Below are 56,088 nucleotides of genomic sequence, written 5' to 3'. Positions count from 1 at the left end.
GAATCTCTCGATTCTATTACTCTTATTCTTTTGTCTCATCCTGCGACGAGACGGCTGTCAATTCAATATGTCTACGAACGTGTTTCTTTTTTGTTTCGCTTGTGTTGCAAAGCGGGTGCAAAAGTAGTCAGTTTATTGACATTTACAATACTTTTTATTGATTTTTTTTCAATCTTTTTTAAAACTTTTTCTTAACTTTCTGATAATACAAAAGTTATGTATTGATATTTTTTAAAAAAGCTAAAGAATTTTCTTATAATTTAGTTTTTACAAAAAAAATAACATTTACAAACACTTATTTTATCAAATAAATAAATAAATAAATATACTATATATATGAGTTGTTTTAAAATTACAATATTCAAAATAGGCATTCTATTATACTAGTCCGTTGGTAATTTCAACGTTTTGAATTAATTTCCCAACATAAAGTCTCTGGCAGTTGATAGGTTCTAAATCGTAAAGAATTTGCAAAACTTATAAAACTAACACATTTTACCAATGCAGGCATTCAATTATTATCGGAATATACATGTGAACCTCTTTTTGATATGTTTGCGTAAGCGCGTAAAACCATTAAAGGCAGTTTTTAAACATAGTACTATAAAAAAGATAAGCTAAAGAGCGTTTAGTTATCAATGCGAGCTCCTGAGTTAAATAAACTCCCAGTGAAGAGAAAATTTCAAATTCAGCTTGCTGTCAATGGTTCTGAATCAACCAGTACTCCATCTATATCAAAAAAACTTACTTAGGCCTAAAATTTGTCGCATTACTCATATTCTATCTTTTTAGTGTCTGGAGCTTTGGAGCAGACTATATGTTATCTTCGAAAGTACTATTTTTTAAAATAAACCATATTGTAAACAGTCTAAGTGCAGAAAATATTTTTGCATGAATTGGAAAGTTAACTTTTGGTTTTCTATTATAGAAGCATAGGGATGGTATAATAATGACTACAAAAGAAGTCAAGTGCGTTCAAAACAAAAAATTCCAACGACGACCGTTCCATAATCCAACAGGAACAGTAGCAAAATTATTTTCAGAAGAAAAATGAACAAAAAAGAAACACAGATCAAGCATTAGTGCGGATGCACAGTGCTATAAGTCCCCAAGGGCGGACAAAGGAAATGAAGTCCGTTATGCGCAGGAAGCAGATGCAATGACGCTATCTTGGCTGCCCTTTTTAATTGTTTGAAATAAAAACTAATCCAAACTGAATCCTAAATATCCTTTTGCGTTTCTATTTCTTAACAGACAACTGTTTTATTTCAACGACTCATTTTGCCTGTTTACCTAAAAGTTAATGCGCCCGATACATATTCTAATGAACTTTACATAAGAAAAAAAAGCACTACTGCTTATAACTTAAAACCTTAGATTATGAAAGCAACCATTGGTATTACAGAAAAAAACACAGCCGCTGTTTCTCAAGAACTGGCAAAACTGCTTGCCGACGAATTTGTACTGTACACTAAAACCAGAAATGCGCACTGGAATGTAACAGGCGATAATTTTCATGCCAACCACATTTTCTTTGAAAACCAGTACAAACAATTAGATGAAATCATAGACAGCGTGGCTGAACGTATGCGTAAAATCGGCCATTATGCACCGGCAGCCTTGAAAACCTATCTGGAACTTACCCATCTTACAGAATACAGCGAGAGAACAAATGACGGTTTGGGTTTTATGAAAGATCTGCTTCAAGACCACGAAAGCATTATTGAATTTATCCGCGGCAACATAACTCCTTTTGCCGATGAGTACAAAGATTATGGTTCAAGTGATTTTATTACAGGATTAATAGAAATTCATGAAGAAATGGCCTGGATGATACGTTCTTACTTTAGATAAAATAACAAGGAATAAGTATATTTGTCTAAACCAAAAACCAAAACCCATGAAAGTGTTAATCGTTGATGACAATGATATTGCAAGAACCACTTTATCACACCTTGCTGGACAAGTTCCAAATCTTACGGTTGTAAATCAATATTCCAATGCCATTGAGGCGTATCATCATTTACAGGAAAATCAGGTTGACTTGATTTTCCTGGATATAGAAATGCCGGAGATGACGGGAATCGAATTGACAAAAAATCTTTCAGGCAAAGATATCATTATCATTTTTACGTCTTCTAAAAAAGAATATGCGCTGGAAGCATTTGAATTGAATATCGCAGATTACATCCTAAAACCTGTGACCCCTGCCAGATTTTTACAAGCAGTAAGCAAGGCGCAGTCTATTATCGAAAGCCGGAAAGAGAATGTACAGTTTGGGAAAGAAGAATTTTTATTTGTCAGGGACTCTAATATTACAAGACGCTTAAAACTGGATGATATTTTTTATGCTGAGGCTATGGGCGATTATGTAAAGTTTTATACCCGAGAGAAAATGTTCGCCATACATGGCAAAATGAAAACGGCCGAGGAGCGCCTGCCAAAAGATGATTTTATTAGGGTGCATCGTTCCTACATTGTTTCTATCAGTAAAATTGATACTTTACAAGATGGCGGTATTATGATTAACAAAAAATTCATTCCCGTTGCAGATGCCTACCGAAAAGCGCTTAACACGCGAATGAATGTTTTTTAAATAGCAGCTTAGACCGAGTGCTGCTTCAAGAAGATCCTGTCTTATTCAATTAAGCTAAAACAATTCATTTACACATTTTATGATTAATACGTCTACCGTAATGGGCAACAAACGCTTTAGCTATTTTATAATCAGCAGTTTTATTTTGTGCAGTATATTACTTATTGCTGTACAAATTAATTCGGCCAAAAATACTAAAGAGCTCATCAGAAACAACAATACACTGTTAAACGAACTGCGCTCAAGCAATCACTTAAGGGAAATCGACCGCGACATTTTGGGCGTAGAAAGCAGAATCAGGGCCTCTATTGCTACTAATGATACTACACACCTGGAAGGCATTGATCAAAAAATTAAGCAGATCAGGAACTTTCTCGATTCGCTCTCTATAGATAATGAAGACCTTGAGGAAGAAAAACTCATACAGCGTCTTGGCGTTCTGGCGCAGGATAAAATGGTCACCAAGGGAAAACTGCTCCACCGTTACGACTCTTTAGGCAATATGGATGATGAGAGCTCGATTGCTAATCCGCATGCCCGAATCATTTCCAATGAAATTACTGATATTACAGCCAAAATTTATCACAAGCGTCAGCTTCGTATGGTTGAGCTCAGCAATTTAAGCCAGGAAATGGGCCGCAGAGCTAAACTATATGACCTCTCACTATTGGTTTTATTGGTTTTAAGCGGCGCTGTAATTGGGTATCACATCATGCGCCAATTCAAAAGACAGCATATTTTGATCAAAGAATTGGACATAGCAGAAAAAAAAGCAACTGTTGCCGCCCAGACCAAGGAAAATTTTCTGGCCAATATGAGTCATGAAATCAGAACTCCGTTAAGCGGCATATTAGGATTTACCAATTTACTGCAGAAAAGACCTTTAGATGAAACTGCCGCAGAATTTGTAACTTCTATACAGCGCTCGGGTGAAAATTTAATGACCATTATTAACGATATACTTGATTTATCAAAAATTGAGGCAGGAATGATGCGGATTACCCCGGGAATATTCAGCATTAACGGACTAATGAATTCTGTGGAAACACTTTTCTCGGAACGCGTAAAAGAAAAAAAACTAAGCATTTCCAGTAAAGTGGACAATTCTATCCCAGATACCTTAACTGGCGATGCCACCCGTCTCACACAAATACTGGTGAACCTTATTGGAAATGCCATAAAATTTACCCATCAGGGAACCGTAAGTATTGAAGTGTATAAAAAACTGCTGCACGAAAATAAGATTGTACTGGGTTTCAAAATTACAGATACCGGAATAGGAATTGGCAAGGAAAAATTAACTGAAGTTTTTGAAAGATTCAACCAGGGCGAAGACTCCACAACCAGAAATTACGGCGGGACAGGCCTGGGATTATCTATTGTAAAAAAATTGATCCTGCTGCAGGAAGGCGATATTGAAGTAAACAGCGAACAGGGAAAAGGAACTACCTTTAGTTTTTACATTCCGTACGGGATTGCCAAAGAACAGCTTAATTCACTACCTGCCCACTCTATCGATCAATATAAAGATATCTCCAATACCGCATTAAAAGTTTTAGTGGTAGACGACAACGCGATCAACCAAAGCCTGATGAAGCATATACTTTCACAATGGAATATTGATTTTGAAATCGCTTCCAATGGTCTGGAGGCCGTTGAATACCTGAGAAATAAAGCCTGTGATCTTGTGCTGATGGATTTACAAATGCCGCAAATGGATGGTTATACTGCTGTACAGCAGATCCGCGAAGTACTACAGCTTGATGTTCCTATAATTGCAATGACAGCACATGCCCTGCCGGGCGAAGGAGAAAAATGTCTCAGCCGCGGCATGAATGAATACATTTCCAAACCTATAAAAGAAGACGAACTTTTTAAACTTATTGCCAATTTCGGATTGAAAGATGCAAAATCTGCAGAAGAAAAAATTTCCGAAAACAATACCGTTTTCCACTATATTGATCTAACGTATATGCAGTCTGTAAGCGGCGGGAACAAAAGCTTCGAAAAAACAGTAAGCACACAGTTTATTGAAAACGTTCCAGTACATTTGCAGCAGCTTATTACAGCTTATCAAAATCAGGATTTTAAAGTCGTAAAACTCAGGGCTCACGATTTACAATCAAGTGCTGCCATAATGGGATTACTGCCTCACTTAGAAGAGAAACTTGATATTCTTGAAATGGCAAAAGAACAAAATACAATTTTGCAGCAAATCTTAGATGATGTACAAAACGTACTTAATTTATCGCTTATAGAAGCTAAGTTATTTTTAGAATCGCTGTTAAAATAGACAAGAAAATAACTCGTTAATCCAAGAAAGATTATCTTACTATATATTTATTCAATTAAAAGACTGACCTATCAAGGCAGTCTTTTTTTTATTCTATTCTATTTTCAAATATATCCCAAGGTTTCCGTCTTCGAAAACGTATCAAATGCACAGTAAAACAACTAATTAATATGGTTTAATCTTTCTGCGTCCCCAGTGGCTGCTGAAACGTCTTAGTTTCTCAGATTAAGATGATTCTCTGTTCCTATTTTAAAGCACTGCCTGAGAACCAGCCTCGCGAATAGTTTTAAATGCAGATGATGACAGCGCGAACGATTGATTCTGCTTTTTAAACGGGTATTTGTGCCCATTGGATGAATAGTATATGGTAACCTGAATGTAAGAAGGTAAATTTACTTCAGTAAAACAATTAAAACCAACCAATTATGGAAATCATTCAAACCAAAGAAAATGCATTATCACATTCAGCAGTAACTGCAGTAATCAACGCTCCAATTGAAAAAGTAAATATTGCAGACTGGCTTTTAAATCTTCCAGATGCAGAATACCAGCGCTGCTCCACACAGCACATAGGCGCGGGAATCACCAGTACATATAATGGCGTGCCAATGTCCATTAACGTAGAAACAATAGGCGACGCTTTAATGGTGCAGCATTATGAAGCTAAAGTGCATCGTCCTGACTACTGCCGCATGCTGTCTATTTCAGATTCCATCACCCAAAACGGACGCACTAAGGTTCAGGTTTTATGGGAACTTAAAGTAACCAAAATTGACGAAAACACCTGTTTATATACCAATGAGATCCACGCGGCTGCAACACCAGAAATGCTGGTATATCTAAAAGAGCACGGAATTGATTTAGCCGGTGCTGCGGCTTCAAGACAAGCGGCTTCCGATGCGCACAACCGAGAAGAAACACCTAATTTTGCTAAAAGCATCGAAAACAAGGCGCTTACAGGCAAGTATAATCAGCCGTTTTAAAAACGAAATACAGAACGATTGTTCAAGGAAAACAGCGCATAAAATACCTTGACACTAGTAAAATATACTAATTGAAGCTGTTTTAAAACGGAATACTTTTAACTACTAAAAAAAATAAAAATGAATTTATTCTCGCCAATAACACTACGAAGCCTTACTTTAAAAAATAGGATTATTTTATCTCCTATGCAGCAATACAGCGCTCAGAACGGAATACCCAACAACTGGCATTTAGTGCATCTAGGAAGCCGCGCAGTTGGGGGAGCCGGATTAATTCTAACCGAATGCACAGCAGTAGCTCCCGAAGGATTAGCAACGCTGTCTGATGTTGGAATTTGGAATGACCTGCAGCAAAATGCATGGAAAAACATTGTAGATTTTGTACAGCAACAGGATGCAAAAATTGGAATTCAATTATGGCATTCCGGTGCCAAAGGAAGTCTGCATCATCCAAATGAGCGAATGAAACCACTAACAGCGGAAGAAGGCGGCTGGAGCGTAAAATCATCCTCTGCCTCAGAAGTTAATGGAGTACTGACCAAAGCGTTTACTATTGCCGAAATTCAGGAGCTGAAAACATCATTTGTCAAAGCAGCACTGCGCGCCGTTGATGCTGGATTTGATACTATAAAACTCCATGCGGGACACGGCTATTTATTCCACCAATTTTACTCGCAGGTTATCAATCAGCGTACGGATCAATACGGCGGTAGTTTTGACAACAGAATCCGATTACTGATTGAAACAGTGCAGGAAATCAGAAAAGTAATTCCAGAAGAGATGCCCCTGATGGTTCGGATTTCAGCGGTTGATTATATAGAAACTGCTCTGGGCTGGACTTTACAAGACAGCGTTGCGCTTGCAAAAATATTAAAAGAAAATGGTGTTGATTTTATAACGGCATCTGCAGGAGGATTTACCAATGTTAGTAAGGATAAAGTATATCCGGGTTATCAGGTTTCGTTTGCACAAACTATTAAAGAGCAGACGGGCATTTTAACAGGAGCAGTTGGAATGATTACGGACGCCCAGCAGGCAGATACAATTATCACAGAAAATAAAGCTGATTTAGTGGTTATTGCCAGAGAACATCTGCGAAATCCTTACTTTAGCATCCACGCCGCCAAAGAATTAGAAATGGATATAGAAATTCCGTGGCAGTATAAAAGAGCTTTTTAACAGCATTAAACAAATAGTATTATGGAAAATCAAGGCGCATCTGTGGTAATTACCCACCATGTTTTGGATGGAAAAGAATCAGAATATGAAAAATGGCTGGACGAAATTGTTCCCATTACCAAACACTCACAAGGTTTTATCGATCTGCAGATTGTACGTCCGATTGCCCATCTGACTTTTGTTTATACGGTTATTATCCGATTTGACGATATTGAAAATCTAAAAAACTGGATGAAGTCAGACAATAGGAAACTGCTGATCGAAAAAGCCAATCCTTTTTTTAGAAAAAATGACAACTATCAGATAAAATCGGGTTTGGATTTTCTTTTTAATGGTGAAAACGAAGGAAGCAAGGTTCCTGTACGATGGAAACAGTTCCTTGTTACCTGGTCTGCCATTTATCCTTTATCACTTTTAATACCATTATTTGCACTGCCCTTTTTAAGATTTTTAAAAATTCCTTCTTATCATTATTTGGACGCTTTGGTAATTTCAGGTTTCATTGTCTTTTTAATGGTATTTGCTGTTATGCCCAATTACACCAGACTTATTAAAAAGTGGTTATATAAATAATCAAACTATCCTCTTTATAAGATTGAAAATCACTGCCTTCACAGTGATTTTTTTTGTTTTATATTTTACGTAAAACAGTAACTGCTTTTTAAAATTTAAGCAGAAATCTGCTCTCGATTGTACTAACGGTTTCTAATAGTAAACTCAACGACAGTTTATGCCTGTCTAACGAATTTGACCAATAGATGCTGTATATCTTCAATAGCTTTACAATAGAATTAACAAACCAGTATAATTAATCATCAAAAGCTATTACCATGAACACTGAACTTTTAAGTTTTAAATACGAGTTAGAAAAAAAAGAACCGCGCACCAATGACGGCGGTACAACAAGAGGAGCTTCTGTAAAAGATTTTCCAGCATCTATCGGCATCGCAGGAGTTTCCATGCGGTTACAGCCGGGAAGCATGCGCGAGCTGCACTGGCATGCAAATGCAGCAGAATGGGCTTACGTTATTTCAGGAACGGTACGCACCACAATTATTCATCCAAACGGTCATAGTTATACTGATAATTTTGAACCAGGAGATGTATGGTATTTCCCAAAAGGCTACGGACATTCTATACAAGCAACAGGAACAGCAGAGTGTCATTTCATTTTAATTTTTGATAATGGTAATTTTTCCGAAGATCATACTTTCAGCGTTACGGACTTTGTTTCAAGCATGCCCGCGGAAATTGTCGCTCAAAATTTGGGAATTACTTTAGAACAGGTTGCTGCATTACCTCAAAAAGAAGCCTATTTTGCAGCTGGAATTGTTCCTGACGAATTATCTTTTAATGCTGCTCCCCGCTCTGAAGTAGCAGCTATCGAATTAACCAATTTACACCGCTATCCCCTGCATGCGCAGCAGCCTAGAATAATTCCCGGCGGGGGTCTGCAGAGACTGGTAACAAGCAGGGAATTTCCTATCAGCACCACAATGGCAGGATCAATTATAGAATTACAGCCGGGCGCTTTAAGAGAAATGCACTGGCATCCCAATGCCGATGAATGGCAGTATTATATTTCCGGTCAAGCCGAAATGTCGGTCTTTTTAGCAGAAAGTACAGTGGTAACTGAACAATTCAATGCTGGAGATGTCGGTTATGTACCAATGGGCGCGGGACATTATATCAAAAATACGGGAGATACGGTTTGTAAAATCCTAATCGGATTTAACAGAGGCGAGTATCAATCTATTGATCTAAGCGAATGGCTTGCAGGAAATCCAAAAGATGTAGTCGTAACCAATTTTGGTCTAGCGCAAGATGAGATAGAAAAATTCCCAAAGAGTAAGGTATTTATCCAACCCAAAAAATAATCATTTTGACTGCTGAAACAGATTTCAACGTTTCTTCTGAGCAAATCAGAATACAGGAAAAATTAGCGGTATTCCTTGCTTTGACTGCAGGATATCTGGATGCTGTTGGAATTTTAAAATGGAAAATTTACGTTTCGTTTATGAGCGGTAATACAACACAATTAGGAATTTCCCTGTCAAATGGTAAAGCTTCCATACTAATTACAACATGCACCGCAATTGTTTGTTTTATGCTCGGGATTTTTGCAGGTACCTGTTTATCATTATCCAAAGATTTTAAAATGCCAGCGCTGCCTTTTTACATTGTTTCAGGAATACTGATTATGTATACGGCAATAAATCAATATTACACTATACACACCCTAGTATCGATTGCCGTGATAGGCTTTTCAACAGGAGTTATGAATACAATAGTGACCGCTGTAGGAAGTCAAAAAATAAATACAGATTTCGTAACAGGGACTTTAAATAGTCTTGCTGCAAACGCTGCCCAGTTTAGTTTGAGCAGTGACCAAAAAAGTAGAAAGCAGTATAAAATCAATGTGATTCGTTTAACACTCTTATGGATCGGTTTTATTTCGGGTGCTTTTACTGCGCCCCTGGTAATCGGTCAGCTGGGAAAATGGACTTTGATGCTGCCCGCCATAACATTATTGATTTGTGCAGTGCTGTTACCAATTAAAGAAATTAACCTTAAAACTAAATCTTATGCTGAAGAAAAATGAAGTTGCGCCAGATTTTACATTATATGCAACACCCGACCAGAAAATCACCTTGTCAGAATTTAGAGGTAAAAATGTGATTTTAGCTTTTTATCCTGCCGACTGGAGTCCGGTTTGCAGTGACCAGATGGCACTTTATAATGAGACCATCAAATATTTTAAAAAATACGATGCTGAAATTTTTGGTATTTCTGTAGACAGTAAATGGTGCCACACGGCTTTTTCTCAATCCAGAAACCTGCACTTTCCCTTACTGGCTGATTTCGAACCTAAAGGAGAAATCTCAAAAGAATACGGCGTCTACAACGAAAGTGAAGGGCAATGCAGCCGCGCACTTTTTGTAATTGACAAAAACGGAATCATACAATGGAGTTACCTCTCCCCAACTGCGGTGAACCCGGGAGCAGATGGAATCTTAGAAGCTTTAGAAACACTTAAAAACAACTAATTATGTCACTAAAACCAGCGGTTAGTCCAACTGACCATATACAAGGAAAAAAAGATGCAGAAATCGTACTTGTAGAATATGGAGATTATCAATGTCCGTACTGCGGTGCCGCTTATCCAGTTCTTAAAGAAATGATGAACAAATATGGAAAACAAATACAATTTGTATTTAGAAACTTTCCACTATCCGAAATGCACCAGTATGCCCGTCCGGCAGCAATTGTGGCAGAAGCTGCCGCACTGCAGGGAAAATTCTGGGAAATGCACGATGCTATTTATGAAAATCAGCAATATTTGAGCGAAGCTTTTTTACTAGAGCTAGCAGGGAAATTGGAGCTGGATTCTCATCAATTCAATATTGATATCAAAAAAGCTGCAGTTTCAGAAAAAGTCGATTCTGATTTTGAAAGCGGTATTATGAGCGGTGTAAACGGTACTCCTTCCCTATTTGTTAATGGCAGAAAATTTAACGGAGGCCCAGAAGATTTACTACAGTTAATGAGCGAAATTGTGAAATAGGTGCAGGACTAAAAACAGTTCAAAATCCAGTAAACGTTCATTAATTAATGAAGTAAAATATATATTTTGAGCCAATTTTTAATTAAATTTACCTAACAACCTTAAGTCCACTATCATGGAAATAAATTATTCGGAATTAGTTTCCATTAAGCACGTGAGTGTCCAAAGAATAGACGGTATTGAAACCACATCATTTTTAGATACCCTTTCCATCGAAGAACCTCTTGAAATTAGATTGTCTTATACTGCTAACGCAGAGAGAGTTCAAAAGAATATTTCGGTTACCATGCGTACTCCGGGTAATGATGTAGAACTCGCGGTAGGTTTTCTATTTACGGAAGGAATTATTACTTCCTATAAAGAGATAAATGATGCTTACGCTGTAAAAATGAATTGTTTGTCTGACAAACAAAATATTGTACAGGTGGATCTTAAGGAAAATTTCAGTCCAAATTTGATGCAGACAGATCGCAATTTTTACACTACTTCAAGCTGTGGTGTATGCGGAAAAAGTTCGATTCAGTCCATAAAAACGGTAAGTCCTTTTGGAAATTTAACAAGACAAAGAATTACAATTGCAGCTGCTGTATTTTATAAGCTGCCAGAAAAATTAAGAACAGCTCAAAGTGACTTTACTTCAACTGGAGGTCTGCATGCATCGGGACTTTTTAATACTCAAGGCGATTTGATTCTCTTAACCGAAGATGTAGGAAGACACAATGCCTTAGACAAATTAATCGGGCAGTCTCTTATAAGCACTTCGCTGCCTTTAAATGAGCATATTTTACTTCTGAGCGGCAGAGCGAGTTTTGAATTAATCCAAAAAGCCGCAATGGCAGGAATTTCCATAATTGCTTCCATTGGTGCTCCGTCGAGTCTGGCAGTGGAACTTGCGCAAGAATTTAACATTACGCTTTTGGGATTTCTTAAAGAAAACAGATTCAACATATACAATGCATCAGATCAAACAGTGATCACAACAACCGTAAAATAGTATATCCTAATTTATCACGATACCAATTAAACCAAAGTCTAATGAAGGAAGATCAACAAAGTAACACAGATAATTTGTCTAATAAATTGCCTGACGCGGAAAATCCATACCAGCTTTCAAAACTTAAAATTACAAAAGTAGAAAAATGGGCTGCCGGCATACCTGCGGTTTTGGCAGCGGTGAGCGATCTTATCGAAGACAAATCAGTTCTTAGAGGTGGTCAGGCTTTGTTTAAAATGAATCAAAAAGGTGGATTTGACTGCTCCAGCTGTGCGTGGCCGGATCCTGATGATGACCGGTCTGTTTTGGGTGAATACTGCGAAAATGGTGCAAAAGCTCTAGCAGAAGAAGCCACGACTAAAAAAGTTACCGCTGCTTTTTTTAAAGAAAACTCTGTTTACAGTCTTTCACAATTAGACGATTACCAAATTGGAAAAATGGGAAGGTTAGCCCAGCCGATGTATTTACCCGCTGGGGCATCACATTATCAGCCAATCAGCTGGGATGAAGCTTTTGCAAAAATAGCTTTTCATTTAAATGCCTTGGAATCTCCCAATGAAGCTGCTTTTTATACATCAGGAAGAACCAGCAATGAGGCTTCGTTTCTTTACCAGCTTTTTGCAAAGGAATTTGGAACCAATAATATGCCGGATTGTTCTAATATGTGTCATGAAACTTCTGGAACTGCTTTGAAAACTACAATCGGCATCGGAAAGGGAACAGTAACCTTAGAAGATTTTTATGATACAGATGTAATTGTGATAATCGGACAGAATCCCGGCACTAATGCGCCGCGAATGCTGAGCGCTTTAGAAAAAGGCAAGAAAAATGGAGCGAAAATTATTGCGGTTAATCCGCTGCCCGAAGCTGGCTTAATGGGATTCCATAATCCTCAGGCAATAAAGGGAATAATTGGGTCGGGCGGCAAATTGGCCGATCTTTTTCTACCCATAAAAATAAATGGCGATATGGCACTGCTGAAAGCCATCGAACTATTGCTCCTTGAATTGGAAAAGAAAAATCCAGGGCAGGTTTTTGATCAGGATTTCATCAGAGATAAAACCACTGGTTTTAAAAATTTTGAAAAACAATTTGAAAATTTAGATTTGGACCACCTTGCTTTTCTTTCCGGTGTTCCTAAAAATTTAATTATTGAAGCTGCCGAGATTATCGCCTTTAAAAAAAGAATCATTGTCTGCTGGGGAATGGGACTTACACAGCAGCCCAACGGCGTTGACATGATCAGAGAAATTGTCAATATTTTATTGATTAAAGGAAGCATCGGAAAACCAGGAGCTGGGGTTTGTCCTGTCCGCGGACACAGTAACGTACAGGGAAACAGAACCATGCTGATTGATGAAAAACCTACCAATGAGCAGCTAGACCGCCTGCAGGCTTATTTTGGTTTTAATCCGCCAAGAGAACATGGTTATGATGTAGTTGGGAGCATTAAAGCCATACACGAAGAAAAAGTGAAATTTCTGTTCTGCATGGGAGGAAACTTTCTATCGGCGGCACCTGATACTGCTTACACCGCAGCAGCATTTCGAAAATTAAAACTGCTGGTATGCGTTTCTACAAAACTTAACAGAGGACATTTGATACACGGAAAAGAATCTTTGATACTTCCGACGCTGTCACGAAGTGATATGGATATTGTTAATAACGAAGTGCAGATTATCAGTACCGAAAATTCCATGGGTGTGGTACAATCATCCAAAGGCGTTCTTAAACCCATATCAGATCAGTTTATAAACGAAATGCAGATTGTCTGCCGTATGGCCTTGGCAGTGCTGGGAGAAAAATCAGTTATTGACTGGAAACGTTATCATGACAGCTATGATGACGTGAGAGAAGCGATAGAAAATTGTATTCCGGGTTTTGAAAATTACAATAGCAGAGTCAGGGAAAAAGGCGGTTTTTATCTTCCAAATGCTCCGCGTCACGGAGAATTTAAAGCTAAAGAATCGGCTGATCGTGCAGCATTTACAATAACTGAAATTCCAGACAACGAACTTGGACCAGACGAATATATGATGGCTACAACACGCACGCATGACCAGTTTAACACCACTATTTACGGCATGGACGACCGATATCGAGGCATCAAAAATGAACGAAGAGTTATTTTTATGAATCAAAAAGATATCGATAAGGCAGGATTAAAAGCTGGTGAAAAAGTAGATTTATTTAATTATGATGATGGCATTGAAAGAATTGCGCCTTTATTTCTGATAGTGTCCTATCAAATACCGGAGCGCAATACAGTTACTTATTTTCCCGAAACAAATGTTTTAGTTTCTGTAAATAATGTGGTTAAGGAAAGTAATATGCCGGCATCGAAATACGTGAAAATAAAAGTAAAAAAACACGATCCTGCCATTTATGAAAAGATAAAGAAAATCTAACTCTTTTCAATCTGAATATTAACTGATAGATTTCGAGTCCATCTTATAGATAAAAGTAAATAAAGTAATACTTCTTCTATATTGATAGACAGGTTCTGCATGCCAAAAAATCTGCACAAGAATCGCGTGCTGCATAGAAAAAATGCTAAAACTTAAATAATTATAATATACAAATTAGAATACCTCTTAAAATTATTAATCATAAAACCATAAAACAATGAGTACATTTAAAACACAAGACGGAACAGAGATTTTTTACAAAGATTTTGGAACAGGTCAGCCAATAGTTTTTCACCACGGATGGCCGTTATCTAGTGATGACTGGGATATACAAATAATGTTTTTCCTACAACAGGGATATAGAGTTATTGCCCATGACAGACGGGGACACGGACGCTCTGGACAAACTTCAGAAGGGAACAATATGGAAACTTACGCTTCCGACATTGCTGAATTGACAGCGGCATTGGATCTAAAAAATGCTATTCACATTGGCCACTCCACTGGTGGCGGTGAAGTGGTGCGTTATGCAGCGAAATACGGAAAAGAACGCGTGGCTAAAGCTGTTTTAATTAGTGCTGTAACGCCAATTATGATCCAAAGCGAATCTAATCCTGAAGGTGTGCCTTTGTCTGTTTTTGACGAAATTAGACAAGGAACCGGATTTAACAGAGCGCAGTATTTTTATGATTTTCCAATAGCCTTTTACGGTTGGAATCGCGAAGGACAAACCGTTCAGGAAGGAGTTAAACACAATTGGTGGCGTCAAGCAATGATGGGTTCTGTTTTAGCGCATTACGACGGAATCAAAGCATTCTCTGAATCAGATTTTAGAGAAGATCTTAAGAGTTTAGATATTCCAGTTTTGGTTCTCCATGGAGAAGACGATCAAATTGTTCCTTTTGACCAGGCACCAAGGGCAGCAAAACTTTTGAAAAACGGAAAACTAATTTCGTATCCGGGATTTCCTCATGGAATGCCTACTACAGAAGCACAAACAATCAATAACGAAATTCTAGAATTTATTAAATCTTAAATAATAAATTCCTTTCCAGCTCAAAGCCTGCATATCAATTTGATTGTGCAGGTTTTTTTAATCTAATTGCTGATCTGCTGCCATGTGAGTGATTGCTGTGGAATTAAAACAAAAAAGGCGTTTGCAGAGAGCAAATGCCTTTATTATGGAAATTTATAGTATAATTATGATAATAATATTTTTAAGTTTTATCAAACAAAAGATGACCAGATGGCCATCTTTTGTCTTCCGATGTTAGAGTAGAATTCTTTAAGTATTTTACTTCTCAATTATTTACCAAAAACTTTCAGCTAGAGTATCCATTCGCCGTATCTCTCCTCTGTAACTTACTGCTTAGAAGCCAGCACCGCAGTTTTCAATGCTTCAACAGCATCTTCAAGGGTCACAGCAAGCTGATGCTCAGGATTTTCTATCTTTTGAATGAGATCTAAAACAAGCAGCTGTACGCTTTTTCCGTACACTTCTCCTTTTGTACTGGGAATTTCAAATGTACCGGAAACCATCGTATCTGCTTTATAAGTCCTGCCCGCTGTATAAACCAATTCGTTATCAGCAGTGGCTTCATCAGTACTTCCCCAACCCTCAGGTCTGGAAAGGTCTGTTACATCTCCAAAAATCTCTGCGGCAGTCTCTGACCAGCCTGGAAGCAATTGCAGCTTCTCCCTGTTCTGGGCATTCACGAGAATCTTGAGTGTTCCTTTCATCGGAATCCAGCCTTCAATTTGAACCTGTGCCAGATCATAAGCCAGATTAATAGTCGTCTGTTCAAAAAAGCCCGGCCCTGAAAAGGCGTGATAGTAACTCGCAATAAGTCCTTGATCGTAGAGAACCATTGCCGATACGCGGTCGCGCTGCCACTCATTTCGATTGTCCCAGCAGCCATACACCTTAGTATAATGCTGTCCGCCAAGGCAATTGATAATATCAAAAAAATGCACGCCGTGTTCTACCATAATCCCGCCTGAAAGTGTTTCATCCCAAAACCAATGGTCTGCTGGCAGAGTCTGGTCCTGGGCATAATTATTGACTACTGCATGGCGGATCGTACCCAAAGCACCACTTTCCCCCAGGCTCATTAAAGCCTGTATGATGGGATTGTAGCGGATCATATGATTTACCGTAATGCTTTTTCCGGTTTCTTTCTGTACCTGAAGTATTCTCTCGGCATCCTGCACAGTAACTGCGGCAGGTTTTTCCAAAAGAACGTGCTTTCCAGCGCGCATGGCTGCGCAGGCCATTTCGGCATGAAGACCTGGCGGTGTTACAATACTGACGATTTCTATTTCAGGGTCCTCAAGAAGCTCTTGCCAATTCTCATACCAGCGACAATCCTGTGTCTGCTGGAAATGACCACCTGAATCCGCCACAGCGGCCACCTGTGCCTGCGCCATTTTATTCCACCAGTGGTAAAGAAATTTTCCAAATCCACCGTAGCCTATTATGCCAATTTTGTATTTTTTCATATCTTGATTTTTAAACAAATACTGTCGTTACTGGAACATCTGTACTGTAACGAATTGAAAATCAAGTTACGATTATTCTATGCAGTTTCAAAATATTATTTTACAGAATCCTTCATGGAAAGAAAGCAGCATACTATTTGCATTTACAATAAGAACAAAAAACAAATCCATATTGATACCCTATTTCAAAACGCAATTTAAAATTCTTATCATCTTAACTAAAGTACATGCACTTCAGAAAGCTGTAAGTTATATAACTACCGCCGGCAATGTACACTAGTGAAATTTTAAAGTGGCCACAGCCGAATAAACACGATATATTGTACTGCAATAAGGAGCTTATATAAGATCTGGAAGAGGATTAAAAAATGATAGGGTTGTACAATAAACCAAACGGCAGGAACTCCTAATATGTCTTGTATTAATTTGAATTTCTCACATGGAAATAACCATACAAAACCAGCATATATTCCAATTGCCTCTTGGGCAAGCAGACAGAAAATCACACTAGGGATGTTTAAGATAAAACAACTAAAATCCTGAAACTAATCAGCCGCCACAAACATCTGATTGATTACCTAAAATTTCTGAGAAAAAAAAGAAAGCATTTAAAATCAGGATATCAAACAAATGAATTGCTATAAATTCCACAGGGTGACAGGACGATAATAGAGAACTGGCATTAATGTTTCGTTTCTCATATTCAAACTCACAACTGTTTTAGAATTCTTTTACAGGGCATAAACTAACCAAATGTAATTTTTCTTGTGTCTGATATAAGTGCACAGCTCATCGACTTCATAAGTTTTGCCTCTGCTAATAATGGGTTTGGAAATATTTCTAGCAATTGAAGCGATACTTTTCACTAATGTTGTGGCTTCTTTAGTTAATTGAATAATATTTTGGTTTATATCTCTTCTATTAGCCCGATATGCATAATTTTTCCATTCTTTATCACCTTTCGAATTTCAATAAAAAAAACAGCACAAAGGCTGTTTTAATTTTTATACGATATTACTAGAAATCAATGATTTTCTGTAAATGTTAGGTGTAATAATTAACCACCAACACATCTAATCCACTACCCTTTTACTTCCCAATACAGAAATTAACTTTCCGTATTTCATAAAGGTTAAGCAATCTCGAGGTACAAATAAGGTACAAATTTTACAAAACAAAATCTTACAAAAACATCATTCGTAATCTGGCCGATAATATGGCAAATAATCAAGTTTTCAAGAGAAAGTTTTAATATAGTAGTTGGATAAATATATAAAAATGTTAATCTTTAATCATGAATATTCCTTTTTACCTTAAATTAAAACTAGCTTATAAAAATAAAAATTACTAGTGGCACAAACTAATATAATTAAAGATTCCTACATTACTAAAAACATTATAATCCAAACACTATTATAAATTATTAAAGGAGTAGTAATTTTACAACACATATCTGCTTTCAAACGTATCTTATTTCCACGATAAATTCATATGAAAAAAAATCCTTCAATCCCTTTTAAGCTCCCTTATTCTTATTATCAGAATCCTGATGTTCTCTTTCTGGCTAAAGACCTGCTTGGAAAAGTGCTCTTCACGCAGGTTGACGGAAAGATAACTGCCGGAATTATAGTTGAAACAGAGGCCTATATGGGCATTGCTGACAAAGCTTCCCACGCATATGGAGGAAGAAGAACTGCCAGAACCGAAACGCTTTACCAGCATGGCGGCATATCTTATGTGTACTTATGTTACGGTATTCATTATTTATTCAATATTGTCACTGCCTGTGAAGGAGAACCCCATGCAGTTTTAATCCGTGCCGTGGAACCTTTCAAAGGAATAGATGCCATAGAAAGCAGACGCGACCTTAATGCTGGAAATTCCCGCATTACCTCCGGGCCTGGATCTACTGCAAAAGCTTTGGGAATTGACAGTGGATTTAATAAAAAAGAACTCGCTGGAGATGAAATCTGGGTTGAAGACCATGGCTTTCGTTATGATGATGATCAAATAGCCGCTGTACCGAGAGTCGGGGTTGAATATGCAGGAGATCACGCACTCTTGCCCTGGCGCTTTTTCATCAAAAACAATAAATATGTCAGCAGGATACCAAAAATTTAAACATCCTGATTAGACTTTCCACTACGGTCTGCTTTTTATAAATAAAAAATCTCTCAACACTGTTGAGAGATTTATATTTTAATTAAAGAAAATCTTTAAATAAAGTCCGTTCTTATATTCTGATTCCCTTTTTGTGTTGAACCGGCTGTACCTGAGCCAGTCGCCCCTTCACCTGTTGCGCCTGTAGTTCCATGCTGTCCGTTCTGCTCGGGATTTAATGTCGCAGAGGAATCCAGCGCCGGACCTATTGTATCAGCAGACATGTCCATTGTGTCGGACTTAATTCCAGTAGGATTTACATCATTATTTTCATTCTTTTTACAGGAGAATATAAAAGCTGTGATTAAAAACAGCATTACGATTTTAATTTTCAAAAGTGTTTTCATCTTCCGTTCATTTAAGTTTATAAAATTGTACACTCAAAATTAAAAAACTGATTTTCCATCAGTTTTTTAATTTATAAATTCCTTTATAGGATAATTACGTGAATAAACCAGTATTTATATAATTTTACAGAACAGCAGCATGACTGTAAAAGATACAGCAGAAAACATCATTGTATTGATGATCTTCATTTAAAGGAAATCTTGGGATGTCCGGCGGTTCTTTAATTTTCCCTAAGTCTCTCGTACAAATAGCCCTGCCAGCTTTTAACCTCGTTTTGAAAGTTCAGGGCTTTCTCTGATATAGCGAGCGATAATAAACATTAAAAGACCAGACGGCAGTGCTAAAATCAAATAGCTGTAACTGAGATTATATTGGTCTTTTGCCGGAAGGACGGCAATAATGATATAACTTAGAAAGGATACCAGAATATAGACGATCCCCCCGGTAAGTCCTCCTGCTATACCTGCATTCTTAGGAAACCTGCTTAGGCTGAATATAAAATAATTATTATAGGTATAACCTGAGCACACATGAATTAAAAAGGCAAAAAACACCAGTGTAAAAATATTCACATAGAAGCCAAGAGTAAAAATCATTGCAGCTGCAAAAATAAACTGCAGCAGAATATTCACTGCCATTTTTTTGTAGAAGGGGAATTGAATTGTGGCTTTACCGATAAAACCACCTGTCATCCAGGCAAATCCTAAAATCAGGGAACAGTATCCTGCCGTAACAGGAGTGAGCAGCAGTTCGTGCTCAATAATAAAAGGACCTGACATATTATAGACCATCACCATGGAATAGGCCAGTCCAAGCATGAAAATTCCCATTACAAAACTTGGAGTACTGAGCATTTCCAAATAAACTCCAGCAATTTTCTTTAGATTAAATTCCATCGGAGTTTTTATGGTTTCACCGCTGTATATTACCTCAAGTATAAATATCACAAATGCAATGAAAGCCAAAAAATAAAAATTAGATTCCCAGCCAAATACATCCTGCAGATACCCTCCTATAAAGGGCGCAATTATGGGGCCTGTAGACCAGATTATTGTAAAGATGCTCAAATATACTTTCAGCTGTTCCCCTTCAAAGACATCAACAAAGTAGGCTCTTTTAGAAACTACAATACCAGCTACTGTTATTCCATGAATGAGCCTCATTGCATAGATAAGATAAATGTTCTTGGTATTGGCTATTATGAGACAAGATATAATAAAAAGCACCATCGCAGTGAGACTGATATTGTAGCGGCCAAAACTATCTACAATACTTCCAATAAATAATTGCGCTACACCATAACTTATCAGAAATATAGTAAGTGTCAGCTGCACCTCTAGACTAGTTATTTTAAGAGCTGTTCCCATGGAAGGCATTGAAGGAAGGTAAATGTCTGTAGCAAAACCAGAAAGAGGTATAAGAGCAAAGGCCAGCAAGGTCGATATTTTCTGATTCCCTTTTTTAATTTTTTTATTGGAAATAATTGGCATGGGTATTCTTTAAGTTAATGAGACGCCTTTTTTAAGGATTCGCCAAGTGTAATTCAAATTAGCAGCATATTTGCAGGAATTCATTTCCTGCAGACTAAATCAGTAAAAGACTTCTATTAAAAATGATAAATTAATAAATAGTCAGATTACTGTTTTTCACTGATGCAAATTTACCCTATAGAATATTATTATTTGTATTTAAACAGGCACATGATCTACTTTTAACAGATTGCTCGAATTAATACAGTGTAATTAAATTTATAGAAATTATTATTATAAAACTTTGAATTCCGTAAGCCACTTACCGCTGTATTAATGGTAATTTAAAATCATTGGAGCTGATCAATTGAAACTTTAAGTAAAAATTATTCCACTTCTATGTAAAAAGTCTGCTAACACTGCTATTAACAGACGATCTTTAAAACCAATGCATCACAAATATGCTCTGAGATTAGTTACAGAAATTCAGCAGAAGTTAGGAGTACAACAGCATTCTGGTGAAAAAGACAATGGTACTGTCTTCACAGACCCTTTCGATAAAACAGAACGCAGAGAGTATATAATGACTACGTAAGTATGCTGCTTTTGATCTATATTAAACTGCACTATTGCAGTGAGCAGCAAAGTCTGTAATAGATTTAACTTTTATTGTGAAGCGGCAAAAGTTTCTGAGAGCCTAAAAATGGATGCAGGACCGCCTTTCTGTAATCAAATGCGTTATCGTATATATTTTTTTTTTCAGCTGCACAAAACAAAAACTAATGCGTTGTATTATTTTATATAGTTTGGAGCCACGCACTTTAGCCAGTATTCAATAACAGTTTTCATTGTCTCTTCAATTTCCTTAAAACCGGCCGGCTTTATAAAAAAGCCCTGCGCAGATTTTGAATAGGCATCCACCACGTGCTTCTGCTCAGCACTTGTGGAAAAAAACAAATAAGGAATTGTGCGCAGGCGCATACTTTCATTTTGATGAATCCTTTCACGAAGCTCAATACCGCTGAGTTTGGGCATGTTGATATCGGAAAAAATAATAAAAGGATCAACATCAGAAGAAGTAAGAAAATCCAGGGCAGCCTCGCCGTCGCTGAAAAATATAATTTTATTTGGGTAGGAAAGTTTATCAAAAACTTCTTGTAAAATCTCCTGATCGTCCTGATCATCTTCGATAATAATTATGGGTCCTTTTCTGTTCATTTTATCTAGCATCTTGGATTAATACACAACTAAAGTACATTTTTTTATAAAATAAACGGCTAAAAGTGAGTTTACTAAACAGATTATATGCCATGGAATGGTTATCCTGTTTTACCCTCACAAAAAGGATGTTTTCACAATGGTCAATATTATTCCAGAATTTCTTTTAATACAGCGACCAATTCATTAAAATTGCTGGGCTTGGTAATATACTGCGAGTCATTGATGATAAAGAGCCTATCTGCTGCAGTTTCTGAATAGGAAGAATATAAAATAACTGGTATAGCCTGTAATCTTACCACCTCCCTCATTCTGCCAATAAGTTCATTTCCATTTAAAACCGGCATATTGAAGTCCACAAATATTAAATCTGGCAGTATTTCTAAATTTTTTAAATACTCCAAGGCCTGGACTGGATTATTTTGGACAAGGCAGTTGATATTTTTATCGAGTGAATTGACAGCCTCCAGAAATACATCGGTATCCTCACTATCATCGTCTATTAGGAGTATATTTTTATATGACATGGCGTTTTATTTAATAGTCTGTAGACAATATAGTAAAGCTAAAAGACCTAGATTAAATCAGGAATGCGAAATTATTTTTAAAAAAATTTCTAAGCATTTACATCTCTTAATTAATGTATCAAGATTGATATAGTAATAATCAGCATGTTCTGACATATTTTTATACATCCAAAATTACAATGCTCCAAAGTTAGTTTTTTACACAATGACGATTGGGTTTTACAATATTTAAACTAGTGTCGGCTTAATTGAGTATTATATCTTTAATCAGCCTTAATCTATTAAAAAACAGCAGTGAATTTGTACAATTTATATCAAAAGCAACAAACAGAAATTTTAAGTACTGAAACTCTATGTCCTTGACAGAAAACTTTTACCCTTGAGATGATGGCTGTTTAATAATGCAATTTATTTCATAAACCGCCGGAAGCTAAAGATTCAGACCGTTTTATTTAAAGCATTCTTAAGAACACAGTTATTTTATGTAATTTGGTGAGACACAGTTTTGCCAGTATTCTACAATATTTTTAATCATTGCTGCCATTTGATTAAAATCCGATGGCTTAATAAAGAATCCCTGAACCGATTTTGAATAAGCTTCGACAACATGCTGCTGCTCTGCAGCAGTAGAAAAAAACAGAAACGGAATGGATTTCATCCTTAAATCTTCTTTTTCATGCACTTTGGCCCGCAGTTCAATCCCATTTAATTTGGGCATATTTATGTCCGAAAAAATAATAAAAGGTTCAATGCTTGTTTCTGTAAGATAATTAAGAGCCTGTTCTCCATCTCCAAAAAAAATGATTTCATTTGAATACTGAAGCTTATTGAAAACTTCACCCAAAAACTCCTGATCATCTATATCATCCTCTATAATTATTATGGGGCCGCTTTTGTTCATGGGTTTTATTATTAATCTTTAGCTGCAAGGTAACAATAAAACTCAATTAAGGTTGGTTTCAAAAAATGTATTTCAAACTAGTACTCCCACTTACAAACAAACATGTTACAAACAATTCACAGTCGCCCTGTCATAGTCTGCTAAAAAAATATATCTTTGGGAATATTGTCTCTTTAAACTTAATTAATTTGATAATCAAACTCAGATACTTTTGAAGCGATGAATAAATCATTAAATGAAAAGATAAAGAGGATCAATATGACAAAAATAAATTTAAATAATTAAGCAGGATGCACAATAAAAGCGGTTTAAAACAAAAAGCTGTTGTTTTTGATATGGATGGAGTTCTAGTTGACTCTGAGCCCTTGTGGCAAAAAGCTGAATTTGAAATTTTTTCTTCCCTTGGAGTTACTGTAACAAAAGAACTGGCCTCTAAAACAAAGACGATGACTACCAAAGAGGTAACTGAATTCTGGAAAAGCAGATTTGACTGGAAAGACACTGGTATCCAAGAGGTTGAACAATTGGTTACTTCCCGCGTAATTGAACTTGTTGAAAATGAAAATTGTGAAATAAGCGGAGTAAGAAATTTCGTTAAGAAAATCAAATCCCAAGGTTACAAGGTGGGACTGGCTACCAATTCGCCGTACAAAATTATACCCGCTGTGCTGGAAAAATTAAAATTGACACCATACTTTGATGCCATATCTTCCTCCGATAGTGAAATTAACGGAAAACCGTATCCCTTTGTATATCTAAGTACATGCTCAAAGCTGAATATTAATCCTGCTGACTGCATCGCCATTGAGGATTCGTATTCGGGAATGCTTGCCGCTCAAAGAGCGGGTTTGAAAGTCATTGCTTTTACAAATGGAAATAATGTCTTAGACCTCAGTATTGCTCATTCTGTCATCCAGAATTTCGAGCATGCAGATAATCACATTATATTACGCCGGCTTTCCGCATTATCTTAAGGACAGCAGACATGAATCTGTTTGATTATCTTTTCAATAGTTGCCTTGCACGCAAAGCACTTCCTTCCTATTTTCAATGAATGTCATTAACTCTGCCTTTAAGTGAGATTTAAACTGCCTAATTTTCAGGCAGTAAAATTGTAAAGACGGCCCCTTGTCCCAACTGGCTTTCAGCATAGATATCGCCGCCATGATTCTGAACGATCTTTCTGCACATTGCAAGACCAATACCGGTTCCTTCATACTGTGACTTACTGTGCAGGCGTTGAAAAATCTGGAAGATACGATCAACATATTCCGGCTCGAAACCTATTCCGTTGTCCCTTACCTCAATTTTATAATATTTCCTGTTTGTTTTAAAAATCTGCAATTTATCAAGATCACTAAGAGCAGCCTCTACTGCAGATATTGTAATTATGGGTTCCTTGTCCGTCTGACTAAATTTGAGCGCATTTCCGATCAAATTTCTGAACAATTGCGACATTTGGACTGCATTTGCTTTGATAACAGGCAGATCTCCTATGACTAACTTGGCATTTTTCTGCTCTATAAGCAGGTCATAGTCCGCCGCAAGATGTCCTGCAATTTCATTTAGGCTGACCTGAGTGAACTGTTCGTCAGTCTTGGCAAGCCTGGAGTAATTCAGGACGTCACTTATCAGCGCTTTCATGCGCTCGGTAGAGTGGACAATCTTATCCATGTAAGCCTGCACTTTATCCGTGATATTCTCACCAAGACTGCTTTGCATCAATTGCGAAAAAGTAATTATTTTTCGAAGCGGTTCCTGAAGATCATGTGATGCTATATAGGCAAACTGCGCCAGGTCTTCATTGGACTGCATCAGATCAATATTCAATTTCTCCAAATCCTCATTGGTCGTGCGCAGCTCTTCAATTGCCGCAGCCAGTTCCTCTGTGCGTAATTTTACTTCCTGCTCCAGTGCCATTTGATGTTCGTACTGACTAGTAACGTCCTGGGCCGTACCATCCATTCTAATAGGATTCCCGGCAAGGTCAAACACAGTTTTTCCCTGCGCATGCAAAATTCTTTTATGTCCCGTTTTGGGATGTATAACCGTATACACTTCATCATATATGCCGCCAGATTCCACGTTAAGTGCCCGCTCCACTGCTTTTGCCACGCGCTGCTGATCTTCTTCGCCAAGGATTGGTATCACCACATTAAAATCCCTATTGGCCGGGTCATAACCAAACCATTCTATAAGACGATCGGAATAGACAAGACCATTTGTGGCAACATCAATACTCCAGGTACCAAGCTGTGCCAGCTCCACAGCTCCTCTTAAACCTGCTTCTGCCTCCTGCTGTTTTTGTCTGGCATACACCTGCTCGCTCACATCAATGGCAATACAGATAACACCATAAGTTTTTCCTTCATTATCAAAAAGAGGTTTGTACGTATAATCGTAATATCCTAAATAAGGTTCCCCATTTTTGATTATTTCAATTCGTTGGGCTGATGCATTGTACATTTGCCCTTTTGCTATAACTTCACTGTATCTTTCATACAAATCTGTATTTTTAAATTCTGGAATGGAATTCAGTATTGGCTTTCCGATTATAGCAGCATCACGTCCGAAAATTTCAAGCATTTTCTCGTTTTCTTCCTGCAGTATCATGTCATTTCCTGTATAAACCCTATTGGCTACAGGAGAAGTATAAAATATTTTACGAATAAATTCCTGGTTTTCCTCCAGCAGTTTTTTTGCCTTGACCTGACTGGTAACATCGATTACTACATCCAGAATAGCATATACTTTATTCTCGGAATCAAGCAGGGGTTTATAGGTAAAGTCAAAATAGAAAGTCTCAAGCTGATCACCAACTAAAATAGCTGCTTTGGCACCCTTCTGCTCATACTGCTTACCGCTCCTGTACACTTCTTTAAGAATTTCGGGGAAAGGCTGGCTTTTCGCTTCAGGAAAAACATCTATCATATTTTTCCCAATTACATCACTGCTTCTTTTCCAGAGATCCAAAATTATTTTGTTAGCGATCTCTATTCGCATATCAGGCCCTACGTAAAGGCATGTACCCACGGGAGCTTCTTCGATAAGCGAACGGAATCGTTTCTCGCTTTCTTCGATTTTTCGGCGTGCCAACAGCTGCTGGGTTACATCAAGGGCCATATGCAGGACGGAGCTTTTACCCTCTGACTGTAAAACTCAGTGATGTTGACCACCTGTTTTCAATTTAAAGTGACCACCTTGTTTTGGTTTAAAGTGACCATCTAATTTCGGTGCAAAGTGAGCACCTCGATTTATTTCAAAAAACTACTTTTTTTTTCGTGTGTTAGTTATTATTTCAAAGATAGATAAATAATTATCCCTTGTTTATGCTTTTTTTCTTCCTCATTGATTCCCCATGCAGTTCAACTCGGTGTGATTGATGTATTAATCTGTCTAAGATTGCATCTGCTATAGTTTTCTCGCCAATTATATCATACCATCCCTGAACCGGGATTTGCGAGGTTACGATAATTGAGCCGTTGTTATGTCTATCCTCAATGATCTCTAAAAGTGCAATTCTGTTGTGACTGTCCAGAGACTGGAGTCCAAAGTCATCGAGTATGATAACATCCTGTCTTTGTATTTTCATGAGTTCTCTTAAGTAAGTGCCGTCTGCTTTTGCCATTTTTAGCTTTGCGAACAATTTTGCGGAGTTAAAATAGCTTACCTTATAACCTTCTATGCAGGCCTGATAGCCAAGTGCTGTTCCTAAAAAGCTTTTGCCGACACCTGTGCTTCCGGTAATTAAGATGTTCTCATTCTTTTCTACAAAGCTGCATTCTGCAAGGCGGAGTATAAGATTTCTATCAATGTTTCGGGACTGGTCAAAATTGATGCTTTCAATATTTGATTTGTAGTGGAAGCGTGCATTTGCAATACTCCGTTCAATCCGTCTGTTGTGTCTTTCATCCCATTCGGCATCTATTATCATTGATATAAACTGATCAAGGGTATAATGATCAGTTTTGCCGCTTTCGATAGCTGTCATGAAGGCATTATGCATTCCATGAAGCTTCATCTGCTTCATTTTCATTACGGTAGATTCATTCATTGTATATTGATTTTAGTTATAATAATTTTTTCCTCTAATATTACTGTGTTCAGGAAGATCCTGTTCCTGTTCCATTTCCTGTTCACTAGATATTTTATCCAGACTGTTATCTAAGATGTTCTGTATAGTTTTAAAATTATAAATCTTAAAGTCCAGAGCGCGTTTACAGGCATTTACTAATCTTTCTGTACCTACTTTCTTTTCGAAAGATAATATCCCTAAACAGCTTTTATAGGCCTGCTCCGGGTGGTTCCTGCTTTCGATTATCTGCATAATATATTCTCCTACTGCCGGATCAATACTATTAGCCCAATCAATAAACCTTAAGGCATTCCATTGCGATACAAATTGATGTGTGCTTGCCAGATGTTCAGGATTTGTAGAGTAGACATAAGGCTTGGGATTTCTGATGTGAGTAGCTATACGATTGTATTTGAAGTAGATTTCTACTGTAGAGTTTGTGTACAGCAGTTTTACTTTTTTCTTTAAATATTGATAAGGTACACTGTAATAATTCTTATCCTGGCTTAACTGAACATGTCCATTCTGCATAACTGTTGCCAGGGACTGGTATTTAATCTCAAAGCGTTCCAGAGGAAGTGGCTGCAGTTCATGTCTTTCATCTTCAATGAAGAGTTCAAAACGAGAGTAGGGTCTTCCAGTAAGCTTCTTATTGTTATGAGCATCCAGCAGAGTCCAGATCTCCTGATTTAGGTCGTCTATACTGAAGTATTTAGTGTCTTTTAAATTTGCATAAATTCTTCTGTAAAGTATTTTAACCGCACCTTCGACCAAAGATTTATCTCTTGGCCTGTATGCTCTTGCTGGTAGAATGGTAGTTTCATAATGTTCTGCTAAATCTGCCAGAGTTTCATTAATGGTGGGTTCGAAGCGGCTGGTTCGGATAACGGCAGATTTTAAATTGTCTGGTACTATTGCAGCAGGTGTTCCTTCAAAAAAGCGCATTGCATTCTCTACCGAAGCTACAAAATCCTCCTTTTGCTGGCTCATGGAAGCTTCCGCATAAGTATATTGGCTTGCTCCGAGTATAGCTACAAAAAACTGCACTTCTCTGATCTCTGATGTGCTTTTGTCTAAAATTGAAAGTGTCTTTCCGGCATAATCTACATACATTTTATCACCAGCCTTGTGGTTCATATGCATCACAGGATTTACTTTATTACCCCAGTCCCTGTAGCGGTTTCTGAATTGCGTAATTCTCAAGCCATCGGGATTTAAAGCGATATATCTCTCCCACATGATTTGTATGGTAATGCCGGTTTTTTTTAATTCCCGTTCCATCTGTGGAAAATAAGCGTAAAGATCCTCGATTCTTGAGGAAACAACTTCTGCGGGGCCTGGGGAAAATAGTTCGTCTAATTCGGTATCGGTTTTCTTGTTGACAGTCTCCAGGCTTAATCCAAGCACTTCAAATAAAGAAATATATTTTTTTACTGTGTTTCTGGAAAGTGATAAATACTTGCTTATAAACAGCTTGCTTTTGCCGTTACAATGCAATTTAATGACTTTTCTAATTTTATTCATGTCTAGTTTGTTATTTGCCATAGCCTGTAGTTTTTATACAGATCCATGGTTTAACAACATGAAAAAGAAGTAGTTTTTTAGTGGTCAATTTGAACCGAAACCAGCTGGTCAGTTTAAATTGAAAAGTGGTGGTCAGTTTGATCCGAAAGCGGTGGTCACTTTATGCTGAAAAAGCGTGGTCAGTTTGACCGTTTTTTCCACTTTTTATTCCCCGCTCTCAACTATTTATTAAAATCAAAATCCAAAAAGCAAGTAATCATTTTTTACCAGATTTTCGACTTTTCTTCTCAATAAATATGATTATCAAAAATAAGCCAACGACCAAAATCATCATCTCCATCACCGGCCAAAACAAAAACTAAAAACAATCTGAAAAAAAAAGAGGAAAGAGAAAAACACATAACTAACTAACTAACTAACTAACTAACTAACTAACTAACTAACTAACTAACTAACTAACTTTTTAACAGCCTGTCCTTTTAAACAGATTCCCTAACCTGATCAATTTTACCGTCACCGGTCAAAATCATAATGGATCAATACATATTTTTGTGCGGAAATATTAAAATCTAGATATTTGCATTTCCAAATTATTCCCTAATGCAAGATTCTTTTAGCGAGATCCTAAAGTTATTACTTCCTGAGATAATAGTAGATTATTTTGAACTTACCACTTATAAAAAGGAAGATGAAACACTTCATCTTTATCTAAAAGAAATTAATTCGATACCAAAAGAACACAGAGAATCTAAATTAAGTTCAAAAGGATTCTTTGAAGAGATAACCGTTCAGGATTTTCCTATCCGTGGACATCAGGTATATCTTCACATCACTCGCAGAAGATGGCTAAATGAAGATACGGGAAAAATAGTTTTTAGAGATTGGAATTTAGTAGCAGACGGAACTCGTGTAACTCAGGAGTTTGCGTCTTTTTTAAAAGAGATCAATAGATTCCAGTCCAAGTGATTGTTCTACCATTGCTTCTTTTTACGGAGTTTCCGGCAGGAATCTGCAATGCCAATACAAAGATTTCTTAAGTGATTTTAAAGTTTGGGATCAAATCTCACATGCGAAAAAATGGCTTCTCTTTCCAAAAAATATTGGAAAACGCTTATCAATAGACGAAACTTCTCTTTCTAATGGTGAGCTCTATACTATTTTAACCAACAAATCTGGAAAAGGCAGAAAAGGAACTATAGTAGCAATGGTTGCAGGAACTAAAGCAGAAGCTGTTATTTCGGTTATTGAAAAAATCCCGCTTAAAGAACGAAATCTAGTTAAAGAAATTACTTTGGATATGGCCGGTAATATGGGATTAATTGCAAAGAAATGTTGTACTAATGCAACCCGCGTTACAGATCGCTTTCATGTTCAAAAGTTAGCGACAGAAGCACTACAGGAAATCAGAATAAAATACCGATGGAAAGCTATAGATCTGGAAAATGAGGCAATGGAAAAAGCCAAAAAGTCAAATGTGAATTTTAAACCTAAAATACTCTCTAACGGAGACACCCTTAAACAGTTACTAGCAAGAAGCCGTTACTTCTTATATAAAACCAAGTCAAAATGGACTAAAAACCAATTAGAACGTGCTATATTATTATTTGAATTGTATCCTGATATTCAAAAAGGATACAATCTAACTCAAGAGCTTCGCGCAATCTTCGAGAATACAAAAGATAAAATCATAGGCTTTGCCAAACTAGCCAAATGGCACGAAAAAGTAAATCAATCTGGGTTTAAGTCTTTCGGTACAATCTCTCGTACAATTATAAATCACTATCAAACGATATTGAATTATTTTGACAACAGAAGCACCAATGCGTCTGCAGAATCTTTCAATGCTAAAATAAAAGCTTTTAGATCCAAATTCAGAGGTGTTAGAAATGTAGAATTCTTCCTTTTTAGACTAACCAATATTTATGCTTAATTTTTGCTGCTCCACAGATCTTCGTGTTGATCAATCATAATTAGAGAACATCTTAAAAGAAAGAAAACTCTCATTTCTGAGAGCTTTCGAGTTTTATTGAAATACTGTTTTTATAAAGAGCTGGCCTTTATTCTTACGATTTTCCCATCTTTCATAACCACTAAATCGCTGTTATTTTTCTTTTTAAACTCAATTAATTTTTCAGAAACCTTATCCATTGCCTCTATAATCTTCTTCTGAGTCGGCGTCGTTGTTGTTTTATATTCTCCCATCATCTGTTATTTTTGATTTTATCTAACTTGATTTTATTTATAATCTCAATAGGATTACCTAATGTTTTTTGCGCTATCAATTCAGCTTTTACGGCTGTATTGTCAAAAATCAATGCCTCATTGACTATTGGCAGATATATATCAAATAAATTATTTATGCCGTTTTTATACCTTCGTTTAATAACATCGGTTTCAATGTTATGCCCTCCTTCCTGAACTCTTGTCTTAACCCTCTCGATAGCCAAGTCGACACTATCTAGCCAAAAAAATAAAAGCACAACTTTATAGCCTTTTTCCTGAGCCGCAATGACTTTCTGTTTATAGCTTTTTGTCGCTAATGTAGTTTCGAAAGCAAAGATCTCGTTATGGGCTAATAATTCATTTATTCTGTGAACCATTATCCTTCCCGCTTCAAAGGCAGCCTTTTCAGGCTGGAAAGGAGAAAGACCTTTGGCAATTTCGTCCGCATTTACAAACTCCTTACAATTCAGTATTTCGGGAAGTATTGTAAATGAAGCAGTAGTTTTACCAGCACCATTACAGCCAGCTATAATATAAAGATTTTTATCCATTATTACAAAGATAATAAATTACATTTTTAGTATTCGTTATTTACACTTTTAGTTTGCCAGCCAAATGCATTTACAATCTGCAGGCAGACGACAATATTATAAATTTTCATATTAATTTATTCTTAACTTCCCATCCATCTCCCCTTCACCGGCCAAAATCAATTAAAGAAATCTGTAAAAATTAAAAGCAAAAAAATGAAGGAAAAAGAAATACCACAATCTAAAACTAACTAACTAACTAACTAACTAACTAACTAACTAACTAACTAACTAAAGAAAGAAAGAAAGAAAGAAAGAAAGAAAGAAAGAAAGAAAGAAATAAAGAATTGGTTTCTCCATTCTCTTTCCTAAACCACCCCTCCACCCTATACTATAAATTGTTTCCAAAAGAAAAAACGAAAGCACAGATCAAGCGTTAGAGCAGATGCGCAGTGCTATAAGTCCCGAAGGGCGGACAAAGGAAATGAAGTCCGTTATGCGCACGCAGCAGACGCAATGGCGCTATCTTGGTTGCCCTTTTTAGCCGTTTGGAATAAAAACTGGTGCTAAACAACCAACTGCAATCCATCTGCTTTTTGTTATCAAACAGCAGGCACCGCCTTTGACTTAAGTAAGAATTAAATAGGACGATAGGTTATTTTTGTGGCAGAATCATAGCACAGCTGTAGTTTAAAAATAGAAAACGATAAAATCAACACCTGACGAATTTAGGTTCGAAACTGTATCAGCACGATCTCATAAACCCAACCTCCACCTCCCAATGATCTCACCGATGATCAACTAAAATCAAAATAAAAAAATATACCGACGCTAAAAAAAATCTTAATGAAAAGAAATAAACACAATCTAAAATAAAAGAAAACTAACTCACTAACTTTTAAATAATTTCCTATTTACTAAACAAACCTTTCATCCTGTCTTTCCCATCACGATCAAAATCAAACTAAAGACCTCTAAGATAAACCAGCTGCTCTATTGCTCAAACACCAAATTAAATTTTTAAAGCACATACCTATTCAGAATATCACCAACACATTTAAAACTCCTACTATGCTTTAACTCCATTTTTTTCAATTTAAGGCATTATAAAAAAAAACAGCCCAAAGGCTGTTTTAATTTTTATGCGATAATAATATAAATAATTTTCTGTAAATGTTAGATGCAATAATTAACCGCCAGCACATCTGATACATTACCGAAAATGGATATAGTTTAACCAAGAAAGTGCTTTTTTAATACGCTAAAAAAATAATAAAAAAAGAGCTGAAACATTACTAGCGTTTCAGCTCTTTTCTATTTTGTACTATTTTTAAATGAAGTTATCTAGCAAATCCATTTATTCTCTATAACTGCGGTTACGGCTCCTGTACTGTAATCTGGCGTACTTATTAAAACAACCGAATTATCGCCAAATAAGTCATAAGACAAACCTTGCGGGCCAATTCCTGTTTGTGAAAAACTATATTTTTGGACATTTAAATCATGCCACGTTTCTGTTGCCGAATTAAGTGTTTTTTGATCCGATTCTGCATTTAATTGAAGATCACTAATCATAATTTTTTTTGCATTCTTTAAATAAGCCAGTCCTTTTGAATAATCAGAAGGAAGATCACTTGGTATTAGATAATCTATATCATTGGATTTGTAACCTGCTTTCGCCAGCTTGTCGTTAATAATATCTCCAAGCTCTGCAATAGGTTTATTGCGGAGATTTTGAAAAAAACTAATTTCCTTTTTATCTCCTTTAATTTGATGCAAATCTGCTTGACACATTTGGTCAATCAAAACTACTCCTTTTGGGTGTTCTATCAAATAACTTGATACCGGAAGCCAGATCTTACATTTAACTGGTTTTACAATTCCAGTGTAAGAGAAGGTGTGAAAATTATTATTTTCATTGGAAGGAAGAAATCGATTGACTCTTACTTGACCGTTGTGCAAATTGTGAACTTTAATTTCCATAATCAAATAGTAATTTATTATTTGAACCAAAAATATTTTCGAACTCTACAACCTAAATCAAATTGTTTTTTGAATATTGCCTTTCGGCTGATCCTTGAAATCTAAAGATAAAAAAATATATCTAAGCAATAACGTAATAAGATTTATTTTTCCTTTTTATCCTGCAAAAAACTTGTATTGCAACAATTATAATTCAAGGAAAAATATTCTTTAAATTACAGTAAAAAGATAGGAAGCAAAAATTGATTTACTCCCTATCGAAACTACAAATTCAAATTATTTTATATACCTTTAATTATAACCTGGGTTTTGTTTTAGATTACTATTTGTATCCATCTCCGATTGCGGTATTGGTAAAATACTTTTAAAATCACCATTTGGTGTATGAGAAAACCATGATTTTCTAGTAAAAACTCCAAAACGAATTAAGTCTTGTTTTCTATGTGCTTCTCCAATAAACTCCCAAGCAAGCTCATCTAGGAAACCTCCATACTGAATATCTCCTCCTCCTTCTAAATTGGTAATAACACCAGAAGCATAAGTTCCATATTTATAAACACTTCCTCCGTTAAGTTTAGCTCCTGAAACTGTTGCTTTACTTGGATTTGTGTTTTTAAAATCTCTCTGTCTGATTTGAGAAACTATTAAAGCAGCTCCGTCGGCATCTCCTGATCTTAATAAACATTCTGCTTTGATCATAAGAGCATCTGTGTATCTGTAAAAAGGAACATCATTACTTGTCTGTCCCATATCTCCAGTGCCTATTTCATATTTAACTAATCTATAGCCTTCATTAGGTTCGCAGCTATTTACATTTGTCATATAATTAATGTACTCAAATTGCACACCGTCTACCATAATTGGTTCGCCTTTGCTTGTAAACTGCTTCCCTCCTAACCAGCAGTCTTTTAATCTTTGATCATCTGAGTCGTAAGTATCAATAAATTGCGGGATACCTCCTGTCCCGTTCCAAGGACCGCCGCTCATTTCGAAAGTTGCCTGACTAGGCGCTGCTAAAGATTTAAACGGCCAATAACTTCCTCCTGTTTTTACTTGATCAAAAGGAATTGATAATATTTCTTCTGGAGAGCCCTCATTTTTAATTTTAAAATTATCAGCATAATTAGCTGCTAAGCTAAACTTATTACTGTTTATAATGTCATTAACCTCGCTTAAAGCTTCATTCCATTTAGGAGTACCTGTGTAAACTTGTGCATTTAAATATAATTTTGCCAAAGTCATTTTAACTGCCCATTTGGTAACTTTCCCATACGTATCTGTATTATTTTCTTCACTTAAAAATGGCATAGCGGTTTTTAATTCACTTTCGACAAAATCGTATACTTCTTTGCCTGTATTCTGCACAGGCAGATATCCTGGAGGATTAATAAAAGAAGTTACAATAGGAACATTTCTAAAATTATCCAGCAGCAAATAGTAATAAATCGCTCTCAAGGCTTTCAACTCCTGAATTACTTTGTCTTTATTTGTAATGCCTTCAATCTGCTCTATTTGGTAAATCGCTCTATTTACGCTGTTTACACCTGTATACATATAACTCCAGTTTCCTTCTGCATGCGGAAGAGTTGATCCCCAAGTATGCTGATGCATGGTGATGTAGTAATCTCCCCATCCAATTCCATTTCGCTGCGGGGTTACCAACAAATCAGACGACTCTTCATACAAATCATGCAAACCATCCCAGTTCCAAAAAATGCCTCTAAAAGAAGTGTAAGCCGGTGCAACAATACTTGCTAAATCCTCTTCGGTTAATACTGTACCTTCTGCAGTTATTTTATCATAAACTGTCTCGTCCAAATTTGTACATCCAGCTGCTAAAAGAAGTAAGCCAGAAATAAGGATTTTATATACTATATTTTGATTTTTCATCTTTATTTTTTTTAAAAAGTTACATTTAAACCTAAAGTAAAACCTCTTGTAGTGGGATATTTATCTCTGTTGTCTACACCTTGTGACAAAACATTATCTCTGGCTATTTCAGGATCTAAACCTTTATACTTTGTAATTACGGCTAAATTATTTGCTGAAGCATATACACGCATTCCACTGATAAATGTGTAAGGCTTAACATCAAAATTATAACTCAATGTAACATTATCCACTTTTACGTAATCTCCCTGCTCCAGATAGTAACTAACATATGTTTGGTTATAGTTTAAAACCGCTTTATCATATACTTTATCAAATGCAGAACTTAACATGTTGTAATTTATCGTCGGATTTTCATAGAACATACGCTGAGAATTCAATATTTGAAAATCAAAAGCTCCAGTCATTACAATACTTAAATCAAATTTTTTGTAAGTAAATGTATTAGTCCAGCCTGCAACATAATTTGGTATTCCATTACCTAGATACTGTTTATTAGAATCATTGTACAAATCTGGTGTCAATGTTTTTCTTGTACCATCTGCGGTTTCAATAATCCATTTTCCATCATCGGTAATATCAACTGATTTCAATCCCCAATAATTTCCAATAGCCTGCCCCACTTCTAATCTATGTGTAGTAAATGAGATTGGATCTCCAGTATCTCCAGTATTAATAAAGTTTCTATCAATACTATACAAATCATTTGAAAGACTTGTTAATTTATTTTTGTTATGAGAAAAAGTCATAGACGAATTCCACATAAAATTTTCGCTCTTAACTGGAATTATATTTAGCAGAACCTCAAAACCTTTATTTTCCATTTTTCCAACATTTGCAGTAATACTAGAATATAAATATGGAGGTGTCGGCACACTATAATCCCATAACATATCGCTTGTTTTTTTGCTGTACACATCAAAACTTCCGCTGATTCTATTATTTAGAAAACCAAAATCGATACCCACATTTACCTCAGCTGTTTTCTCCCAGCGTAAATCAGGATTCGGATTACTTGCCGGCACTAATCCTTTTACCCATTTCCCGTCATTAAAGAAATAGCCGTCGTAATTATACAAAGTTTGAGACAAATAAGAATCTGTAGGTATTACTCCTGTTACACCATAACCTGCTCTTAATTTTAAGTTGTTTACTGCAGAAACATCACTAAGAAAAGACTCTTTATTAATACTCCATCCTGCAGAAACGGCAGGGAAATTACCCCATTTATGATTTTGACCAAACTTAGAAGATCCCTCTCTTCTAATACTAAATAAAAGATCGTATTTATTATTAAAATTATAATTAACTCTTCCGAAGAAACCAATTAATTTGTCATCATTTTTATAACTGCCCATAGATGCTTTTCCGTCAGAGAGAGCATTACCTGCTCCTAAATTATTGTAAGAAAAGGCATCTGTAGGAAAATCAAAATTAGAAGCAGAAAAACCTTCATTAACAGTATATTGATAACTGTAACCGCCAAGTAATGTAAACTCGTGCTTATCGAATTTTTTATTATATTTAGAAGTGAATTCTACGAAATCCCTGTCAGTCTGCCCAGTATTTCTTGAAGCTACTCCATTTCTTCCGTTTATGGTATTAGAGTAGTGTTTTTTGCTTTCAGAATACCCATCTAAACCTGAATTTTTATTTTTGGCAAGCAAAGCACTTACGTCCCAACCCGGCAATAAATCTAAAGTCAAGTTAGCTGTAAACCTCTGCCATGTACTTTGTCTGTCTTGATCTGTTTCATTTAAGATTGCAACTGGATTATAATACTGAAATCTATTGGTTTCTGCATAAGTCCCATCAGGTTTATAAACAGGAGCGGTAGGATTACGAATCATAGCCTGTCTGTAAGCGTAACCTGCTATATCAGGATGTATTCCCATTTTTTGTGTTCCATTCAATAAGTTCAAATTAATTTTTAACTTATCATTGAACATTCTATGATTAACATCAAATGAGAATCTATATTCTTTATTAAATGTACCATTAAAAACACCTGTTTGATCTACATAATTTAAATTTACTGCATAGTTTGTTTTTGCAGTTCCTCCTTTAAGATCTAAGTTATGGTTTTGAGCAAAACTGCTTCTTGAAATTTGATCCAGCCAATCTGTAGTTGCGCCCTCATCTGTAAAAGGAACTTTAACGCCTTGTGAAATCAAACTTCTTAACCCCGCCGCATCTAAAAAATCTGCTTTCTTAGCAAAATTAGATACTGTAGTAAAGGTAGAATAGGTAATCGTAGGCTGCATCTCTTTATTAACCGTTTTTGTAGTAATTAAAATTACTCCATTAGCCCCTCGTGTTCCATAAATTGCAGCGGCCGAGGCATCTTTTAATACCTCAATTGAAGCAATTTCATTTGGAGAAACAGTATCGATTCCGCCAGGCACACCATTAATTAAAACCAAAGGAGCAGATCCGCTTTTTAAAGAAGATATACCACGTAATGAAATATTTGGTGCGGCCGAAGGATCTCCAGAACCGCTGCTAATTGTTAAACCGGCTACTTTTCCTTTTATAAGATCCGAAGCATCCCTAATTGCGCCTCGCGTAAAATCTTTTTCTTTGATACTGGCTATAGCACTTGTAACCCTTGATTTTTTCTGGGTACCGTAACCGACTACAACAACATCGGATAGCTGCTCTACACTTTCGAGCAGCACAATGTCTACCTTATTATTTGTAACGGTAACTTCTTGAGATATAAAACCCACATAGGAAACAACCAATTTAGAATTTGGTTTTTGAAGTGTTATCTGGAAATTACCATCAAAATCTGATAATACAGCATTATTAGATGTATTCTTTTCCATAATTGATACCCCGGAAATAGGTCCTCCATTAATATCTTTTATAGAACCTTGAATCTTTGTTTGTGCAATGGAATTCAAAAACATTAAAAGAAAAAAAATGGTAAATCCCAGTTTTTTCTCTAACAGTTTATTTCCAAAACTTTGCAATACTGAATGGTTAGTAAAATTCATAGCTTTTTGGTTTTTTGGTTTTTGTTTAGTTAAAATATTCTTCTTTTCAATACACAAAATATTCAATTGTGTATTTTAAACACTTGTAAAGTTATATGATAACCAATCTCAAGAAAGCCAACAATTTATCCGAAAGCTGTATTATATTATCCTCTTATTGCATTTTTTTAATCAAAACAGAATAAAAAAAATATTATTTTAAAAAAAAATGTTAATTCTACAGTATAAATAATACAAAACTATTTAATTAGATAAATAAACCATAAAATTAAACACCTAAAATGATCAAATAATAAAATTTATTCAAAAAATTGAGATATTGGCAAAAATTAAAGCCCATCCTAATTAATAACTATTAATTGAGATGGGCAGTTTGGTATTTTAATAAGCATCCTTTAAGAAAAAAAACAAATAGCAAATGAATCCCTTTTTTATAAAGAATTAAAAGGTTTTATTATTTATAAAGCAGTAATACTATTTATTGTCTTTATTTACAAAATAGTAATAAATGGGTATTCCTAAAAGTACAATGGCTAATCCCGGAATTGAAGAATTGTATTTATAGATTAACAGCATAATACAAATAGTTAAAGCCGAAATTATATAAATAAAAGGCAGTACTGGATACCCAATGGCTTTGTATGGGCGCGCTAAATCTGGTTTTGTTTTACGAAGTCTAAAAATTCCTGCAATAGTTAAAATGTAAAATATTAAAACAACAAAAATTACATACTCCAAAAGTTCATTATATTTCCCGCTTAAACAGAGTACTGATGCCCAAATACACTGCATCCATAATGCTTTTTCAGGCACTCCATTTTTATTCAAATGTGCTATTTTTTTAAAAAACAATCCATCTTTGGCCATAGTATGATAAACACGTGCGCCTGAGAGTATTAAACCATTATTACATCCAAAAGTAGAAACCATTAATAATATCGCGATGATATAAGTTCCTGAACTTCCAAAAATTTGCTGTGATGCTGCTACACCCACACGATCGTTCTCGGCATGTGCAATTTCGTTTATAGAAAGAACCGATAAATACATCATATTGGCTGCAATGTAAATCAAGGTTACAATCAATGTGCCTAGGAAAAGACTTCTCCCAATATTTTTAGAAGGATTTTTTATTTCGCCAGCAATAAACGTAACATTATTCCATGAATCACTGCTAAATAAACTGCCCACAAGACTTGCCGCTAAGGCTCCCATAACAGCAAATCCTGAGTAAGGAACAAGCGTATTTCCTTCTAATTTGTTTATAGAAAAACCTGTACTCCAATTTGCTTTCCAGATATCTGCTTTTGCGGCGAGTATAAAACCAAAAATAATAAGTCCGAATAATGCAATTAATTTTACCATGGTAAAAATGGTCTGAATTATTTTTCCTTCTTTAACTCCTCTTGTATTGATATAGGTAAGAAAAACAACAAGAATTATAGAAGTTAATTGTGCTGCAGATATTTGTAGAAAATTTAAGTTTATAATAATATTGTTTTCGCTTAATGAAGGAAAAACATACGCCGCAAATTTGCTAAAAGCAACACCAACCGCTGCGATTGATCCTGTTTGTATAACTGCAAAAAAACTCCATCCGTATAAAAAACCTGTAAGTGAATTGAAAGATTCTTTTAAATAAACATACTGCCCTCCTGCCTTAGGAAACATACTGCTTAATTCTCCATAACTTAAAGCGGCAGCTATTGTAAGAAAACCAGTAAACAACCAAATTAATAATAAAGCACCTGCTGAGCCTACATTCCGAATTATGTCTGCACTAACAATGAAGATTCCTGACCCAATCATGGAACCAGCAACGATCATAGTAGCATCTAATAATCCTAATGATCTTTTGAAATTATTTTTTTCTGTTGTTGATTCCATATTTTTTGTTTTTATATTGAATGAAAATCTGTTAAAAAAGTTTTATCTACCCAAATCTTTCCACTTCAAAAGCATCTACATTAATACTGGTGGCTTTTCTATGCACTAATTCTGAAACCAATTTTCCTGTACCTGGACCAAGACTCAGTCCCATCATGGAATGTCCGGTTGCAACAATAACATTATTGTATTTTTTTATTCGCCCAATGTAAGGGAGTCCATCTGCAGAACAAGGTCTGTAACCATACCAGATATTTTCATCTGCTGGTTTTTGAATATCAAACTCTGGCAGGAAATCTTTAACTGCATTCAACACGCCGTTAATACGCTCATATTGGGGCTTTTCGGTTGTTGGCACCACCTCCATTGTACCTCCAAATCTAATTTTATTACCATCCATTGGTGCTATTGCTACTCTCCCTTCTGCCAGAATCATTGGATGATTGACTTTATAAATCGAATCTTCTAATGTTATAGAATAACCTCTTCCCGGCATAAGCGATATTTTAGCATTTACTAAGGCAGCAATTTCTTTGGTCCATGCTCCCGTTGCAATCACAATTTCATCTGCGTCATAAGATTGCTGGTTAGTAATTACTTTTTTAACAGCACTGTTTTCCTTTTCAAAAGAAACAACAGTTTCTCCATATTTGAAATCAACACCATTTGCTAATAAATGTTCTTTTAAAACTTTCATTAATTTATTTGGATAAACATGCGCATCACAATTAAACTGGACAGCTCCTATTGCATTTATTTTTGTCTGAGGCTCTAATGCCTGCAAGGCGGAATGGTCCAATAAGTTTACATCGAGACCTAATTCTTTTGCTTTTGAAACAGTATGCTCAGCGTGTTTAGCAACACCTTCTGTCTGAAAAACTTCAAGCATTCCTTTGTGTTCATATGCAAATTCAAATCCTGGAATTTTTGCCCATTCTAAAAATTCGTTCTGACTCAATAACGATATATCTCGAAGCGGAACAGCCGATTTGCTGACATTTGTTTCTGTAGCACTTTTTACAAAATTTATTCCCCAATCTAGCAGCGCTTTATTCAATGAAGGCTTTACATAAAAAGGACTTTTAGAATTAAACATCCATTTGAATCCCTGCCACACTATTCCGGGTGCTGCCAATGGTATAAAATGACTCGGACAAACATATCCTAAATTACCATAGGAACAATTGTTTTCGAAATTGTCTTTATCTATAACGGTAACCTTACAGCCACTTTGCTGTAAATAAAATGCCGAGCTAAGTCCTATAATTCCGCCCCCTATTACTATTACATGTTTCATAAATGTGCTTATATCTAAAGTTTGTAAAATTTCCAACTGGTTTTAAAATCTCTCTGCAAGGACTGATTGGTTAATAATGCTCTTAACAATTCTATTGGCATTGCATTTTCTCTCAAAATTGCATCATGATATTGCTGATAAGTCATTTTTCCGCTTGTGACTAATTCCGCTTTTAATGCATTAAACTGCAATCCGCCCAACATATAGGCAATTTGATATAATGGACTATAACCGCCAACAAATGACCGGCGCACTTCTCCCTCTGCATTGGCGCGTTCATGTCCCACTCGGTCTACTAAAAAATCGATGCATTGCTGCGGGCTCCATTTTCCTAAATGATAGTTTAAAGAAAAAATAATTCGTGCACATCGATGCATTCTCCAAAACAACATTCCAATTTTATCCTGCGGTGTCTGAGGAAATTTCAAATCCCATAGTAGCATTTCCCAATATAATGAGTTTCCTTCAACCCAAAATGGAGTATCAAAATGGCGATAGGCTTTGTATCTATCTCTCATAAATTGCTGCAAATGATGACCTGCAATTAATTCGTGATGAATGGTAGCTCTAGAAAAATTTGGATTATTCCCTCTCATACTCATCATTTTATCGCTATAAGACATAGTGCTTGTAGGGTAAGAAATGATAAGAGATTCACCGCCTAGAAAAAATGGATTTATTTTCTGCGCTTCGGGCGACATCATATACATTCGCCAGCTCTCTTCTGCAATTGGCGGTATTGTTAAAAGATTATGGAGTTTTAAAAAATCTACAGACTGATTGTACAAATCGAGCATTGCCTGCGGCTGATCTCCTGGTGCTACAAAAGAATTTTTAACTTTCTCCTGCGCTGCTTTCCAATTATCCCCAAAGCCCATTTCGCGGGAAGCTTTTAATAATTCCGCATCACACCAGGCAAATTCTTTATTGGCAATCGCTACCAGTTCTTCTGGTGAATAAGGTATAAATTCTGTTTGCAGCTGACGGATTAATTCTTCTCTTCCTATGGGATTTCCAACTATACCGCTCCCATCCTCTTTTTGTGTACTAGTATCTTTTCTTTTTGATTTTAACAGAATTGCATATTCTGCCAAAGCTGCATCAACTTCAGTATACGTTTTAGGAACCCACCAAGAAAACAAGGGATCATAACCATTATAAAAGTCAAAATAGTTTTTCAAAATTTCCTGTAAACCTTTCGCATTTAAAACTGCAAATTCTGAAGAAGCTTTATCCAGACCTTCTATTTTTGCTGCACTTTTGATTTGTTCATTGATTGCTTTGCGTAAATCTTCTAATTCTTTGGCAGCTATTTCTCCATTAACTTTAATTCCTCTTCGGCGTGGTTTTTCTAAGGCATAAATTTTTTCGTCAAACGGAAAATAGATTTTTATCTTGTTGTATAATTTTTGCTGCTGCACTAATTCATATTCTTCATTACTTAAATTTCTGCTAAATAAAATATAATCTACTTTGCCATTGATATTCATAGCGTCGAAATTTAATCCCTCCAGTACTTTTTTATAATCTGAAATTAATTGTAACCGTCGGGTTCTTCGTTCGGGAGTATTATAATTATTCTCATCGTATGGTATTCCAAAAGTATCAGCATTACTATTGGCAGCATAAAACCGCATTATGCTTCCTTTATCGGCTTCATAATGCACCATTGTATTGTTTACTTCGCTGGTTTGCAAATACAAATCTGAACTGAAATTCTGTCCAAAAAATAATGCAGGCCATAAGACAATTAAAAACAATACTAGAGAAAAACGAATTCTATTTTTTTTGGTTTTAATCATGGTTGGTTTGGTGTAATTAAATGATTGAAAGCGATTACTGATTTAATTCATTATTATTTCGACTAGGAGGATCTACTCCTAATAAATGCTTTACAAAAAAATCACGTTTTCTTTGTCTTCCATAAGGTCCGCCATCACTATGACCAACACCTGGAAGAGGCAGAAATTCGAACGTTTTTCCCGCTTTTATCAAGGCATCGGCAACTCGATAAGTAGATTCTGGAGGCACATTTTCATCGGCTTCACCAATTACTAAAAGTAAATTCCCTGTAAGTTTGCCCGCATTAGTAACATTAGACTGTTCTTGATAATGCTCTCCAACAGGATATCCCATCCATTGTTCATTCCACCATTGTTTATCAACCCGATTATCATGACAGCCGCAGGCCGCCACTCCAGCTTTGTAAAATTCTGGATGAAACAATAAACCTCCTAAAGCATTTTGCCCTCCAGCAGAAGTACCATACAACCCTACTCTAGAATCATCGACATACGAATATTTTTTTGCCAGAGCTTTGATCCATAAAATTCGATCTTCAAAACCAGCATCTTTTAAATTCTTCCAGCAGACGTCATGAAAAGCTTTTGATCTATTTGCCGTACCCATGCCATCAATTTGCACCACTATAAATCCTAACTGTGCTAAACTCTGCATCTCTGTAGTGTATCTATCCATAAAATTTTTTGGAACAAAAGAATCCTGCGGACCTGCGTAAATACTTTCGATAACAGGATATTTTTTATTGGGATCAAAATCTGCTGGACGGCATATTATACCCCAAATATCTGTAACACCGTCTCTGCCTTTTGCATGAAAAGGTTCTGGCAGAGACATTCCTGTAGCGAGATAAGCCGCGGCATCTGATTTTTCAAGATCTATTATTTTTTTTCCATCTGAAGTGCGATGAAGTTCAATGCTCGTCGCTACATTAGGCTCTGAGTAAGAATCTATGTAATATTGTTTATTGTTCGAAAAAGTAACAATATGATTCCCTTTTGAAGGAGTAAGATTTACTAATTTTTTTCCATCAAAACCGATACGGTAATAATGCACATAATAAGGATCTTCATTCGGATTCATTCCGCTTGCCGAAAACCATATTTCTCTCTTTTTTTCGTCGATGCTGTCTATGCTTCGAACAACCCATTCGCCTTTTGTAATTTGTTTTTTTTCTTTACCCGTTATAACATCAACAAGATAAAGATGTCTCCAGCCGTCTTTCTCTGAAGACAGCACAATTTCATTACTTTCTTTAAGATAGTGCGTAAACAATCTTGACTCGTAAATAAAAGTATTTACTTTTTCATCAACCACAGAGCGGATTTCTGTAGTCTGAGCACTAACTTCAAAAATTCTAAATCTTTGATGGCCTCGATCTACTTTTTCGAAAGTGAAATAACTAGGATTATCTTTTCGCCAATGTAATTCTGGAGCATCAAAAAAATCAATTAGTGGTGCGTTTACTTTTGCTGTTTTTTGATTTTCAACATGAAACAAATACATTTCATAAGTTGTAAAAGGATCTCCCGGTTGTTTGTATGGCTGTGAATGCAATTCTCCGCGAGTAGTATTGGCAACCGATGTTAAAACATAATGAACTGGTAAATCGACAACGGGAGTAATATGATATCCCACAATATATTTACTATCTGGCGCCCACGCTAGAGAGCCGTATGGTTTTTCTTTTGTTCCGTCTTTGGTAAATTGAATCGGATCTCCTCCAGCAGCTGGTTTAATAAATACATTATTATCTTTTATAAAAGCGAGCCATTTTTTATTGGGTGAAATGCTGTCTGTACGAAAGGAATTCCATCTTTGCCATTGATGATTTAAACTAGGATACTTTGTAACATCTTTAGGAAGAGAGGTGATTTTTTGAATGCTGTAATCTGAAAGCTTAACCTGATAATAGTTTTTATCATATTTTAACGCTATCACTTTCGCTGCAGCATCATAATTGATACTGTCAATAACTAAGCTTTTTTGTGGAGCTTTTATTTTTGCAAGAGTGCTTAAGGCATTTTTTAGTTTTGGTTCATCAAACAAGATATTTTTTGTCCCTTTTTCTGCATCAACTACAATATATTCGATAAGACTGTCTTTTAAAACATTAGAATACCAAAACGATTTTCCATCACTTTGCCATTGTGGTTTTATACTAGTCTTAAAAACAGTATTTTTAACTGCTGCATCAAGCTGCAGCGCTTTTTTATAACGTTCTAAAATTTCGGTTTTCGAGGGGCGATATTGCGTCGTTTCTTTATCTTGCGCATATAAGTTACAGCCCAAAAACAATCCTAAAAAGGCAAGAATGCTTATTTTATTTTTCATAGTTATCCAAATACAAGGAGACTTCCCTATTTATAATTATAGAAACAAAAATCTGTCTGCGAATAGAAAAAGGCTGCCAGAAAGCAGACTATAAGCCTATTCGCAATACGTAAACAAATTGTAGAAAATAAAAAACTGTTAATTCAGGAAATTGAATTACAAAACCTGAAATCCATGTGCATATGGATCATCTTCCTCATCAATTATGATGGTGTTGTAACCATACACTTTTGCCCATCCTTGAATGCTGGGAACAATTGCCTTAAGATCGCCTATCGAAGTTTCTTCTTCAATTCTGCCTACGAACTTACTTCCGATATAACTTTCATGTATAAATTCGTCTCCTTTTTTAAGCAGCCCTTTCGCATGCAATTGCGCCATCCTTGCCGATGTACCTGTACCGCAAGGTGATCTGTCTATCGCTTTATCTCCATAAAAAACAGCATTTCTTCCTGATGAAGCGGGATCCAATGGTGTGCCTGTCCACAACATATGACTCACATCTCTTATGGTATCATTTTCAGGATGAATAAACAGATTAGGATATTTTTCGTTAATCCTTGCTCTCACAACCTGACTGTATTGAACAATCTTACTGGCTGTAAAATCCTGAATTCCTGAAAAGTTTTGCTGCGGATCTACAATTGCATAATAATTGCCGCCATAAGCAACATCAAAAATTAACTCCCCTAATTCTAGGCAGTCTATTGTTAAATTTTCAGCCGCTAAATACGATTTTACATTCGTTAATTTAACCCATTCTACTTTTTTATTAACCTCTTTATATTCAATTTTGACAAGTCCCGCAGGCGCTTCCATATTGATTTTTCCTGGAATTTTAGGACTTATTAATCCTTCCTCGATGGCAATCGTAATTGTACCAATTGTACCATGTCCGCACATAGGCAGGCAACCCGATGTTTCGATAAACAGAATACCAAAATCGTTTTCAGGATTACTTGGCGGAAATAAAATACTGCCGCTCATCATATCGTGTCCGCGAGGCTCAAACATCAATCCTTTGCGAATCCAGTCATATTGGCTCAAAAAATGCTGCCTTTTCTCACTCATGTTTGCCCCTATTAAGTTTGGACCGCCGCCAGCAACAACTCTAACAGGATTTCCGCAGGTATGTGCATCTACACAAAAAAAAGTTTTTTTAGCCATAATTAAATTACATCTCTTGTTTGAACATTATTAACTAATCTGGAAATTCCAAGCGGATTTTCATTTTGAAGTGCCTCAGGAAGCTTATTATTTGGCCAATTTTGATAACTAAAAGGTCTCACCCATCGTTTAATGGCGTCAATTCCAACGGCAGTAAACCTAGAATCTGAAGAAGAAGGATAAGGCCCGCCATGCACCATTGCTGGACAAACCTCAACCCCTGTTGGCAATCCGTTAAAAATTATTCGCCCAACACGGTTCCCTAAGGCATCTATAACTTCTTCATAATTTTCAATCTCATTTTCTTCGGCCAAAATAGTACCAGTCAGCTGGCCCTCTAATTTTTCTATTATCGTTACCAGTTCAATTTCGTCTTGACATTGCACTAGTATTGAAAAAGGTCCGAAAACCTCTTTGTGCAAAACTGGATTTTCTAAAAAGGTTTTGCCTGAAACGGTCAGTATTTTTTGCGAAGCATAATTAGGATTCTCTGTTTGAGAATATTCTGCCACAACTTCAATTCCATTTTGCGAACTTAACAGCTGATTATTGGACTGATAATTTTTATAAATGGACGGATTTAACATACAGCTTGGCGAAATTTTTAAAATTTCAGCCGACAACTGATCTGTAAAAGTTTTTAAATAATCACTTTTTATTCCGAGTATCAATCCAGGATTAGTACAAAACTGTCCTGCTCCTAATGTTATGGAACCCGCACTTGCAGCTGCCCATTTTTCAGAATTATGCTTTAAGGCTTCCGGCAGGATTACAACAGGATTTATACTTCCCATTTCTGCAAAAACCGGAATTGGCTCCTCACGCTGTGCAGCTAAATCATATAAAGAACGACCTCCTTTTATGCTTCCTGTAAATCCGACTGCCTTAACCAAAGGATGTTGTACTAGTTTGACTCCTATTTCAATACCGCTGCTATTCAAATTAGAAAAAACACCTTCTGGCATATTCGTTTTTTGAGCCGCTCTAATAACTGCCGAAGCCACTAGTTCTCCAGTACCTGCATGCATCGGATGGCTTTTTACAATAACCGGACATCCAGCGGCCAATGCAGATGCTGTATCACCGCCAGCGGTAGAATAAGCGAATGGAAAATTACTGGATCCAAAAACAACTACTGTTCCTAAAGGACGCATCATTTTACGCAGATCGACCCTAGGCAATGGTGTTCTGTCAGGAATAGCGGTATCGATTGCTGCCTCTACCCACGAACCCTCAGCTGCTAAATCAGCGAAAGCATTTAACTGTCCGATAGTTCTTCCTCTTTCGCCTTCAGCGCGTCCTCTAGGCAGACCAGATTCCTGACAATATACATCTAACAAGCTGTCTCCTAAAGCTGTTATTTCCTCGGCAATTGCTTTTAGAAAGAGCGCTTTTTCTTTACCAGTACATTTCTGAAATGTTAAAAATGCCTTATCAGCAAGAGCTGCTGCCAATTCTATTTCTTCATTACTTGCTTCGGTGAACTGCCAAGGATTATCTCTGTTTTCCTGCGGATTAAACGTTTTGAATGTTTTATCGCCACTGGCTGACAGCTGACTTCCTATGTAATTTTTTCCAGTAATCATGTATTCGTTATTATAGGGTTAAGTAATTCTAAAATTGAAAAAAAACAGTTTGACTACAGGCTTTTATATTCTGGCAGTACAGGTCTGTTTTTTAATGAATTTTCTATGATCGCCAAAACACGTTTTCTCTCATCTCCCATTAGTGGTAATCTCGGCGCACGAACATATTCTGTTCCTAATTCTGTTCCTACCTCAGCCAGCTTAATATTCTGTACTAACTGTGCATTAATATCAAGTTCTAATAAAGGCAGAAACCAACGGTAAATAGTCAAAGCTTCTTGAATTCTTCCTGCTTTCGCTAATTTATAAATTGCAACAGTTTCTTCTGGAAATGCATCTACAAGTCCTCCAACCCATCCGTCGGCGCCCATTAGTAAACTTTCAAGACCTAATGTATCAACTCCTGTAAGGACTTTCAGCCTGCTTCCAAATCGATTGATTATTCTTGTTACATTTGAAATGTCTCTTGTAGATTCTTTAACAGCTTGAATATTATCTAATTTTAGAAGTTCTTCAAACATATCTAAGGTTACCTCAATCTTATAATCAACTGGATTATTATAAATCATAATAGGTAAAGAAGTATTTTTCGCTACTTGTGTAAAATATTCAACAGTTTCGTAATCTGTAGCTTTATAACGCATTGGAGGCAGCATCATTAAACCTCTTGCTCCATTAGCTTCGGCTTTGTTTGCCGCTTCAATAGCGCCGCGTGTTGTTTGTTCTGCAATATTCATTATCACAGGAACCTTACCATCAACTATGCGGACAGTTTCCAGAATTAAAGCTTGTTTTTCTTCTTCTAAAAGTGTACTTGCTTCACCTAAAGTTCCTCCAAGAATAATGCCCTCTACTCCAGCATCTAATTGATAAGTAAGATTTTTTTCAAACATTTTAAAATCTAAAGTGTCTTCAGCTGTAAAATTTGTGGTAACAGCTGGCATTACCCCTTTCCATTGAATATTCATAATTTTTCTATTTTTATTTATTTCAAAGGTATCGAGGGGTACTAAAAATTTCATCTAAGAATATTATCAAAAACCTATACAATATTATCTCATTTATAAGATTTTAACAAAAACTAGATTAATTTTAATCCATCTTTTATTAATTTTTATATCTTTCCGTAAAATATAAAAAATAATTACGCAATGAAAGTTTTTCCATTTAAAATCCCGAAATCAAGTGAAGAAGCATTTATTTATCAAGAAGACTGCGAAACTATTTTTTATGATAAATATCATCAGCACGAAGAAATTCAAATTAGCTATATAAAAAAAGGAGAAGGTAAAATTTTAGTTGGTGATATGATTACCGAATATCAAAAAGGAGACATTATTATATTAGGAAGCAATTTACCCCATGTTTTTAAAAGTGATATTACTGAAAGTAAAGGAATGTCTGTTATGTACACTGTTTTCTTTACCGAAAATGGTTTTGGTAAAGGGTTTTTCAATTTACCAGAATTAAATATAGTTGAGCCTTTTTTTACCGCTATTAAAAATGGAATACAAATTAGAGATGCAAAACCATCTATTATAAGGAAATTTAAAAAGTTTAAAGAAGTTGATAAGTATGACCGCTTTATTCTTCTAATGTCTATGCTGAAATCTTTTAGCCAGTCTGACAAAAAACATCTTTCTAATTATGTTTTTAATAAACCCTTTACCGACGCCGAAGGGAAACGAATGCAGATGGTTTTTGATTTTGTAATGACACATTATCAAAAAAACATCACCTTGGACGAAATTGCCCAGATTGCAAACATGACAAAAAATGCTTTTTGCAAATATTTCAAAACACGTACTAAAAAGACTTTTTTTCAATTTTTGATAGAAATAAGAATCGAACATGCTGCAAAACTTCTTATGAAAAACAAGGAACTATCGATCATCGAAATTTCTGAATTGAGCGGTTTTAATAACATTTCAAATTTCAACAGAAAATTTAAAGAAATCAAAAAGAAAACCCCTTTTGAATTTAAAAACTCCCTTATTAAATCCTAATAGCTTTCGGTACTTTTTAAGTAATATTCTATTATATATTGATAATAAAAGTCTAGCTTCAATCAACTAAATCTGCATACTTTTGAAAATCTACACTTTTTTCTTGTAACAAAAAGTTTTGCAGCGCAGCTAAATTTTTAAACATATCAATCTTAAAATACCATGATTAGAAAATATTTTACTCTTGTTTTTTTGTGTTTTAATTTAATTTCTTTTGCACAAAAAACGAAAACGTATACGCTTTCAGATACATTAAGAGGCAGTTTGACTCCCGAAAGACAATGGTGGGACGTGTTACGTTATGATATAGTTGTAAAACCCGATTACGACAATAAATTAATATCTGGCAGTAACACTATAACGTACAAAACCGTTCAGGAAAAAAGCAGTACTAAAATGCAGATCGACCTGCAGCTTCCTTTGGTTATTGACAGTGTAATTCAATCTGGAAACAAATTAAGTTTCGCAAAAGAAAATGGTGTTTGGTATATTAAAACGCCTAAATCTAAAATTAAAACAACTAATAAACTTTCTATATTCTATCACGGAAAAGTTCATGAGGCAATAAAAGCACCTTGGGATGGCGGCTGGATCTGGACTAAAGATTCCCTGGGCCGTCCGTGGATGACTGTCGCCTGCCAAGGTCTCGGTGCATCTGTATGGTATCCGTGTAAAGATCATCAAAGTGACGAACCTAATAAAGGCGCAAGTTTAACCATGATTGTTGCTGATTCTTTAACTGCAATCGCGAACGGGAGACTAGAATTTAAGAAAAAAAATAATGATGGAACAACCGCTTATAAGTGGGCTGTTGTAAGTCCAATAAGTAATTACTGCATCATTCCATACATCGGAAAATATGTCAACTTTCAAGAAACTTACAAAGGAGAAAAAGGCAGCTTAGACCTAAACTATTGGGTTTTGGACTATAATTTAGAAAAGGCAAAAAACTATATGCCAAAAGAAGTGCATAATATGTTAAATGCATTTGAATATTGGATGGGGCCATATCCTTTTTACGAAGACGGTTATCAGCTGATAGAAACATCACATACAGGAATGGAACATCAAAGTGCTGTTTCTTACGGCAATCAATATAAACCAGGATATCGAGGAAATGACGGGTCTGGAACTGGATGGGGAATGAAATGGGATTTTATTATTATTCATGAAAGCGGACATGAATGGTTTGGCAATAATATAACAACAAATGACCTTGCCGACATGTGGGTGCATGAAGGGTTTACGAATTACAGCGAAACTCTTTTTGTCGATTATATCTTTGGCAGACAAGCGGGTAATGAATATAATGCGGGAACTCGTCAAGGAATAAAAAACGACAGACCAATTATACCCGATTATAATGTCAATGCACAAGGAAGCGGCGATATGTATCCAAAAGCAGGAAATATGCTTCATGCAATTCGACATGGAGTAGATAATGACACCTTATTTCGAGAAGTAATCAGAGGATTAGGAAAAGAATTTTATCATCAGACTGTAGATTCAAAACAGATCGAAAATTATATTTCTGAAAAGCTTCATTTTAATTACAGTAAAGTTTATGACCAATATCTTAAAACGACACAAATTCCTAGTTTTGAATTCTATTTTGATAAAGACAAAACCAAAGTGTATTACCGCTACAGTAACTGTGTAAGCGGTTTTAATTTACCGCTTACATTAAAAAATGAGAAAGAAAAAATCAAAATAATACCTACAGATCAATGGCAGAATGCTGTAATATCAAAAGATCAATTGTCTCTATTTGATGCCGCTTCAATTACAAAAATGTATTACATAAATCCTATCTTTGAAACAAACATAAAATAAAAATTCATTCCTTAACTTAAGTCTATTTCCACACAATGAAAAAAACAATCACTCTTTTTTTCTGTTTAATTCTAACTCTTTTTTTTCTAAAAGCCGATGCTCAAAAACTAAAATGGGCAGCTAATAACAATAGTTATTACACCATAGAAAAAGGAGAAATAATACAGTACGAATTACCCAACTTTACTCGAACAAAAATTACTGATGCCAAACAGCTTACTGCAAAAGGAAGCAATAACGCTCTGGAGATTAAAGACTTTGAGTTTAGTAATAATGAAAAATTAATTTTGATTTACACCAATTCGAAAAAAGTGTGGAGACTGGAAACGCGAGGTGATTACTGGCTTTTTAACAGAGAAACAAATGAATTGCATCAGATTGGAAAAAGCAGGCCGGAATCGTCGTTAATGTTTGCTAAACTGTCACCAGACAACAATTCTATCACTTATGTGAGCAAGCATAATTTATATGTTGAAGATCTTAATTCGGGCAAAGAAACAGCTCTAACTGTGGATGGAACTGACCGATTAATTAATGGAACTTTTGATTGGGCTTACGAAGAAGAATTTAATTGCAGAGATGGTTTCCGCTGGAGTCCTGACGGAAAAAGTATTGCATTCTGGCAGATTGACGCTACCAAAATCAAAAACTTCTTAATGATCAACAATACAGATTCTATATACTCTTATACAATTCCTGTTGAATATCCAAAAGCTGGAGAAGATCCTTCGGCGTGTAAAGTTGGCGTGGTAAATATCGCGACACAGCAGACAACTTGGATGAAAGTTCCAGGTGACTCCAAACAACATTATATTCCGTTAATGCAATGGATTCCTGACGGTTCTTCTATATTGCTGGAACAATTAAATCGCAAACAAAACGAAGCTAAACTCTTTTTATGTGATCCCAAAAATGGCGAAGTAAATCAGATTTATTCAGAAAAAAACAATTCATGGATCGATGTATTAACAACTGAAAATGAAGGCTGGAAATGGATTAATAATGGAAAAGAATTTCTTTCATTATCCGAGAAAGATGGCTGGAAGCATTTGTACCGAATCAGTAAAAACGGAAAAACAGAAACTCTGGTTACCAATGGAAAATATGATGTTATAGATATTAAAGCGGTAGATGAAAAAAGTGGTTTTGTTTACTTTTTGGCTTCTCCAGAAAATGCTACACAGCAATATTTGTACAAAACGGCATTAAACGGAAAAGGAAAACTCATAAAAGTATCTCCAGCTGCTGAAATCGGCACGCACACTTACCGACTATCTCCTGATGCAAAATATGCTGAACATCGTTTTTCTAACCATAAAAACCAAAAAATATCAGAATGGATAAATATTTCTACTCAAAAGACAATAAAAGAAAATGACCGTAACATGACTGGGAGCGGTAATGTAGAAATGATTCAGATTACAACAGCTGATAATGTTACCCTTGATGGATGGATGATCAAACCAACTCCGTTTGATTCTTCTAAAAAATATCCCGTTTTGTTTTATGTTTACACAGAACCTGCAGGTGCAACTGTAAAAGATGCCGCTGGTTATGCTGAGACTTTTTTATATAATGGCGATATTGCGGCAGATGGATACATCCAAATAAGTTTAGACGGAAGAGGAACTCCAGTTCCAAAAGGTACAGAATGGAGAAAATCGATCTACCAAAACGTAGGCATTATAAACACAAGAGATCAGGCGATGGCTGCTAAAGAAATACTTAAATGGCCATTTGTAGATAAAGATCGAATTGCTGTATGGGGATGGAGCGGCGGAGGCTCTACTACATTGAACCTTTTATTTCAATATCCTGAAATTTATAAAACAGGAATTGCTATTGCGGCCGTTCCGAACCAATTACTATATGATAATATTTATCAGGAACGTTACATGGGATTACCTCAAGAAAATAAAGAACCTTTTATAAAAGGCTCTCCTATTACTTATGCCAATAAGCTTCAAGGTAATTTATTACTGATCCATGGTACTGGCGATGATAACGTGCATTATCAGGGAGCGGAAATGCTTATTAACGAATTGGTAAAAAATGGAAAACAATTTCAAATGATGACTTATCCTAATCGTACGCACAGTATAGATGAGGGCGAAGGAACAACAGCACATCTATCTCAATTATTTACGCAATACTTAAAAGAACACTGCCCTGGCGGAGGCAGATAATATCATTTAATACAGAAGTTAAAAAATATGTTTAGTAAAGAAACTTATATAAATAGAAGACAAGTCTTAAAAAAAGCAATTGGTTCAGGTCTAATTATTCTTCCCGGAAATGAAGAAGTTGGAATGAACTACAAGGATAATATTTATCATTTTAGACAAGACAGCAGTTTTTTATATTATGCGGGGATAGATCGTCCTTCTTTATTTTTAATAATCGATGTTGATGCCGATCTCGAAATACTTTTCGGCGATAATTTGACAATCGAACAAACCGTTTGGGTTGGACCACAAGACTCATTAAATAGTGATGCAGAAAAATCAGGAATTACAACCGTACAGCCTTTCTCTTTTGTAGAAGCTGTACTAAAAGATGCTTTACAGCAAAAACGTACAATCCATTTTCTTGCACCTTATCGTGCAGCAATTACTTTAAAATTAAGTTATTGGTTAGCCATTCATCCTAGTGATATAGCAAAAAAATCATCCATTGCATTATCAAAGGCCATAATTGCACAGCGTTCTTATAAAACAAACGAAGAACTAATTGAGATTGAAAAAGCCGTAGATATAACTGCAGCAATGCATTTAAAAGCAATACAAAGCGCGCGTCCGGGAATGACCGAATATGAAATTGCAGGACAAGTTGAAGGCACAGCAATTAGTCTGGGCGGTCAGCTTGCATTTCCGATAATTCTAACCGTCAACGGACAATATCTTCACAATCATGCAGGCAATACTATTTTGCAGGAAGGACAATTGGTTTTATGTGATTCTGGAGCCGAAAATAACATGCACTATGCAGGAGACATGACAAGAACTTTTCCTGTTTCAAACACCTTTACATCGAAGCAGAAAGAAATCTATAATATTGTTTTGCAAGCCGAAGAAGCCGCAATAGCCACTCTAAAACCTGGAACTTTCTTTAGAGATTCACATCTTACCGCATGCAAGGAAATTTTAACTGGATTGAAGTCTCTTGGTTTGGTAAAAGGAGATTTGGATGAAGCCGTAGCTGCAGGTGCTCATACCCTATTCTTTCAATGCGGTCTAGGCCATATGATGGGAATGGATGTGCATGACATGGAAAACATAGGCGAAGAATATGTAGGCTACACAGATACTTTAAAAAAGAGTACCGAATTTGGATTAAAATCCCTGCGTCTGGCAAAAGAACTTGAAGAGGGATTTGTCCTAACCGTAGAACCCGGAATTTATTTTATACCAGAACTAATAGATCAATGGCAGGCAGAAAAAAAACACAGTGAATTTATAAATTATGATAAAGTTCAAGACTACAGAAATTTTGGCGGAATTCGTATCGAAGAGGATTTTCTTATCACTAAAGATTCTTATAAACTATTAGGAAAACCTCTTGCTAAAACAGCAGAAGATATTGAAGCATTAAGGAATTATTAGATTTATGAAATAGTCCTTTATAACATTCACATAAAAATTCAAAAAACCGTCTCAAATTAGGAGACGGTTTTTTTTTTTGAATTCATGTCTTGTCCTGAAATAGCGATACACAAAAAGTATCATTATGGAAAAAGATCAAGAATTGCGCTATGTTAAGCGTACACAGAAAGATTACAGTATGTCTTTAAAACTTCAAATTGTTCAAGAAATAG

The 56,088-nt window shown here is 35.9% G+C and carries 43 protein-coding genes; 22 read left to right on the top strand and 21 right to left on the bottom strand.

Annotated elements, in window-relative coordinates:
- The first annotated feature begins 1,380 nt into the window (after window positions 1-1,380).
- The 13 genes from BSF42_RS21470 (at window position 1,381) to BSF42_RS21410 (ending at window position 15,054) form a co-directional block, all read left to right on the top strand.
- Window positions 1,381-1,854 carry a Dps family protein gene (locus tag BSF42_RS21470; protein WP_095955150.1) on the top strand — a complete coding sequence of 158 codons (474 nt, stop codon included), beginning with the start codon at window positions 1,381-1,383 and terminating at the stop codon, window positions 1,852-1,854.
- A 46-nt stretch (window positions 1,855-1,900) separates the two neighbouring features.
- Window positions 1,901-2,596 (top strand): LytTR family DNA-binding domain-containing protein, encoded by a 696-nt coding sequence (locus BSF42_RS21465; RefSeq protein ID WP_095955149.1) that lies wholly within the window; start codon window positions 1,901-1,903, stop codon window positions 2,594-2,596.
- A gap of 79 nt (window positions 2,597-2,675) precedes the next feature.
- A complete protein-coding gene (locus tag BSF42_RS21460; protein WP_095955148.1) occupies window positions 2,676-4,889 on the top strand; it encodes a hybrid sensor histidine kinase/response regulator in 2,214 nt (737 codons plus the stop codon).
- Window positions 4,890-5,314: 425 nt separating this feature from the next.
- Window positions 5,315-5,872, top strand: coding sequence for a hypothetical protein (locus tag BSF42_RS21455; RefSeq protein WP_095955147.1), 558 nt, complete (start codon window positions 5,315-5,317; stop codon window positions 5,870-5,872).
- Window positions 5,873-5,992: 120 nt separating this feature from the next.
- A complete protein-coding gene (locus BSF42_RS21450; protein ID WP_095955146.1) occupies window positions 5,993-7,051 on the top strand; it encodes an NADH:flavin oxidoreductase/NADH oxidase in 1,059 nt (352 codons plus the stop codon).
- A gap of 21 nt (window positions 7,052-7,072) precedes the next feature.
- A complete protein-coding gene (locus BSF42_RS21445) occupies window positions 7,073-7,624 on the top strand; it encodes an antibiotic biosynthesis monooxygenase (RefSeq protein WP_253251133.1) in 552 nt (183 codons plus the stop codon).
- 257 nt (window positions 7,625-7,881) lie between these two features.
- Window positions 7,882-8,928, top strand: a complete 1,047-nt coding sequence (locus BSF42_RS21440; RefSeq protein WP_095955144.1) for a cupin domain-containing protein — start codon at window positions 7,882-7,884, stop codon at window positions 8,926-8,928.
- A 5-nt stretch (window positions 8,929-8,933) separates the two neighbouring features.
- On the top strand, window positions 8,934-9,653 hold the full coding sequence (locus BSF42_RS21435; RefSeq protein WP_172426737.1) for a YoaK family protein: 720 nt from the start codon (window positions 8,934-8,936) through the stop codon (window positions 9,651-9,653).
- A complete protein-coding gene (locus BSF42_RS21430; RefSeq protein ID WP_095955142.1) occupies window positions 9,637-10,098 on the top strand; it encodes a redoxin domain-containing protein in 462 nt (153 codons plus the stop codon). The genes BSF42_RS21435 and BSF42_RS21430 overlap by 17 nt, the downstream gene beginning before the upstream one ends.
- A 2-nt stretch (window positions 10,099-10,100) precedes the next feature.
- Window positions 10,101-10,616 (top strand): thioredoxin domain-containing protein, encoded by a 516-nt coding sequence (locus tag BSF42_RS21425; RefSeq protein WP_095955141.1) that lies wholly within the window; start codon window positions 10,101-10,103, stop codon window positions 10,614-10,616.
- Between the two features lie 115 nt (window positions 10,617-10,731).
- Complete coding sequence (fdhD, locus tag BSF42_RS21420; protein WP_095955140.1) at window positions 10,732-11,610, top strand: formate dehydrogenase accessory sulfurtransferase FdhD; 879 nt, start codon at window positions 10,732-10,734, stop codon at window positions 11,608-11,610.
- A 41-nt stretch (window positions 11,611-11,651) separates the two neighbouring features.
- Window positions 11,652-14,018, top strand: a complete 2,367-nt coding sequence (locus BSF42_RS21415) for an FdhF/YdeP family oxidoreductase (RefSeq protein ID WP_095955139.1) — start codon at window positions 11,652-11,654, stop codon at window positions 14,016-14,018.
- A 217-nt stretch (window positions 14,019-14,235) separates the two neighbouring features.
- The gene (locus BSF42_RS21410; RefSeq protein ID WP_095955138.1) at window positions 14,236-15,054 is read left to right on the top strand and encodes an alpha/beta fold hydrolase; all 819 of its coding nucleotides are present in this window, start codon (window positions 14,236-14,238) and stop codon (window positions 15,052-15,054) included.
- 326 nt (window positions 15,055-15,380) lie between these two features.
- Here the strand turns inward: BSF42_RS21410 and BSF42_RS21405 are convergent, their stop codons facing one another.
- On the bottom strand, window positions 15,381-16,517 hold the full coding sequence (locus tag BSF42_RS21405; RefSeq protein ID WP_095955137.1) for a Gfo/Idh/MocA family protein: 1,137 nt from the start codon (window positions 16,515-16,517) through the stop codon (window positions 15,381-15,383).
- 1,491 nt (window positions 16,518-18,008) lie between these two features.
- Between BSF42_RS21405 and BSF42_RS21390 the strand changes: the two genes are divergently transcribed.
- A complete protein-coding gene (locus BSF42_RS21390; RefSeq protein WP_095955135.1) occupies window positions 18,009-18,638 on the top strand; it encodes a DNA-3-methyladenine glycosylase in 630 nt (209 codons plus the stop codon).
- Between the two features lie 95 nt (window positions 18,639-18,733).
- Here the strand turns inward: BSF42_RS21390 and BSF42_RS21385 are convergent, their stop codons facing one another.
- Both BSF42_RS21385 and BSF42_RS21380 read right to left on the bottom strand, forming a co-directional pair.
- Complete coding sequence (locus tag BSF42_RS21385) at window positions 18,734-19,024, bottom strand: hypothetical protein (protein WP_095955134.1); 291 nt, start codon at window positions 19,022-19,024, stop codon at window positions 18,734-18,736.
- Window positions 19,025-19,288: 264 nt separating this feature from the next.
- Window positions 19,289-20,515, bottom strand: a complete 1,227-nt coding sequence (locus BSF42_RS21380) for an MFS transporter (protein ID WP_095955133.1) — start codon at window positions 20,513-20,515, stop codon at window positions 19,289-19,291.
- 427 nt (window positions 20,516-20,942) lie between these two features.
- On the opposite strand from BSF42_RS21380, the gene BSF42_RS22570 reads away from it, so the two are divergent.
- Window positions 20,943-21,089, top strand: coding sequence for a hypothetical protein (locus BSF42_RS22570; RefSeq protein ID WP_172426736.1), 147 nt, complete (start codon window positions 20,943-20,945; stop codon window positions 21,087-21,089).
- 197 nt (window positions 21,090-21,286) lie between these two features.
- Here the strand turns inward: BSF42_RS22570 and BSF42_RS21375 are convergent, their stop codons facing one another.
- The 3 genes from BSF42_RS21375 to BSF42_RS21365 all read right to left on the bottom strand — a co-directional run bounded on the left by BSF42_RS21375 (window position 21,287) and on the right by BSF42_RS21365 (window position 23,140).
- A complete protein-coding gene (locus BSF42_RS21375; RefSeq protein ID WP_095954564.1) occupies window positions 21,287-21,712 on the bottom strand; it encodes a response regulator in 426 nt (141 codons plus the stop codon).
- 149 nt (window positions 21,713-21,861) lie between these two features.
- Window positions 21,862-22,239: a response regulator gene (locus BSF42_RS21370; protein ID WP_095955132.1), complete on the bottom strand. Its 378-nt coding sequence runs from the start codon at window positions 22,237-22,239 to the stop codon at window positions 21,862-21,864.
- A 475-nt stretch (window positions 22,240-22,714) separates the two neighbouring features.
- Window positions 22,715-23,140: a response regulator gene (locus tag BSF42_RS21365; protein WP_095955131.1), complete on the bottom strand. Its 426-nt coding sequence runs from the start codon at window positions 23,138-23,140 to the stop codon at window positions 22,715-22,717.
- A 290-nt stretch (window positions 23,141-23,430) separates the two neighbouring features.
- Here BSF42_RS21365 and hxpB point away from each other — a divergent pair, with 290 nt between their 5' ends.
- A complete protein-coding gene (gene hxpB, locus BSF42_RS21360) occupies window positions 23,431-24,114 on the top strand; it encodes a hexitol phosphatase HxpB (RefSeq protein WP_095955130.1) in 684 nt (227 codons plus the stop codon).
- A 118-nt stretch (window positions 24,115-24,232) separates the two neighbouring features.
- On the opposite strand, the gene BSF42_RS21355 is transcribed toward hxpB, so the two are convergent.
- The 3 genes from BSF42_RS21355 to istA all read right to left on the bottom strand — a co-directional run bounded on the left by BSF42_RS21355 (window position 24,233) and on the right by istA (window position 28,739).
- Entirely contained in the window at window positions 24,233-26,263 is a 2,031-nt protein-coding gene (locus BSF42_RS21355) for an ATP-binding protein (protein WP_095955129.1), read from the bottom strand.
- A 193-nt stretch (window positions 26,264-26,456) separates the two neighbouring features.
- Window positions 26,457-27,194 (bottom strand): IS21-like element helper ATPase IstB, encoded by a 738-nt coding sequence (istB, locus tag BSF42_RS21350; RefSeq protein WP_095955128.1) that lies wholly within the window; start codon window positions 27,192-27,194, stop codon window positions 26,457-26,459.
- 12 nt (window positions 27,195-27,206) lie between these two features.
- Window positions 27,207-28,739, bottom strand: coding sequence for an IS21 family transposase (istA, locus tag BSF42_RS21345; RefSeq protein ID WP_253251134.1), 1,533 nt, complete (start codon window positions 28,737-28,739; stop codon window positions 27,207-27,209).
- A gap of 600 nt (window positions 28,740-29,339) precedes the next feature.
- On the opposite strand from istA, the gene BSF42_RS21340 reads away from it, so the two are divergent.
- Both BSF42_RS21340 and BSF42_RS21335 read left to right on the top strand, forming a co-directional pair.
- Window positions 29,340-29,705 (top strand): transposase, encoded by a 366-nt coding sequence (locus tag BSF42_RS21340; RefSeq protein ID WP_095955126.1) that lies wholly within the window; start codon window positions 29,340-29,342, stop codon window positions 29,703-29,705.
- 43 nt (window positions 29,706-29,748) lie between these two features.
- Window positions 29,749-30,669 carry a transposase gene (locus tag BSF42_RS21335; protein ID WP_371616449.1) on the top strand — a complete coding sequence of 307 codons (921 nt, stop codon included), beginning with the start codon at window positions 29,749-29,751 and terminating at the stop codon, window positions 30,667-30,669.
- Between the two features lie 110 nt (window positions 30,670-30,779).
- On the opposite strand, the gene BSF42_RS22565 is transcribed toward BSF42_RS21335, so the two are convergent.
- The 12 genes from BSF42_RS22565 to BSF42_RS21280 form a co-directional block, all read right to left on the bottom strand.
- Window positions 30,780-30,944 carry a hypothetical protein gene (locus BSF42_RS22565; protein ID WP_172426735.1) on the bottom strand — a complete coding sequence of 55 codons (165 nt, stop codon included), beginning with the start codon at window positions 30,942-30,944 and terminating at the stop codon, window positions 30,780-30,782.
- Window positions 30,941-31,513, bottom strand: coding sequence for a zeta toxin family protein (locus BSF42_RS21330; RefSeq protein ID WP_216360296.1), 573 nt, complete (start codon window positions 31,511-31,513; stop codon window positions 30,941-30,943). Before BSF42_RS21330 ends, BSF42_RS22565 begins: the two co-directional genes overlap by 4 nt.
- 1,323 nt (window positions 31,514-32,836) lie before the next feature.
- Window positions 32,837-33,475, bottom strand: a complete 639-nt coding sequence (locus tag BSF42_RS21325; protein WP_095955123.1) for an MBL fold metallo-hydrolase — start codon at window positions 33,473-33,475, stop codon at window positions 32,837-32,839.
- 291 nt (window positions 33,476-33,766) lie between these two features.
- A complete protein-coding gene (locus BSF42_RS21320) occupies window positions 33,767-35,365 on the bottom strand; it encodes a RagB/SusD family nutrient uptake outer membrane protein (protein WP_095955122.1) in 1,599 nt (532 codons plus the stop codon).
- A gap of 11 nt (window positions 35,366-35,376) precedes the next feature.
- A complete protein-coding gene (locus tag BSF42_RS21315; protein WP_095955153.1) occupies window positions 35,377-38,364 on the bottom strand; it encodes a SusC/RagA family TonB-linked outer membrane protein in 2,988 nt (995 codons plus the stop codon).
- Window positions 38,365-38,838: 474 nt separating this feature from the next.
- Window positions 38,839-40,251 (bottom strand): APC family permease, encoded by a 1,413-nt coding sequence (locus BSF42_RS21310; protein WP_095955121.1) that lies wholly within the window; start codon window positions 40,249-40,251, stop codon window positions 38,839-38,841.
- 46 nt (window positions 40,252-40,297) lie between these two features.
- Entirely contained in the window at window positions 40,298-41,548 is a 1,251-nt protein-coding gene (locus BSF42_RS21305) for an FAD-binding oxidoreductase (protein WP_095955152.1), read from the bottom strand.
- Window positions 41,549-41,562: 14 nt separating this feature from the next.
- On the bottom strand, window positions 41,563-43,350 hold the full coding sequence (locus BSF42_RS21300) for a DUF885 family protein (RefSeq protein WP_216360295.1): 1,788 nt from the start codon (window positions 43,348-43,350) through the stop codon (window positions 41,563-41,565).
- A gap of 34 nt (window positions 43,351-43,384) precedes the next feature.
- A complete protein-coding gene (locus BSF42_RS21295) occupies window positions 43,385-45,682 on the bottom strand; it encodes a S9 family peptidase (RefSeq protein WP_095955120.1) in 2,298 nt (765 codons plus the stop codon).
- A gap of 156 nt (window positions 45,683-45,838) precedes the next feature.
- Window positions 45,839-46,849, bottom strand: coding sequence for a 4-hydroxyproline epimerase (locus BSF42_RS21290; protein ID WP_095955119.1), 1,011 nt, complete (start codon window positions 46,847-46,849; stop codon window positions 45,839-45,841).
- Between the two features lie 2 nt (window positions 46,850-46,851).
- Window positions 46,852-48,435, bottom strand: a complete 1,584-nt coding sequence (locus tag BSF42_RS21285; protein WP_095955118.1) for an aldehyde dehydrogenase (NADP(+)) — start codon at window positions 48,433-48,435, stop codon at window positions 46,852-46,854.
- Window positions 48,436-48,488: 53 nt separating this feature from the next.
- Window positions 48,489-49,403, bottom strand: a complete 915-nt coding sequence (locus tag BSF42_RS21280; protein WP_095955117.1) for a dihydrodipicolinate synthase family protein — start codon at window positions 49,401-49,403, stop codon at window positions 48,489-48,491.
- A gap of 183 nt (window positions 49,404-49,586) precedes the next feature.
- Here BSF42_RS21280 and BSF42_RS21275 point away from each other — a divergent pair, with 183 nt between their 5' ends.
- From BSF42_RS21275 to BSF42_RS21260, 4 genes are all read left to right on the top strand, one after another.
- Window positions 49,587-50,441, top strand: coding sequence for an AraC family transcriptional regulator (locus BSF42_RS21275; protein WP_095955116.1), 855 nt, complete (start codon window positions 49,587-49,589; stop codon window positions 50,439-50,441).
- Between the two features lie 162 nt (window positions 50,442-50,603).
- Entirely contained in the window at window positions 50,604-52,274 is a 1,671-nt protein-coding gene (locus BSF42_RS21270) for a M1 family metallopeptidase (RefSeq protein WP_095955115.1), read from the top strand.
- 35 nt (window positions 52,275-52,309) lie between these two features.
- Window positions 52,310-54,460: a DPP IV N-terminal domain-containing protein gene (locus BSF42_RS21265; RefSeq protein ID WP_095955114.1), complete on the top strand. Its 2,151-nt coding sequence runs from the start codon at window positions 52,310-52,312 to the stop codon at window positions 54,458-54,460.
- Between the two features lie 27 nt (window positions 54,461-54,487).
- Window positions 54,488-55,876: an aminopeptidase P family protein gene (locus BSF42_RS21260; RefSeq protein ID WP_095955113.1), complete on the top strand. Its 1,389-nt coding sequence runs from the start codon at window positions 54,488-54,490 to the stop codon at window positions 55,874-55,876.
- The last annotated feature ends 212 nt before the right edge of the window (window positions 55,877-56,088 follow it).

It is taken from the genome of Flavobacterium sp. ACN6 (assembly GCF_002304005.1).
Taxonomy (GTDB): domain Bacteria; phylum Bacteroidota; class Bacteroidia; order Flavobacteriales; family Flavobacteriaceae; genus Flavobacterium.
The sequence above is the reverse complement of the archived record's forward strand: the minus strand, read 5'-3'. Positions and strand labels throughout refer to the sequence as shown.

Excerpts from the sequence above, each read along its gene's own strand:
- istB (WP_095955128.1), bottom strand. The coding sequence starts at position 27,194 with ATGAATGAATCTACCGTAATGAAAATGAAGCAGATGAAGCTTCATGGA.
- hxpB (WP_095955130.1), top strand. The coding sequence starts at position 23,431 with ATGCACAATAAAAGCGGTTTAAAACAAAAAGCTGTTGTTTTTGATATG.
- BSF42_RS21320 (WP_095955122.1), bottom strand. The coding sequence starts at position 35,365 with ATGAAAAATCAAAATATAGTATATAAAATCCTTATTTCTGGCTTACTT.
- istA (WP_253251134.1), bottom strand. The coding sequence starts at position 28,739 with ATGAATAAAATTAGAAAAGTCATTAAATTGCATTGTAACGGCAAAAGC.
- BSF42_RS21330 (WP_216360296.1), bottom strand. The coding sequence starts at position 31,513 with ATGGATAAAAATCTTTATATTATAGCTGGCTGTAATGGTGCTGGTAAA.
- BSF42_RS21425 (WP_095955141.1), top strand. The coding sequence starts at position 10,101 with ATGTCACTAAAACCAGCGGTTAGTCCAACTGACCATATACAAGGAAAA.
- BSF42_RS21340 (WP_095955126.1), top strand. The coding sequence starts at position 29,340 with ATGCAAGATTCTTTTAGCGAGATCCTAAAGTTATTACTTCCTGAGATA.
- BSF42_RS21365 (WP_095955131.1), bottom strand. The coding sequence starts at position 23,140 with ATGAACAAAAGCGGCCCCATAATAATTATAGAGGATGATATAGATGAT.
- BSF42_RS21460 (WP_095955148.1), top strand. The coding sequence starts at position 2,676 with ATGATTAATACGTCTACCGTAATGGGCAACAAACGCTTTAGCTATTTT.
- BSF42_RS21430 (WP_095955142.1), top strand. The coding sequence starts at position 9,637 with ATGCTGAAGAAAAATGAAGTTGCGCCAGATTTTACATTATATGCAACA.
- BSF42_RS21445 (WP_253251133.1), top strand. The coding sequence starts at position 7,073 with ATGGAAAATCAAGGCGCATCTGTGGTAATTACCCACCATGTTTTGGAT.
- BSF42_RS21325 (WP_095955123.1), bottom strand. The coding sequence starts at position 33,475 with ATGGAAATTAAAGTTCACAATTTGCACAACGGTCAAGTAAGAGTCAAT.
- BSF42_RS21405 (WP_095955137.1), bottom strand. The coding sequence starts at position 16,517 with ATGAAAAAATACAAAATTGGCATAATAGGCTACGGTGGATTTGGAAAA.
- BSF42_RS21265 (WP_095955114.1), top strand. The coding sequence starts at position 52,310 with ATGAAAAAAACAATCACTCTTTTTTTCTGTTTAATTCTAACTCTTTTT.
- BSF42_RS21410 (WP_095955138.1), top strand. The coding sequence starts at position 14,236 with ATGAGTACATTTAAAACACAAGACGGAACAGAGATTTTTTACAAAGAT.
- BSF42_RS21370 (WP_095955132.1), bottom strand. The coding sequence starts at position 22,239 with ATGTCATATAAAAATATACTCCTAATAGACGATGATAGTGAGGATACC.
- BSF42_RS21465 (WP_095955149.1), top strand. The coding sequence starts at position 1,901 with ATGAAAGTGTTAATCGTTGATGACAATGATATTGCAAGAACCACTTTA.
- BSF42_RS21390 (WP_095955135.1), top strand. The coding sequence starts at position 18,009 with ATGAAAAAAAATCCTTCAATCCCTTTTAAGCTCCCTTATTCTTATTAT.
- BSF42_RS21305 (WP_095955152.1), bottom strand. The coding sequence starts at position 41,548 with ATGAAACATGTAATAGTAATAGGGGGCGGAATTATAGGACTTAGCTCG.
- BSF42_RS21415 (WP_095955139.1), top strand. The coding sequence starts at position 11,652 with ATGAAGGAAGATCAACAAAGTAACACAGATAATTTGTCTAATAAATTG.
- BSF42_RS21355 (WP_095955129.1), bottom strand. The coding sequence starts at position 26,263 with ATGGCCCTTGATGTAACCCAGCAGCTGTTGGCACGCCGAAAAATCGAA.
- BSF42_RS22565 (WP_172426735.1), bottom strand. The coding sequence starts at position 30,944 with ATGATGGGAGAATATAAAACAACAACGACGCCGACTCAGAAGAAGATT.
- BSF42_RS21285 (WP_095955118.1), bottom strand. The coding sequence starts at position 48,435 with ATGATTACTGGAAAAAATTACATAGGAAGTCAGCTGTCAGCCAGTGGC.
- BSF42_RS21260 (WP_095955113.1), top strand. The coding sequence starts at position 54,488 with ATGTTTAGTAAAGAAACTTATATAAATAGAAGACAAGTCTTAAAAAAA.
- BSF42_RS22570 (WP_172426736.1), top strand. The coding sequence starts at position 20,943 with ATGCATCACAAATATGCTCTGAGATTAGTTACAGAAATTCAGCAGAAG.
- BSF42_RS21440 (WP_095955144.1), top strand. The coding sequence starts at position 7,882 with ATGAACACTGAACTTTTAAGTTTTAAATACGAGTTAGAAAAAAAAGAA.
- BSF42_RS21385 (WP_095955134.1), bottom strand. The coding sequence starts at position 19,024 with ATGAAAACACTTTTGAAAATTAAAATCGTAATGCTGTTTTTAATCACA.
- BSF42_RS21295 (WP_095955120.1), bottom strand. The coding sequence starts at position 45,682 with ATGAAAAATAAAATAAGCATTCTTGCCTTTTTAGGATTGTTTTTGGGC.
- BSF42_RS21380 (WP_095955133.1), bottom strand. The coding sequence starts at position 20,515 with ATGCCAATTATTTCCAATAAAAAAATTAAAAAAGGGAATCAGAAAATA.
- BSF42_RS21315 (WP_095955153.1), bottom strand. The coding sequence starts at position 38,364 with ATGAATTTTACTAACCATTCAGTATTGCAAAGTTTTGGAAATAAACTG.
- BSF42_RS21310 (WP_095955121.1), bottom strand. The coding sequence starts at position 40,251 with ATGGAATCAACAACAGAAAAAAATAATTTCAAAAGATCATTAGGATTA.
- BSF42_RS21470 (WP_095955150.1), top strand. The coding sequence starts at position 1,381 with ATGAAAGCAACCATTGGTATTACAGAAAAAAACACAGCCGCTGTTTCT.
- BSF42_RS21300 (WP_216360295.1), bottom strand. The coding sequence starts at position 43,350 with ATGATTAAAACCAAAAAAAATAGAATTCGTTTTTCTCTAGTATTGTTT.
- BSF42_RS21290 (WP_095955119.1), bottom strand. The coding sequence starts at position 46,849 with ATGGCTAAAAAAACTTTTTTTTGTGTAGATGCACATACCTGCGGAAAT.
- BSF42_RS21270 (WP_095955115.1), top strand. The coding sequence starts at position 50,604 with ATGATTAGAAAATATTTTACTCTTGTTTTTTTGTGTTTTAATTTAATT.
- BSF42_RS21375 (WP_095954564.1), bottom strand. The coding sequence starts at position 21,712 with ATGAACAGAAAAGGACCCATAATTATTATCGAAGATGATCAGGACGAT.
- BSF42_RS21275 (WP_095955116.1), top strand. The coding sequence starts at position 49,587 with ATGAAAGTTTTTCCATTTAAAATCCCGAAATCAAGTGAAGAAGCATTT.
- BSF42_RS21455 (WP_095955147.1), top strand. The coding sequence starts at position 5,315 with ATGGAAATCATTCAAACCAAAGAAAATGCATTATCACATTCAGCAGTA.
- BSF42_RS21280 (WP_095955117.1), bottom strand. The coding sequence starts at position 49,403 with ATGAATATTCAATGGAAAGGGGTAATGCCAGCTGTTACCACAAATTTT.
- BSF42_RS21450 (WP_095955146.1), top strand. The coding sequence starts at position 5,993 with ATGAATTTATTCTCGCCAATAACACTACGAAGCCTTACTTTAAAAAAT.
- fdhD (WP_095955140.1), top strand. The coding sequence starts at position 10,732 with ATGGAAATAAATTATTCGGAATTAGTTTCCATTAAGCACGTGAGTGTC.